The organism is Bacillus sp. UNC437CL72CviS29, assembly GCF_000482345.1.
GTDB classification, from domain to species: domain Bacteria; phylum Bacillota; class Bacilli; order Bacillales; family Bacillaceae_G; genus Bacillus_A; species Bacillus_A arachidis.
The window spans coordinates 1-55372 of record NZ_AXVB01000026.1; the positions used below are offsets into that span (position 1 = coordinate 1).

72 protein-coding genes and 4 pseudogenes (1 of these 76 cut by a window edge) are annotated in these 55372 nt (G+C 39.0%); 13 read left to right on the forward strand and 63 right to left on the reverse strand.

Going from position 1 to position 55372, the window contains the following annotated elements; genetic code table 11:
• Together M014_RS0118070 and M014_RS0118075 are read left to right on the forward strand one after the other, a co-directional pair.
• Positions 1–325 (forward strand): IS3 family transposase (locus M014_RS0118070; protein WP_026592621.1); only part of this gene is annotated, 325 nt, incomplete at its 5' end.
• Positions 326–854: 529 nt separating this feature from the next.
• Positions 855–1835, forward strand: a complete 981-nt coding sequence (locus M014_RS0118075) for a sunset domain-containing protein (protein ID WP_026592981.1) — start codon at positions 855–857, stop codon at positions 1833–1835.
• 359 nt (positions 1836–2194) lie between these two features.
• Here M014_RS0118075 and M014_RS28605 read toward each other — a convergent pair.
• Positions 2195–2433 (reverse strand): annotated as a pseudogene (locus M014_RS28605) (glutathione peroxidase); the annotation flags it as partial.
• On the opposite strand from M014_RS28605, the pseudogene M014_RS30685 reads away from it, so the two are divergent.
• A pseudogene (locus M014_RS30685) lies at positions 2413–2511 on the forward strand (RNase A-like domain-containing protein); the annotation flags it as partial. The pseudogenes M014_RS28605 and M014_RS30685 overlap by 21 nt on opposite strands.
• A gap of 69 nt (positions 2512–2580) precedes the next feature.
• Positions 2581–2940, forward strand: coding sequence for a hypothetical protein (locus M014_RS0118080; protein ID WP_026592982.1), 360 nt, complete (start codon positions 2581–2583; stop codon positions 2938–2940).
• Positions 2941–2956: 16 nt separating this feature from the next.
• On the opposite strand, the pseudogene M014_RS29315 reads toward M014_RS0118080, so the two are convergent.
• Positions 2957–3055: pseudogene (locus tag M014_RS29315) on the reverse strand (cation-efflux pump); the annotation flags it as partial.
• Positions 3056–3318: 263 nt separating this feature from the next.
• Here M014_RS29315 and M014_RS0118090 point away from each other — a divergent pair.
• Positions 3319–3798 (forward strand): hypothetical protein, encoded by a 480-nt coding sequence (locus M014_RS0118090; protein ID WP_026592983.1) that lies wholly within the window; start codon positions 3319–3321, stop codon positions 3796–3798.
• 39 nt (positions 3799–3837) lie between these two features.
• Here the strand turns inward: M014_RS0118090 and M014_RS30200 are convergent.
• Positions 3838–4011: pseudogene (locus M014_RS30200) on the reverse strand (DnaD domain-containing protein); the annotation flags it as partial.
• Here M014_RS30200 and M014_RS30690 point away from each other — a divergent pair.
• The gene (locus tag M014_RS30690) at positions 3973–4191 is read left to right on the forward strand and encodes an excalibur calcium-binding domain-containing protein (protein ID WP_155924346.1); all 219 of its coding nucleotides are present in this window, start codon (positions 3973–3975) and stop codon (positions 4189–4191) included. The pseudogene M014_RS30200 and the gene M014_RS30690 overlap by 39 nt on opposite strands.
• On the opposite strand, the gene M014_RS27150 is transcribed toward M014_RS30690, so the two are convergent.
• The 3 genes from M014_RS27150 to M014_RS29325 all read right to left on the reverse strand — a co-directional run bounded on the left by M014_RS27150 (position 4091) and on the right by M014_RS29325 (position 5760).
• On the reverse strand, positions 4091–4495 hold the full coding sequence (locus tag M014_RS27150) for a glutathione peroxidase (RefSeq protein ID WP_269321446.1): 405 nt from the start codon (positions 4493–4495) through the stop codon (positions 4091–4093). The genes M014_RS30690 and M014_RS27150 overlap by 101 nt on opposite strands.
• A 132-nt stretch (positions 4496–4627) precedes the next feature.
• Positions 4628–5560, reverse strand: a complete 933-nt coding sequence (locus tag M014_RS0118100) for a helix-turn-helix domain-containing protein (protein ID WP_231503962.1) — start codon at positions 5558–5560, stop codon at positions 4628–4630.
• A gap of 77 nt (positions 5561–5637) precedes the next feature.
• Positions 5638–5760, reverse strand: coding sequence for a DUF3961 domain-containing protein (locus M014_RS29325; RefSeq protein ID WP_155924343.1), 123 nt, complete (start codon positions 5758–5760; stop codon positions 5638–5640).
• Positions 5761–5916: 156 nt separating this feature from the next.
• On the opposite strand from M014_RS29325, the gene M014_RS0118110 reads away from it, so the two are divergent.
• Both M014_RS0118110 and M014_RS0118115 read left to right on the forward strand, forming a co-directional pair.
• Positions 5917–6120 carry a helix-turn-helix domain-containing protein gene (locus tag M014_RS0118110; RefSeq protein WP_026592985.1) on the forward strand — a complete coding sequence of 68 codons (204 nt, stop codon included), beginning with the start codon at positions 5917–5919 and terminating at the stop codon, positions 6118–6120.
• Between the two features lie 77 nt (positions 6121–6197).
• On the forward strand, positions 6198–6857 hold the full coding sequence (locus tag M014_RS0118115) for a hypothetical protein (RefSeq protein ID WP_026592986.1): 660 nt from the start codon (positions 6198–6200) through the stop codon (positions 6855–6857).
• A 44-nt stretch (positions 6858–6901) separates the two neighbouring features.
• Here the strand turns inward: M014_RS0118115 and M014_RS0118120 are convergent, their stop codons facing one another.
• Positions 6902–7273 (reverse strand): hypothetical protein, encoded by a 372-nt coding sequence (locus M014_RS0118120; RefSeq protein WP_026592987.1) that lies wholly within the window; start codon positions 7271–7273, stop codon positions 6902–6904.
• Between the two features lie 204 nt (positions 7274–7477).
• Here M014_RS0118120 and M014_RS0118125 point away from each other — a divergent pair, with 204 nt between their 5' ends.
• Both M014_RS0118125 and M014_RS0118130 read left to right on the forward strand, forming a co-directional pair.
• The gene (locus M014_RS0118125; RefSeq protein ID WP_026592988.1) at positions 7478–8698 is read left to right on the forward strand and encodes a WXG100 family type VII secretion target; all 1221 of its coding nucleotides are present in this window, start codon (positions 7478–7480) and stop codon (positions 8696–8698) included.
• Between the two features lie 17 nt (positions 8699–8715).
• Positions 8716–9054 (forward strand): hypothetical protein, encoded by a 339-nt coding sequence (locus M014_RS0118130; RefSeq protein ID WP_026592989.1) that lies wholly within the window; start codon positions 8716–8718, stop codon positions 9052–9054.
• Between the two features lie 51 nt (positions 9055–9105).
• On the opposite strand, the gene M014_RS0118135 is transcribed toward M014_RS0118130, so the two are convergent.
• The 22 genes from M014_RS0118135 to terL all read right to left on the reverse strand — a co-directional run bounded on the left by M014_RS0118135 (position 9106) and on the right by terL (position 27990).
• Positions 9106–10197 (reverse strand): N-acetylmuramoyl-L-alanine amidase, encoded by a 1092-nt coding sequence (locus M014_RS0118135; protein ID WP_026592990.1) that lies wholly within the window; start codon positions 10195–10197, stop codon positions 9106–9108.
• Positions 10194–10424, reverse strand: coding sequence for a BhlA/UviB family holin-like peptide (locus tag M014_RS0118140; RefSeq protein ID WP_442852742.1), 231 nt, complete (start codon positions 10422–10424; stop codon positions 10194–10196). The genes M014_RS0118135 and M014_RS0118140 overlap by 4 nt, the downstream gene beginning before the upstream one ends.
• 37 nt (positions 10425–10461) lie before the next feature.
• Positions 10462–10608 carry a hypothetical protein gene (locus M014_RS29720; RefSeq protein WP_176547447.1) on the reverse strand — a complete coding sequence of 49 codons (147 nt, stop codon included), beginning with the start codon at positions 10606–10608 and terminating at the stop codon, positions 10462–10464.
• Positions 10609–10635: 27 nt separating this feature from the next.
• Entirely contained in the window at positions 10636–11115 is a 480-nt protein-coding gene (locus tag M014_RS27600; RefSeq protein ID WP_051588595.1) for a hypothetical protein, read from the reverse strand.
• Between the two features lie 23 nt (positions 11116–11138).
• Complete coding sequence (locus M014_RS0118155; protein ID WP_035415362.1) at positions 11139–12383, reverse strand: BppU family phage baseplate upper protein; 1245 nt, start codon at positions 12381–12383, stop codon at positions 11139–11141.
• A complete protein-coding gene (locus M014_RS0118160) occupies positions 12383–14422 on the reverse strand; it encodes a phage tail protein (RefSeq protein ID WP_035415365.1) in 2040 nt (679 codons plus the stop codon). Before M014_RS0118160 ends, M014_RS0118155 begins: the two co-directional genes overlap by 1 nt.
• A gap of 15 nt (positions 14423–14437) precedes the next feature.
• Entirely contained in the window at positions 14438–15256 is an 819-nt protein-coding gene (locus M014_RS0118165; RefSeq protein ID WP_026592994.1) for a phage tail family protein, read from the reverse strand.
• On the reverse strand, positions 15256–18663 hold the full coding sequence (locus M014_RS0118170; RefSeq protein ID WP_035415367.1) for a phage tail tape measure protein: 3408 nt from the start codon (positions 18661–18663) through the stop codon (positions 15256–15258). Before M014_RS0118170 ends, M014_RS0118165 begins: the two co-directional genes overlap by 1 nt.
• 2 nt (positions 18664–18665) lie before the next feature.
• Complete coding sequence (locus M014_RS0118175) at positions 18666–18920, reverse strand: hypothetical protein (protein ID WP_026592996.1); 255 nt, start codon at positions 18918–18920, stop codon at positions 18666–18668.
• Between the two features lie 89 nt (positions 18921–19009).
• Positions 19010–19384 carry a tail assembly chaperone gene (locus tag M014_RS0118180; RefSeq protein ID WP_026592997.1) on the reverse strand — a complete coding sequence of 125 codons (375 nt, stop codon included), beginning with the start codon at positions 19382–19384 and terminating at the stop codon, positions 19010–19012.
• Between the two features lie 79 nt (positions 19385–19463).
• Entirely contained in the window at positions 19464–19952 is a 489-nt protein-coding gene (locus M014_RS0118185; RefSeq protein ID WP_026592998.1) for a phage major tail protein, TP901-1 family, read from the reverse strand.
• Positions 19953–19970: 18 nt separating this feature from the next.
• A complete protein-coding gene (locus tag M014_RS0118190; protein WP_026592999.1) occupies positions 19971–20378 on the reverse strand; it encodes a hypothetical protein in 408 nt (135 codons plus the stop codon).
• A gap of 2 nt (positions 20379–20380) precedes the next feature.
• The gene (locus tag M014_RS0118195) at positions 20381–20740 is read right to left on the reverse strand and encodes a hypothetical protein (RefSeq protein WP_026593000.1); all 360 of its coding nucleotides are present in this window, start codon (positions 20738–20740) and stop codon (positions 20381–20383) included.
• A complete protein-coding gene (locus M014_RS0118200; RefSeq protein ID WP_026593001.1) occupies positions 20740–21114 on the reverse strand; it encodes a hypothetical protein in 375 nt (124 codons plus the stop codon). The genes M014_RS0118195 and M014_RS0118200 overlap by 1 nt, the downstream gene beginning before the upstream one ends.
• A gap of 3 nt (positions 21115–21117) precedes the next feature.
• Positions 21118–21924, reverse strand: coding sequence for a hypothetical protein (locus M014_RS0118205; RefSeq protein ID WP_026593002.1), 807 nt, complete (start codon positions 21922–21924; stop codon positions 21118–21120).
• Positions 21921–22277 carry a hypothetical protein gene (locus M014_RS0118210; protein WP_026593003.1) on the reverse strand — a complete coding sequence of 119 codons (357 nt, stop codon included), beginning with the start codon at positions 22275–22277 and terminating at the stop codon, positions 21921–21923. Before M014_RS0118210 ends, M014_RS0118205 begins: the two co-directional genes overlap by 4 nt.
• Positions 22278–22282: 5 nt before the next feature.
• Positions 22283–22489 (reverse strand): hypothetical protein, encoded by a 207-nt coding sequence (locus M014_RS0118215; protein WP_026593004.1) that lies wholly within the window; start codon positions 22487–22489, stop codon positions 22283–22285.
• Positions 22489–23514, reverse strand: a complete 1026-nt coding sequence (locus tag M014_RS0118220) for a major capsid protein (RefSeq protein ID WP_026593005.1) — start codon at positions 23512–23514, stop codon at positions 22489–22491. Before M014_RS0118220 ends, M014_RS0118215 begins: the two co-directional genes overlap by 1 nt.
• Before the next feature lie 64 nt (positions 23515–23578).
• Entirely contained in the window at positions 23579–23965 is a 387-nt protein-coding gene (locus M014_RS29725) for a hypothetical protein (protein ID WP_026593006.1), read from the reverse strand.
• Positions 23966–23987: 22 nt separating this feature from the next.
• Positions 23988–24566 (reverse strand): hypothetical protein, encoded by a 579-nt coding sequence (locus M014_RS0118230; protein WP_026593007.1) that lies wholly within the window; start codon positions 24564–24566, stop codon positions 23988–23990.
• Positions 24567–26108 carry a phage portal protein gene (locus tag M014_RS0118235; RefSeq protein ID WP_026593008.1) on the reverse strand — a complete coding sequence of 514 codons (1542 nt, stop codon included), beginning with the start codon at positions 26106–26108 and terminating at the stop codon, positions 24567–24569.
• Positions 26109–26130: 22 nt separating this feature from the next.
• Positions 26131–27990 carry a phage terminase large subunit gene (terL, locus tag M014_RS0118240; RefSeq protein ID WP_231503964.1) on the reverse strand — a complete coding sequence of 620 codons (1860 nt, stop codon included), beginning with the start codon at positions 27988–27990 and terminating at the stop codon, positions 26131–26133.
• A 40-nt stretch (positions 27991–28030) separates the two neighbouring features.
• Between terL and M014_RS0118245 the strand changes: the two genes are divergently transcribed.
• A complete protein-coding gene (locus M014_RS0118245) occupies positions 28031–28579 on the forward strand; it encodes a site-specific integrase (RefSeq protein WP_026593010.1) in 549 nt (182 codons plus the stop codon).
• 480 nt (positions 28580–29059) lie between these two features.
• Here M014_RS0118245 and M014_RS0118250 read toward each other — a convergent pair whose 3' ends face one another.
• The 32 genes from M014_RS0118250 to M014_RS0118405 all read right to left on the reverse strand — a co-directional run bounded on the left by M014_RS0118250 (position 29060) and on the right by M014_RS0118405 (position 53152).
• Positions 29060–29458 carry a phBC6A51 family helix-turn-helix protein gene (locus M014_RS0118250; protein WP_026593011.1) on the reverse strand — a complete coding sequence of 133 codons (399 nt, stop codon included), beginning with the start codon at positions 29456–29458 and terminating at the stop codon, positions 29060–29062.
• A gap of 440 nt (positions 29459–29898) precedes the next feature.
• Complete coding sequence (locus tag M014_RS27160) at positions 29899–30207, reverse strand: hypothetical protein (RefSeq protein WP_035415372.1); 309 nt, start codon at positions 30205–30207, stop codon at positions 29899–29901.
• Between the two features lie 14 nt (positions 30208–30221).
• Positions 30222–31067, reverse strand: a complete 846-nt coding sequence (locus M014_RS0118260; protein WP_035415375.1) for a hypothetical protein — start codon at positions 31065–31067, stop codon at positions 30222–30224.
• 121 nt (positions 31068–31188) lie between these two features.
• Complete coding sequence (locus M014_RS27165; protein WP_197030409.1) at positions 31189–32919, reverse strand: ATP-dependent nuclease; 1731 nt, start codon at positions 32917–32919, stop codon at positions 31189–31191.
• Between the two features lie 138 nt (positions 32920–33057).
• Positions 33058–33318, reverse strand: a complete 261-nt coding sequence (locus M014_RS0118270; protein ID WP_026593013.1) for a helix-turn-helix domain-containing protein — start codon at positions 33316–33318, stop codon at positions 33058–33060.
• Between the two features lie 257 nt (positions 33319–33575).
• Positions 33576–34520, reverse strand: a complete 945-nt coding sequence (locus M014_RS0118275; RefSeq protein ID WP_026593014.1) for a DUF4435 domain-containing protein — start codon at positions 34518–34520, stop codon at positions 33576–33578.
• Positions 34517–35908, reverse strand: a complete 1392-nt coding sequence (locus M014_RS27170) for an AAA family ATPase (protein WP_051588597.1) — start codon at positions 35906–35908, stop codon at positions 34517–34519. The genes M014_RS0118275 and M014_RS27170 overlap by 4 nt, the downstream gene beginning before the upstream one ends.
• A gap of 87 nt (positions 35909–35995) precedes the next feature.
• The gene (locus tag M014_RS0118285) at positions 35996–36511 is read right to left on the reverse strand and encodes a hypothetical protein (protein WP_026593015.1); all 516 of its coding nucleotides are present in this window, start codon (positions 36509–36511) and stop codon (positions 35996–35998) included.
• The gene (locus tag M014_RS0118290; RefSeq protein WP_026593016.1) at positions 36511–36921 is read right to left on the reverse strand and encodes a sigma factor-like helix-turn-helix DNA-binding protein; all 411 of its coding nucleotides are present in this window, start codon (positions 36919–36921) and stop codon (positions 36511–36513) included. Before M014_RS0118290 ends, M014_RS0118285 begins: the two co-directional genes overlap by 1 nt.
• 4 nt (positions 36922–36925) lie before the next feature.
• Positions 36926–38179, reverse strand: a complete 1254-nt coding sequence (gene dcm, locus M014_RS0118295; protein ID WP_026593017.1) for a DNA (cytosine-5-)-methyltransferase — start codon at positions 38177–38179, stop codon at positions 36926–36928.
• Positions 38179–38823 carry a hypothetical protein gene (locus tag M014_RS0118300; protein ID WP_026593018.1) on the reverse strand — a complete coding sequence of 215 codons (645 nt, stop codon included), beginning with the start codon at positions 38821–38823 and terminating at the stop codon, positions 38179–38181. The genes dcm and M014_RS0118300 overlap by 1 nt, the downstream gene beginning before the upstream one ends.
• A 23-nt stretch (positions 38824–38846) precedes the next feature.
• On the reverse strand, positions 38847–39089 hold the full coding sequence (locus M014_RS0118305) for a glutaredoxin family protein (RefSeq protein ID WP_026593019.1): 243 nt from the start codon (positions 39087–39089) through the stop codon (positions 38847–38849).
• A 30-nt stretch (positions 39090–39119) separates the two neighbouring features.
• A complete protein-coding gene (locus M014_RS27175; protein WP_231503965.1) occupies positions 39120–40022 on the reverse strand; it encodes an AAA family ATPase in 903 nt (300 codons plus the stop codon).
• A gap of 1 nt (position 40023) precedes the next feature.
• Positions 40024–40608, reverse strand: a complete 585-nt coding sequence (locus M014_RS0118315) for a hypothetical protein (RefSeq protein ID WP_026593020.1) — start codon at positions 40606–40608, stop codon at positions 40024–40026.
• 22 nt (positions 40609–40630) lie between these two features.
• Complete coding sequence (locus M014_RS29335) at positions 40631–40783, reverse strand: hypothetical protein (protein ID WP_155924344.1); 153 nt, start codon at positions 40781–40783, stop codon at positions 40631–40633.
• Complete coding sequence (gene thyX, locus M014_RS0118325) at positions 40784–41551, reverse strand: FAD-dependent thymidylate synthase (RefSeq protein WP_026593021.1); 768 nt, start codon at positions 41549–41551, stop codon at positions 40784–40786.
• A 15-nt stretch (positions 41552–41566) separates the two neighbouring features.
• The gene (locus M014_RS0118330; protein WP_026593022.1) at positions 41567–42187 is read right to left on the reverse strand and encodes a hypothetical protein; all 621 of its coding nucleotides are present in this window, start codon (positions 42185–42187) and stop codon (positions 41567–41569) included.
• Positions 42187–42717 (reverse strand): dUTP diphosphatase, encoded by a 531-nt coding sequence (locus tag M014_RS0118335; RefSeq protein WP_442852741.1) that lies wholly within the window; start codon positions 42715–42717, stop codon positions 42187–42189. The genes M014_RS0118330 and M014_RS0118335 overlap by 1 nt, the downstream gene beginning before the upstream one ends.
• Positions 42718–42722: 5 nt before the next feature.
• Entirely contained in the window at positions 42723–42947 is a 225-nt protein-coding gene (locus M014_RS0118340) for a hypothetical protein (RefSeq protein ID WP_026593024.1), read from the reverse strand.
• Entirely contained in the window at positions 42944–43459 is a 516-nt protein-coding gene (locus tag M014_RS0118345) for a crossover junction endodeoxyribonuclease RuvC (protein ID WP_026593025.1), read from the reverse strand. Before M014_RS0118345 ends, M014_RS0118340 begins: the two co-directional genes overlap by 4 nt.
• 2 nt (positions 43460–43461) lie before the next feature.
• Entirely contained in the window at positions 43462–43809 is a 348-nt protein-coding gene (locus M014_RS0118350; RefSeq protein ID WP_026593026.1) for a hypothetical protein, read from the reverse strand.
• Positions 43809–44855: a hypothetical protein gene (locus M014_RS30695; protein ID WP_026593027.1), complete on the reverse strand. Its 1047-nt coding sequence runs from the start codon at positions 44853–44855 to the stop codon at positions 43809–43811. Before M014_RS30695 ends, M014_RS0118350 begins: the two co-directional genes overlap by 1 nt.
• Positions 44849–45109, reverse strand: coding sequence for a hypothetical protein (locus tag M014_RS0118360; protein ID WP_026593028.1), 261 nt, complete (start codon positions 45107–45109; stop codon positions 44849–44851). The genes M014_RS30695 and M014_RS0118360 overlap by 7 nt, the downstream gene beginning before the upstream one ends.
• 14 nt (positions 45110–45123) lie before the next feature.
• Positions 45124–45288, reverse strand: coding sequence for a BC1881 family protein (locus tag M014_RS29340; RefSeq protein WP_035415380.1), 165 nt, complete (start codon positions 45286–45288; stop codon positions 45124–45126).
• Entirely contained in the window at positions 45272–45445 is a 174-nt protein-coding gene (locus M014_RS29345) for a hypothetical protein (protein ID WP_155924345.1), read from the reverse strand. Before M014_RS29345 ends, M014_RS29340 begins: the two co-directional genes overlap by 17 nt.
• Complete coding sequence (locus M014_RS0118375; RefSeq protein ID WP_231503967.1) at positions 45442–47697, reverse strand: DNA polymerase; 2256 nt, start codon at positions 47695–47697, stop codon at positions 45442–45444. Before M014_RS0118375 ends, M014_RS29345 begins: the two co-directional genes overlap by 4 nt.
• A 104-nt stretch (positions 47698–47801) precedes the next feature.
• Positions 47802–48956 carry a hypothetical protein gene (locus M014_RS0118380; protein ID WP_026593030.1) on the reverse strand — a complete coding sequence of 385 codons (1155 nt, stop codon included), beginning with the start codon at positions 48954–48956 and terminating at the stop codon, positions 47802–47804.
• A gap of 1 nt (position 48957) precedes the next feature.
• Positions 48958–49143, reverse strand: coding sequence for a hypothetical protein (locus M014_RS0118385; RefSeq protein ID WP_026593031.1), 186 nt, complete (start codon positions 49141–49143; stop codon positions 48958–48960).
• Complete coding sequence (locus M014_RS0118390; RefSeq protein WP_026593032.1) at positions 49133–49534, reverse strand: hypothetical protein; 402 nt, start codon at positions 49532–49534, stop codon at positions 49133–49135. Before M014_RS0118390 ends, M014_RS0118385 begins: the two co-directional genes overlap by 11 nt.
• A gap of 11 nt (positions 49535–49545) precedes the next feature.
• Positions 49546–50349: a hypothetical protein gene (locus tag M014_RS0118395; RefSeq protein WP_026593033.1), complete on the reverse strand. Its 804-nt coding sequence runs from the start codon at positions 50347–50349 to the stop codon at positions 49546–49548.
• 598 nt (positions 50350–50947) lie between these two features.
• Positions 50948–51619 (reverse strand): MarR family transcriptional regulator, encoded by a 672-nt coding sequence (locus tag M014_RS0118400; RefSeq protein WP_026593034.1) that lies wholly within the window; start codon positions 51617–51619, stop codon positions 50948–50950.
• 315 nt (positions 51620–51934) lie between these two features.
• Positions 51935–53152: an AimR family lysis-lysogeny pheromone receptor gene (locus M014_RS0118405; protein ID WP_026593035.1), complete on the reverse strand. Its 1218-nt coding sequence runs from the start codon at positions 53150–53152 to the stop codon at positions 51935–51937.
• A gap of 113 nt (positions 53153–53265) precedes the next feature.
• Here M014_RS0118405 and M014_RS0118410 point away from each other — a divergent pair, with 113 nt between their 5' ends.
• On the forward strand, positions 53266–53469 hold the full coding sequence (locus tag M014_RS0118410; RefSeq protein WP_026593036.1) for a helix-turn-helix domain-containing protein: 204 nt from the start codon (positions 53266–53268) through the stop codon (positions 53467–53469).
• Between the two features lie 31 nt (positions 53470–53500).
• The gene (locus M014_RS28620; protein WP_197030410.1) at positions 53501–53728 is read left to right on the forward strand and encodes a helix-turn-helix transcriptional regulator; all 228 of its coding nucleotides are present in this window, start codon (positions 53501–53503) and stop codon (positions 53726–53728) included.
• A 7-nt stretch (positions 53729–53735) separates the two neighbouring features.
• Here M014_RS28620 and M014_RS0118415 read toward each other — a convergent pair whose 3' ends face one another.
• Positions 53736–54752 carry a toprim domain-containing protein gene (locus M014_RS0118415; RefSeq protein WP_026593037.1) on the reverse strand — a complete coding sequence of 339 codons (1017 nt, stop codon included), beginning with the start codon at positions 54750–54752 and terminating at the stop codon, positions 53736–53738.
• An 11-nt stretch (positions 54753–54763) separates the two neighbouring features.
• On the reverse strand, positions 54764–55372 hold the 3' portion of the coding sequence (locus tag M014_RS0118420) for a DnaB-like helicase C-terminal domain-containing protein (protein ID WP_026593038.1). It continues 735 nt past the right edge of the window; the window shows 609 of its 1344 coding nt (coding positions 736–1344); its start codon lies beyond the right edge, outside the window; the stop codon is at positions 54764–54766.

Genomic DNA, 55372 nt, shown 5'->3' on the forward strand with positions numbered 1-55372 from the left:
AGAGTGTTTACCTGAAAGTCACCAACTATTGATGCATTCAGATCAAGGTTGGCATTATCAAATGAAACAGTACCGTCACGCATTACAAGAAAGAGGTATCGTACAAAGTATGTCTCGTAAAGGCAACTGTTACGACAACGCAGTAATGGAGAATTTCTTTGGAATCATGAAGTCTGAATTTCTCTACATAAAAGAGTTTGAAAGTGTAGAGCATTTCAAAATAGAATTAGAAAAATATATAGATTATTATAATACCAAACGGATAAAGGCAAAATTAAAAATGAGCCCGGTACAATACCGGACTCACTTTTATCAAGCTGCCTAATGAAATAACCGTGTTTAACTTTTAGGGGTCACTTCACCTATCATATGGGAGCATTGGCTTTTTTAATTTATAACGAAAGAAATGCTGAATCTCTTTCCATGAGCTTAAGATTGTAATTTTCACGAAAGTCACTTTTGTTTACATAATAAAATTACCGTTTTCCAGTAGATAGACTACAATATTACTCGCATCTTGAAACTCCTAATGCTAAAAATAAAGCTGCTAAGTTTGCTGTAATTGATATTTTTAACGTGATAACATCACCTACTTTTGCTACTAAAAACAAAGCTCCGTTTTCTTATAAAATGCAAGTCACCGACAATTGCAAGCCCATTAGCCCCCTCCTTTCAGACACGTAACTATCAATCTATGATTTCGATAAAATTTACATCTTCTTTTCTTTATATACGGTAAAGAGTTTGGAATTTACTAAAGAAAGACAATTTTATTATTTTATATCGAAAGCATGTAATTTCTAATATATTCCTATATAATCAACAGAGTAAATCTTACAAATGGAGGTATTAAAATGGCTTTTTGGAGTAATATTAGTGCGATTTTATTTTTAGTGACTCTTATTCTACTAATCTTATGTATCATTTCACTTTTTAAGAAAAATGGGAAAGCAATGAAATATGGTAGACCGGCAGTTATTTGTTTGATTATTTCACTTTTAGTATCAGCAACAATCACCACACAAACGAATCACCCAGTTATTGGCTTTTTCGCTAATTTATGTTTAATCCTATTTTTCTTTTTCCTCGTTCTAGCAATTTTATCTATTATTAAAAAAACTGGCATGGCAAAAAAACAATTTTTAATTACAGGTGGGTTGCTTATGGCTTTTGTTGTATTAGCTACTATCGCAACCCCTTCTACTGAAAAAGTCTCAGTAAAAGATAAAAAACTTGCAACTGAACAAGAAGATAAAAAAGATGTAGACAAGAAAAAAGAATTAGCAAAGAAAGAAGCAGACGAAAAAACTCAAAAACTAGAAGAAGAGCAAAAGCGTCAAGCTGAAGAACAAGCTCAAAAACAACAAGAAGAGCAAAAGCGTCAAGCTGAAGAACAAGCTCAAAAACAACAAGAAGAGCAAAAACGTCAGGCTGAAGAACAGGCTCGCAAACAAGAAGAAGAGCAAAAGCGTCAGGTTGAAGAACAGGCTCGCAAACAAGAAGAAGAGCAAAAGCGTCAGGTTGAAGAACAGGCTCGCAAACAGAAGGAAGAACAACAACGTCAAGCTGCTGAGCAAGCTTCACAAAAGAAAAGTACTGTAGCGTCCGCACCTACTAGCAATCAAGGGGGGGCTAATGGACAACCTTTCCAGAATAATCCTAGTGATGATAAAGAAACAAACACTTCTTGTAAAGGACAAATTAAAGGAAATGCTAATTCTAAAAAGTATCATGTTCCCGGCGGGCAATATTACGATTCTACAAAAGATAATATAGTTTGGTTCTGTTCAGAAACTGATGCCAAGGCAGCTGGTTATGTAAAATCGAAAAAATAGACCTTGGATTATTGAATTTTAAATCTTGAAATTCCTATTCCAAAAATTTGAGACGTATATTTTCGAATCTGCCCTAACTGCTTTCAAGCTTAACAACAATTCGTTGCATGGTTGCAATGAGTTTTCTCCATATAAAAAACGTTGGATGACAGCATCATTCCTATCTGCCATCCAACGTTTTTCTTTTATTTCAAATATTCCTTTCTAGAGAGATAGAAAACAAAACATACTACTTATTTACTAATTTGAACCTAAATTCTGCTTTGTTATAGGTACATTTTTTTCTACAACATGAAATCCTTCGTTTTGCATTCTACTTTCGAACAAAACCTTCCATGCTCTTCCTAGAAAATATTAGTTTACAATATTTTTTCAATCTCCTTCCCCAACTCTTCCTGCTTCGTCTGCGGCGCAAAACGATCTATCACTTTTCCGTCGCGTCCTATTAAAAATTTCGTAAAGTTCCACTTTACCGCCTTCATGCCAAGTATGCCCGGTGCCTGATTTGTTGCGCGCTATCACACCTTACATCAATTTTCGCAAACATCAGAAAGGACACACCGTAATTTAATTCACAGAAGTTCCCAATGGTGACTTGTATAGAGGAGCTAAATGGTATGGAAGCGCAACTGGTCCTACTATATTGGCTGTTGCACAACTATTCGTAGGAACAAAAGAAAAAATAGTTTATGATGAATTAAAAAATATATGGACTACTTATCCTGTAAAATAAGGAATGATGAATTTGAAAAAAGAGTTTAATAAACAAGCCTTTTTAGAAAAGAATGGAGAATTTTCTAAAAGCAAATTAAAAGATTTTTTGATATCAGAAATTGAGGAAGATACGTTAGAAGATACTATTACATTTTTTAAATGTGAAATTGGGAAAGAAAATGAAAAACTAAAAGAGGATTTGTATCATGGTGACAAATATAATGGAGTCATACTTGATGGAAATCAATATTTAATAAAAAAAGAAGGAAAGCAAGCAATAATTATTGATGCAATATTAGAGGAACACTCAAAAGAGACAAAATTCACAAGGTTTGAATTACCAATCGATACCCTACTATATGTTATCATCAATAAGGACAAAATTTTGTAAGAATTATAATGCCCTATAAATTTAAAATAAATACTACAATTCCTGAGGAAATGACTTCGGCTTTTCCATGACCATACGGATGATCCCCATCAACAAGTTGGTTTAAAATTTTCATTATGTCATTTGTTACGAGTTCCATCTTATGTGCTCTATTTTTGAAATCAATAAACACCATCGAATATCTCATATCATTTTCCTTTTCTACTAAACAGTATTTTTGTTCAATTTATCTCTCTAAATACTTTCTCGCATTCTTCTGTAACTAACCTTTTAGAAAAAAATTAAATCCGTAAAGTTTTTTGCATTTTGTCCAAACACAATTTCTACTTCTCAAATAGTATAATATAGACCATTAAAAATAAGGAGAGTGACATACCGATGGCGGATTCTTTTTATTCCCATGATAAGAAGTATTATAAAAATCAGCACCACTCGTATTCAAATCGAAAAAAAAGTAAATGTTTTGTTGAAACTCATACAATTGCCGGTGTGGGAGAAAATCTATCTGGAAATATTCCCTTAACCATTACTATATTACCCGGAGCTCCTCAAACTATTTTCGAAGATTTTACTGATAATCATAATAAAACCTTACTTCAGTTAACAGTTCCTTTAAAAGAGCTTCCTATAACTGTAACTATTCAATCAAGAAGAACTAACAGACCAATTACTGCAACCATTCCTACTGGAGTTACAAGGATTTTTCAAGTAGAAGATTTCGAAAGCCTAACTGCCTCAACAGCTAGCCCTAATCCTGGGTTTTTTAGTGTTTTTATCAAAAAAACTTTCTGCATTTGCTGTAATGATCGAAATGATTCTTGTGATGAATATTATCATGAGTATGACCACAATTGTTAGAGTAAATCACCAAAAAGATTCCTTGAAATATAGGATTCTTTTTCTCTTCATAGGATCATCGAAGCCTCTTCCAAGCCAATCAAAACGCGCTTGGAAGTACTCCTTAATACAAGGAATTTTAAAATCCTGCTGCTTCTCTAGCCCTAAACAAGTTTCATAAAAATTAATTAAAAAATCCTCGTCTTTAACACTCTGTATTTCTTTCAACATACAAGCAGTAAATTAGACAGAGACGGCGATGGTGTTGCATGTAAAATATATATAAAAAGAAGCTCATATTCGAGCTTCTTTTTTACAACACCCTTTCAATCTCCTTCCCCAACTCTTCCGGCTTCGTCTGCGGTGCAAAACGATCTATCACTTTTCCGTCTCGTCCTATTAAAAACTTCGTAAAGTTCCACTTTACCACCTTCATGCCAAGTATGCCCGGTGCCTGCTCCATCATATATGTATATAATGGATGCGCGCTATCACCTTTTACATCAACTTTAGCGAACATTGGAAAGGACACACCGTAATTTAATTCACAGAAACTTGTAATCTCTTCTTCTGTGCCTGGTTCTTGTCCTCCAAATTGATTGCATGGGAAACCTAAGATTTCAAACCCTTGCTCTTTATACTTTTCATATAAAGACGTATTGGAGATTAAGTGTTTGCTAGGCGAATGAAGGCGGTATTTTGGTAGGGGCGTGACCAAGATAGTGACTGACTAATTAATCGTAATATTAACTAATAGATTTTAATCACAAGACGTATGATATCTGTTTCCAACCTTATCGCGTAGGGCTTCCTGCGCTTTTTATTTTGGTCACCGAAGTCACCATGCTACCTATTCCATTGCTAACCAATCGAAATATATTCCGTTGTTCTCCTCTAAATATTCCTTCCGTCTTTCTTCCGTGAATTTCGCCTCTAATATTCTATAGAAATAACCGTTAAATGACGTCTTAATACGATTGGACTTCTCCGCAAATATAGTCTCTTTAAATGAACGAATTGCCTCAGGAATTACGCTTAGAATTGATTTCTGTAATTTACTTCGTTTGTATGCAACTTCTACTCGTTTGTATAATTCGTAAATCTTATTCGCTGAGCCAAAGAATGGTAACACAGCGTTTTTAAATTCAGTTGGTACTACTTCCGGTGTAAATGTTTCGTCTAGATCGTCTAGTGTGATTTCTTTAGTTTCTTTTCCCTCGTTAACTTTATCGTTATATAATAATTCCTCTGCTGACGTATTATTTACGTTTGTTTTGTTTTTTAATTCTTCTAGAGTGCTAGATTCAGAGGACTTAGTTTCCCCTTCTGATTTCGACGCTGCAACCGTTGGCTCTTCTACGTTTTCATCGTTTCCCCGCGGTGACAATTCCGGTAGGACATCCGGAGTGACAACCGTTTTTATAACGTAAACATTGTGTCCGTTTCCTCCACGTAATTTACCTTCTGTGCGAATTGTTTCCTTACGTTCAATCACTCCGTACTCTTCTGATAATACTTTTAATGCACGACGAACTGTACGAGTGCTGATCGTTAATGATTTGGCAATCGTATCGACTTTTAAGAATGATACTCCAACAATTTTACATGAGTGACGCGCTAGTACCTTTAATACGTTAACTGCAGACTCCGCTAATTCGTGTTTATGCTTGTACAAAAAAGCACGTACAGATTCGTTCAGCGCTTCGATAGTAGAGAATGATTGTAACGTTTTATACTGTGCGTAATTTGCTGCGCTTAACACTTCTACTTTTGCCTTAGACATTTACGTTTCCCTCCGTTTCAAAATATAAGCGCTAACTATCTATCTATACGTGAATTCACGTAGTTAACGCCATGAGTTTATAAAATATAAGCGATGAACATATCGATTAAAAATAGTAATGATCCGATAATAAATACACCATAATACCAAACACAATCCGCCAGTGACTCGAGCCCGAAATACTCGTTAAGTTTATCCACACTCAATTACCCCTTTCACATTACTTATTACGTATGTGTAATTCGTTATTAATGATTCCATATTACACTTGTGTAATTCGCAAGTCAATAGTTATTGACGAAATAATTACGAAACTGTAAGATGTAACTAAGGATAATTAGGACGGAGGTACTACTATGAAGGTGACACCACGTTTATCGGAGATTTTAGCGGAACGTAACTTACGTCAAAAGGATTTAGCAGAGATGGCTGGTACGACAGAAGCTACGATTAGTCGTTTTAGTCGCCAATCTCGATATGAAATCGAAACACTGATCCGCGTTAGTAATGCATTAGAATTAAAAATCGAAGATTTATTCGTTGTGGAGGACGCTGAGTAAGCGTCCTTTTTTATTGGAGAAATTTACCGTTTAGTTTGATATACTTGTATTAGAATACAAAAACGGGAGTGAGCTAAATGAGAAAGAAATGGTTGAGCGGACTCGGATTAGTTATCATCGGGGTGTCACTCGCACTTGCTACTGGATGTACTCCACAAGATAAAGAAGCCGCATCACAAGCGAAGGTACAGAAAGAAGAAGAAAAAGCGCAAAAGCAAACCGATAAAGAAGCGGAGAAACAACGTAAGCAACAAGAAAAGGAAGAAAAAGACGCGAAGGATAAAGCTGAAAAAGAACAGAAAGACCAAGAGAAAGCTAAGAAAGACGAAGAAAATAAAGATAAGAAGTTTAAGGAAGGTATCGAAAAGATTGTTAAAAAGACTATCGGTAAAAGCGACATAGAATCAGTTGAGATAAATACAAACTACGACTTACCAGAACCAAACAATAAAGTCGTATTGCTTAATTTAAAAAATGCTAATGATAAAGTTCTTACATGGAATGATACTACGAATATACTAAAGAAATTATCGAAGGAAAAAGAGATTCAAAAAGTTATCTTTGTATGGAAAGCTGAATTAACGGATACATATGGAAATAAGATAACTGACCCAGTTATGAAAATGAACATAGATCGAGAGAACTTAGATAAGATTAATTTCGATAACTTCGACTACAAAAATATACCTAATGTCGTTAAAGATTATTGGGAGCATCCCGCATACAACAATAAATAAAGAAAAAAAAGACCGCCCGTAATAGGCGGTTTTCTCATCCGTAATTATCCTTCCAACTCCGCAGCCATCTCGTCCAGCACATTCGCCTTCAAATAAAGAAACGCTAACTCTTCTTCTCTCGACATCCCACGCTGAGAATCCATCCCGTCTAACAACATCCACTCCGCATCCCCTACGATATTTCGATACCGTAGCTTGTCTTCCTCGTAAAGCAACATCGCGGCCATTTCCTCCGTACTAGCTATCGTCAGTTGCCTTCCGGATTGATCTACGTAAAACACCGAAATCGTATCACTAGCTCGGTAGATTTCGAATTCATATGTATGTCTGCCTCGTTTTACCTCTACGTTGTACCACATTAGCTCCTGCGAACCGTTCACTGTTACTTCGTATAAGTTCGAATGTGTTTGCGTCATTATTAAGACCTCCCCCTTTACGTTATTTTATCGTTGTACCTCATGTAAAATTTTAACAAGTAGATATTAACGTAGTGTAAAGGACGTGTGAAACTTAAATATAATTTTATAAACATTATCTTAAATGATATATTTTTTCTTTATTTAAGTATTTACATATTTATCCTTTCGGTTCATAATTTCAATTGGGGAAGGAGGAAATATATGGTTCAAATTAAGGTTACACCTGAAATGCTAGAAGGAGTCGCAAAACGAGCTTATAGCACAAGACATGCGTTAGAATTAACACATAAAAAATTATGCGATCAAATTGACCATCTGTGCTATCAATGGGCGGGCGCTTCTAGTCAACATTTCGTTCAAATGTTCAATGATGCAAAGCCGAAAGCATTTACCTTTATAAATGGCATCGCAAATGTGGAAGAAGAATTAAAACAAATCGCTGAGAAATTCCGTACCGCAGATACTTCATATGACGGAAATCTAGTTGACGGAAAGGTTTCCGATGATAATATTGAAGAAGGTGCGACGTGCGGTCCACTTTCAAATGCTAACGATCCAGTGAAGCAAGAAAAATCTATATTTGAGAAAATAGTAGATGGAGGTTGGTCTGGTGCTGGTGAAGCTGTAACCGATACAGTAGACGGTTTTAAATCTTTAGGTGATGCAGAAACATGGGAAAACCTCGGCAATTCTCTTTTACATCCTATCGACACACTAAAAGGGATGGGGCAGGCAGTCTCTGAATCTTGGGATAAAGATGTTGTCAACGGCGATGCAGAAAGCCGTACAAAATTCTTTACATACGGATTGACTCAATTAGCTTTCGGTGTCCTGGGAGATAAAGGAGTAAGTAAAGTTGTTAAGGTAGCAAAAGGAGCAAAAATGTCACAAGGAATGACGGAACTTCCACAGTTATTTAACAAAGGAGACAACTTTGCTATTGCTGGTGGAGGTGGTTTGCGATTTGGATTGGATACACCTGATTTTAAACAAGCTGAAGATACTTTATTATTCTTTAATCCGTATAAATCTCACCCTAATTCTATTTATAAAAACAATCGCACCCTTGAACATATCTTCCATGGGAATTTAAATAAAGACGGGGACGCTGGTGGTTATCATCATGTTAGTATGATGGGCGAAGGAGAAATTTTAAGGATCACTAAACAACCTAATAAATACGGCGTATATGAAGCAAAAGTTGCAGTGAATGGAGTGGTAAAAAGACCAACTTCCACATTTTTCCCAGATGCATGGGATAGAACACAAGTTTTGAATTGTATTAATGAAGCTTATCAAAACGCTCAATTTGTAAAAGGATCTACCAATACATATATCGGTAGATCAGCAAACGGAATGAAAATTCAAATGTTTATTGACAAATCAACCGGTAGGATTATATCAGCATTTCCAATCTATTAATAGGAGGATATATAACTATGAAATATAGCTATGAATTTAGTAAAGGACCTTTTGATATATTACTTATTAACTTACCTGAAGAAATCGCTTTAGTTGGTGAGTTTTTACGATCTGATGTTCATGGTATAGAGTGGATAGAAGAACTTGATAAAGTTTTGAATAAAGAAATTGATTGTGCAAATTTCGGTGGCAACTCTTGCGATTTGGAAGTTAGACCGGATTTCACTATGATTACACATCGTTATGTGGAAGATGAAGAGTACACTTGTAAAATTGAAACAATTGAATTAAAGAACTTGATGTTAGTATGGCTAGAAGAGTATGAGAATTACTTACAAAACCTTGATTCCAACTAATGTATAGTATTTATTAAATCCGACTCAGCGTAAAATGAGTCGGATTTGTTATTACTTCACATTCACATATGCACCACTAGCCGTAATGTAATACGTATTCCCTTTCGAGTTGTGCACTTTATACTGCGGTGAGCTGTTTACGTCAACCTTAGCGTCGATAGTAAATCCGAGCCCTGCGTCAACTGTACCGGCTACGTACGCTTTGTCCCAAGTCGCTTTTGTGTAGTAGTTTAGGTCGTTTACTTTCGATACGACACGTTTACCTACTACGTTAGTATTCTCGTTTACATTTCCTTTATCATAACGAATATAAGACGAATCATACTTAACCCATTGGTTGCCGCCTAAGTTTAACCAGCCGTTAGACTCAGCGAATACTTTATACGCTTCACCTTGTTGTAACTTACGAATCACACCGTAATTAGTACCAGGACCTTTTCGTAAGTTAACGTTAGTTCCTTCGATGTATGCAACTCCGTTAACTGGCGTTACAGAAACGCTAGGCGATTCGACCTCTGGTTTAGTAGGTTTTTCCGGTGCTACGACTGATACTTCACCGTTATCATACGCTCGCTTCACGTCAGCGCGTAATTGTGCGATAGATACGCCGTGTGAAGCTAAATAAGCGCGTGGGTCTTCGTGGTCGGTACCTCCTAGTTTATGCGTTACATCTTCGTGAGTCCATAGGCCTTTTTCGACCGTTAAGTCGTTGTCTTTCAGAATCTTCGCTAGTAATTTAACATAACGTTCATAGGATGCTTTAAACTTTGCTGGATTGCTAGTCTCAGATAATTCAACGTGGACAAATCGTTTGTTTGCCGCTGATCCTGCACCGTACGCGATATACTTCGTATCGGCTATTTGGATTGTCTCGTTCCAATCCGTTGCGAAATGCACGAATGCGTTATGCCATGTACGAGCTTCATAGTTTCTGATGTTAATGGCAGGCGCTTCCGGAGTGGCGGTCGAATGAGCTACGACGCCTTCATATGCACCGACTCCGTAACGGTATGCTTGTTTAGGTAAGTCCGGGATTAACATACGGTTGATTGTTAACGCATCGGCAAACGCCCCTCCTATGAACGAAAAAAAGACTACCATTACGGTAGTCATCGAGATAAATAGTTTAGTTAAGCGATTCATTTCGTTCCCTCCTTCGTATTTAAAATCTGTTTAATTTCCGTTACGTCTTTCGATAACGTGCCGAAGGCTTGTGCTTGCGTTTCGATTACTTCCTGGTTCTTCTCGATAACCGCTTGATACTTACCTTCGCGCTCCTTGCTTTCTTTACGTGAATCGAAAAATAGCCAAACAAAAAGGACTGCTAAGAGTCCTTGTGATAACGCTAATTTAAAGATTTCTTCCGGCATAAACATCGTCTACCTCCTTTCGAAAATAAAAAGCCCACTATTGTGCGCTATCCGTAATTAAATCTGCTCTGCCATTGTCGGTTAAGTATTTATCAATTCTGTCTTTATAAATCTTAAGCTTTGTAATAACAACAATATACGTAAAAACTCCATCAATCACTCGTTGCGCCATGTACTCAGCCATTTTACACCAACTCCTTTTTATTAGACGTTACATGTCACTAGTCATAATTAAATCGTCCAAAGCTTTCTCAGTTAGTTCCAGTTTCTTTTTAAGTTTTTCTATTTCTGAAGGTTCTTGTGGTTTCGGTTTGTTCATTTCTTCTAATTCTTCTTCTGTAATGGTTTCAATCCACTTTTCACCGTCCCATACAGGCTTGTAATAAGCTGGAACAGGAACTTCCGTATAGCATTCTGGATAGTTATAAATTTCGGTGTAACCATTAGGAATTACCTCTTGATAATGCAAATCAATCGTTTGATATTGTAAGATGTCTTGATCGACCTCTTTTTCTTGATACTCCTTGTTTTCATCTAAAAACGTATGCACAGTCTTGATTGTTATAATTTGAGGAATATCAACTGTTCGTGTTCGATTTTCTAATTTATTTAGCGTTTTATATTCAGGAATTACTAGTTTTGTCCCTGTGTAAGCTTTCGTTTCCTTGTCATACATGTATACTGTTTTCATGTAAACTCTCCTATTCTTTTATTTTAAATAATATACGTAAGAGTAAACGACCAGTTTTTTAATGGGTTTGTCCCTTCTGCAATCCATTCACAATGTACAGAGCCATCAGTTCGAAGTGTAATAAACCCTGTGTTTGTATCTAGGTTGTTTAACACATAAGTTGCCGAAAATGTTAAATCACTTACAGGACGGAAATTTGCTGGAAGTGAAGCGATAATGTGATTATTTTTCACACCTACTACATTCATATTGAGGCATACTGTATTTCCACTGCGCTTTATTTTTGATGTTTTACCAGATTGGTTTGTTACGCCGTTGATTGGAGTGATATTAACCCAATCAGTATCTGTCGATTGTTTTACTGTGCCGTTTACTTCTAAATTACTATCAAAACGAAATCCTGTTGCAATCTTTGACAGAACATTACTTCCATTGAGTTGTAATGCGGTAGTTGTAAATTTCCATCCGTTAAGAGTTTTAAGTAAGTCATTTAACGTTACATGCTCTTCCCACCCAATCCAAGTACCATTGTCGATGTAATTTGTATAAAATTTGTTTTGATAATCTTTCGCAATAACAAATCCGAAAGTTGGGGAATTTATAAACGAGATACCTCGCCAGGATTTAGCATTAGGTGTATTACCTTGTACGCTGCCATGACAATAAATTGTGTTTATTCCTAGTCCTCTAGATACAATTTCATCAAGAATGTTTTTGGTAGCATCACTAACCGAAAGTAACGCACCACCCACATCTGTTGTGATTTTTGGTACTTGAACATTATTTGCAGCAATCAATTGCTTTAGTTTTGTAATCTCTGCATTTGTAGAATCTATTTCTTTTCGATAACCTGCTACAGCTTCAAGAGCTTTGTCAAAATCAGAAAGATAATGATTCAGTTCAATATTTCCTTGCTTCACATCACGACCTAGTACAATTTTTAAATCTTGTGTAGAAAATCGCTCCGTTGTACTTTTTTCGAACGCAAAATAAGCTGCCCACACACTAGGAGTAGATACAGCTTCCTTCGAAAATGTATATTCAAATATTCCTTTTACTGCATCAATAATAACTGCATCGTCACGAACAAAATGACCGGATTGATTTGCTGCTTCATATTTTGCATCATACCCTGTTAAATCAACGGTTTTACCGTATTCTTTGAGGTGTACAGTTACTTTTAATCCACTTTTATCATTTTGTCGAGAGTAAATCGTCTTTGTCAGTACCGGATTTGCTAAGTCAATTATGATTGTCTCATTTCTCATTATTTCACCTTACTTTCTAACGCCGCTATTCTCGATTCTAGTGCTGATATTTTGCTGCGCGTCTCATCAGCAAATGCATCTAAAGACCTTCTAAGACTATTGTCTCGTGCAATCGACTCATCGTTAACTCTATCAAGGATGTTACTTAAATTGGTATCACGAGCAACGGAATCAGCATTCACACGATCCGCTGTCTTTCTTACATCATCAAAAGCTGCATCAACAACTTTTACACGCGCCTCAAAAACTGTGCGAGTTGTAAAATCGCTAAAAGCTACTCCATTCCACTTTGCTGCCCACACTTCAGCCCATGTCCAAGTTGTTGTTCCTAAACTTCCTGTACCTGAAGTTTTTGGAGCGAAAATCGCACCGTTGTGTCCTCCAATATTATCAATCGTCCAAGATGTCCCTTGTAGCTGCGAGTTGAAATATGACGATTTAGTGAAGTTAATTGGTCCTGCAAAATCGCACCATCCAAAGAATTTACCATAGGCATGAGATTCAAAGAATGGGGCATTTATCGCAACATTGCCCGATTCACCATCCACAAAGATGTTATTTCCTACAGAACCATTTGATTCACGAACTCCAATAGCCAGCGATGCTTTTGGGTTTCTAATTCTTTCGATTGTCCAATACGTAATTTCTCTACCATCAGGGCCAATCGCTTGCGAAATAGTGGAAGCTGGTGATCCGGTTAAACTGTAGAATTCAATCGATGACTCATCAAGATTGATACCAAAACGATTATTAATAGCCTTCATGATTCCCGCTCGAATGTTATTAGCGCTAAGGAAACCAACAACACCTACAGAGGCTACAAGCCCTTCATATGTCAATGCTTCTTTGAATGTGTGCCCACCATCACGACTAATACCAATACCGGCACTGTTAAACGCCACTATGTTATTAGGATTCTTAGGATCAATAGCAAGGATTCCATTATCGAAAGTTAGAGAAGTCTCTGCGGATTTAATTGCTGCTGAAGCACGTTTCACACCATCGTCTAATACGTTGTATTTTACTTTTCCATTATCATCGATAACTTCTGACATCGACTTATCAATCGCCGATGAAATAGCGTCCGATAAATCTTGTTTCATATTTGACAACGTTACTTTCGTTGCGATTGGCTCTAAGTTTTCATCATATTCCTCTTCAATTGCTACGATCCGCGTTTCAATATCGATATTCATAGGTTCGTAAATAAGAAAGATTCGATCTCCCTCATTCGGGATAATGTAAGGATATCCAGCTTTTCGTAAATCAACGAAATCAATCGTAATGCTTACAAGCGGTGTATCTTGCAAATCATTACGTAAACGTTCATCCAGTCCCTCTGCCGTTGTATATCGATCGTCGTCTACAAATGGCGCATCGATTTTACCGAAAATCTTCATGTTCGGACTTGTGTATTCGCGCATTAATCCGTCCTTACCATAACCTCGAATATAGGTTGCAAGATTCGTAGTATCAACAACGCGTTCAAATGTCTTTATATTGAAGTTATATCTGAACTGGAATTCAGTATCCTCGCCTATTCGATTACGGAAGGTAACTAAGTCTCCTCTAATCGTCATTTCAGCTTGATAACGTTTTAGCGCTTTTTGGAGTAAAGATAATTTATTGTCACCACCGAAATTTTCCCAGCTTTTTGCGTAAAAAGAGTCAACTACGGCTGTTTTATACTTAGTTCCTTCGAAAATAAAATCTAATGCCGATTGAAACATCATACTTCCAGATCGTTTTTCATATTTCTGTTTCCCCATTAAATCGACATAAAACTTATGAATAGCTTCCACTTGTTTAAAGTACGTACGTCCCGCATTTCGTTCTTTAAGTATTTTTATTACGTATTCCTCATTCTCAAATTCGATAATCCCTTCCTCTTTAGTTAAAGGAAATGAGAATAGATTTTCTTCACAAGGAAAAAGAGAGAAGCTCAAAGTCTTCTCTCCGTTTATTAAACGATTGCGGGTAAATGATTTAAACCCTACCAATGGCTCTGAGTTACCTTCGAGGTCTGTTACCATTAACATAATTGTCACCCGCCTTTATAGATAATAAAAGTTAAAATCGAATTGTATTTCGAATGGTTGCGTGGTTCCTGATAATTGAAATTCATTCCAACCAGGCGCTAGAGTGATAAGCTTTCGATTTGTATCTCTAAAAATACTTAAACTGTTCTTTGTACTACGTACCCCAGCCAGTAATATCGTATCATTTGCACTTGTTGTCTTGTTATATGACCACACATCGCCAGTTGTTATGTTTTTTATCGACAGGTTACTAGAAGGTCCTTTGAATTTTATAGATAAAGGAATATATCTTGGGTTCACTTCAACGCTCCCTGCATTTAAGATGTTGAAATACGAGACGTTGTGAATGTACTTCAATTCATTACTCCAATCCAACCCCATACCGTAATGTGCGTCTTGTGCATAAACATCGAAATCCGGCATTAAAGTATTTAGTGTCGAAATTGCAAATGGTAAAGATGCTACAAATTCCACATCAAAGAATCCATAAAAACGTTGCTGATCCATTTCGAACGAATCGTTACACTTAACTTTCCAACGTTTATAAGGAACTCTTAAATCAGTTAGATAAAACTCCTCTTCGCTTCGGAATATATGAAATACTTCATCACGTTCGATTGCATAAGTATCCATATTTTGCGCCTTTAAATAAAAAGAGCAACTAATTTTCCGTACGTCGTAAGTCGTACCTAAATCAATGCTGCCTGGTCTACTTTCTATGGATTCCGTTGTGTGCTTATATATGGGAGCTGATACTAGAAAGTCCCTTGTTGTAATTCCAAGTTCTTCAAGATCATAGCGTGTCCCATCCAATCTTTCTACAATTGTATTCATCATCGACCTCCCTTCATATAAGACTTCAGCGATAGTCTCTCGCTCTGCATATCGTCAATATACGGTTGTGTTACTCTAGCGATCTCATATCCGTCCATCATAATTACGTTTTCAATCGTCATATTCCGTTTTGCATTCGCTGAGTTAGTATTCGTATTCACACCGCTCATTGCGTATGCTGTAGGTGATACTGACTGCGCAACGCCAGTGTTTATTGAACCATTATCCACCGCTAACATCTCCGGTTTCATCCAATTCGTCATTTCTCCGGACGTACGTAGTACCGCCCCTTTCATCGAATCAATACCGATTATCCAACCCTTCATCATATTGACGCCGATCATGTCGCGCATCCAACGTGAAGGAGAATGTATGTCGAGGATTCCGGATATTTTATCTTTAATACCACTTCCGAGTTCTTTTATCTTTCCCCAAACTTCGCCGAACATCGAACCGATACCGTTAATCAATCCCTTAATAATATTTACACCGATATCAAATAAATTGACTTCCCTCAACGTATCGATTATCTTTCCACCTAGTTCTAGCGCCGCACTTCCTAGCTGTCCTAAAAGCGATAGAATACCTTTGATGAGTGCCTCGATTAATTTAACGCCCGCTTCTAAAAGCTTCGGTAAGTTCTTAATTAATTCGCTGACTAAAGTTACGATTAGTTGAAGTCCCGCTGCTATTAATTGAGGGATTACTTTAACGATACCAGCGATTAAAGCCATAAGAATCTTTACGCCAGCATCTATGATTTTCGGCAAATTAGCAATCAATGTTTCTGCGATTTTAGCTATTAATGTTAACGCAGCGTTGATTAATTGAGGTATTATTTTAACGATTCCCTCGATCAACGCCATCAGAATCTTAACCCCTGCTTCTATGATTTTCGGTAAATTCGCTAGAATCGTATCAGCTACTTTCATAATTAAAGTAACTGCCAAATCGATTAATTGCGGTAGCATCTGCACAATACCGTCAATCAGCGTAGTCAATATCGAAACTCCTGCGGAAACAATTGCTGGTAGATTCGCAGTAATCGCGTCGATTAGCGTGGTAATTACCGTAATCACTGCCAATACGACCATAGGTAGCGCTTGTGTAATCCCGGTAATTAGCGAGGTCAGTAGATTAAGCCCTATTTCGATTAGTTTCGGTAAAAATGACATCAATCCGTTAACAAGCGTTTCTATAATCGTTACTGCAATCGGAATTAACGAAGGGATTGTTTGGACGATTCCAGTGATTAACGTAAGAATTAACTGTAGCCCCGTTTCAATAAGCATAGGCAATACTTGTGTAATTCCGGTAATTAGCGATTGGATAATTTGCATTCCCGATTCAATTACTAAAGGTAAATTTTCAGCGATTGACTGCATTATCGTATTAATTACGCCTACCATCGCTTCAAGTATCGAAGGTGCCGCTTGAACTAAGCCATTAACTAGGTTCATAATAATCTGCGAACCAACTTCGATTAACTGAGGTAGAGTCGTAGTTAAAAATTCTGCTATGGAATTAAAAACATTTGTAATCGCTTGTACAATAATCCCTTTATTCGCGTTTAGATACTCCGCTATCGCTGGTAGATAGCGAGATACTGAGACGATGACTCCTGGAATTCCTCCAATAATAGCGCCTGCAATAGACGGACCGATTGTTTTAAAAATCTCGCCTAGTTGGCTGAAGTCTCCGGAAAACGCCGCCATAATAGCGGATTTCAAACGATTGAAACCTGCGACCACTGCGTCAATTGCTGGACCTGCGAAATTCATAAATGCCGATGATAATTCGGTAACTTTCGATTTAATAGAATCCCAAGCGCTATTGACCCCGTTTCGAAAAGCTTCGTTATGTTTATATAATTGTACTAACGCTGTACCCATCGCCGTTAATGCCATGATTACTATGCCGATTGGTCCTGTCAGAAATGCGAATGCTGCTCGTAGGGCAACCATCGCTGCGCTAGCTAATTTTGCGACTGTTGCGCTTTTTCCTAACCAACCAACCAACATCCCGAATGCTCCTATAGTGCTACCTACAGCACTAATAATGAGTCCTAATACAGCCATAAAAACAGTAAATGCTGCAACAGTCGTAGCTACCGTCGCGATAGTCGTCCTCATTACAGGAGACAACCCATTGAACCAATCTGCTAGCGCCTTAATCTGACCTGCTACAACCGAAATTGCCGGTGCTAACGCATCTGTAAATGCACGGGCTGCTACGTCAATTGACGATTGCATTTTTACGATTGCACCCGCCCAACCTTCAAGCATTGAATCGGCTGCTTTTTTCGAGGCCCCATCAGATTTAACAAGTGAATCCGTTAATTTATCGATTTTTTCTGGTCCTGCCGCTACAAGTGCCATCATACCAGAAACTGCCTCTGTACCGAAAATAGCCGCTAGTGAAGCGCCTTTTTGGGCGTTTGTGTAACCGTCCATCCCTTTCGATAAGTCTCCAATAATTTGACTCAACGGGCGCATGTTGCCCCCTTGATCCGTAATAGATACACCAAGTTTTTCGAGTTCGATACGTGCCTGTTTCGGGGGTTTAACTAGACGAAGCATTGATGAACGTAACGCTGTACCAGCCGTCTCACCTTTGATACCTGCGTTAGCCATAATACCAACGGATGCTGCGAGCTCTTCCATCGAAATACCTAACTGTGCTGCCGGACCAGCGGCATATTTAAAGGCGTATTGCATATCGCCTACACCCGCTGCCGTCGCATTAGCCGCCATCGCAAGTACGTCCGCTACATGTCCACTTTGTTTCGCCTCCATACCGAAAGCGTTTAATGCGGAGGTTATCGTATCGGCTACCATTCCGAGGTCTTCACCGGAAGCGGCTGCGGCTGATAGTACGCCAGGTAATGCTGCGGTTGCTTGCGCCGCATCGAAACCTTTCGCACCCATTTCGGCATAGGCTGCCGCTACTTGTCCAGTTGAATACACTGAAGATGTCGCCATCTCTAAGATATCTTTCTTAACTTGGTTATACGATCCACCAGTGAGTACCGCTGCTTTACGGGTTTGTTGTTCGAACTCCATTGAGTCTTTGATCATACCACCGAATGCCCTAGTGGAGGCGTAAGCAAGCGGTGCAAAAGCCGTTGTCATACTCTGTCCTACCGCCTGTACTCTCCGCCCCATTTCTTGCGCCTGGTTCCCCACGTTTTGAAACGCCCGCTGCCAACTTGAATAGTCTGGCGGTGGTGGAGGCGGAGGAGGTGGCGGTGGTGGTGGAGGACTTGGTGGTCTAGGCGGTGGAGGCGGCGGTGGGGGTCTGTTAATATGCCTAAAGAACTCGTCCCATGCCTGCGTCGCCTGTCGCAAATTCCTTTGTAAGTTAGATATATCCGCTAATAACTGTACTTCTACACGGTTTTGACTAATTGTTACTCACCACCCTTTCCGTCTTGACTTCGTAATGCTCGCTCGATGTCGTCGAATAAAGCTTCGTTAGCATGTATCTTTTCGGTTATGCGTTCACGTTCTTTTTCATTTGTCTCTACCATACGAGCATTTCCAGGACGTTTATAGATATCACCTAAACTCTTAACCTTTTCACTTTGGGCATTTCGGTTGAATAACGCCTGGATACTAGCAATCTCATAAATATCTAAGAGTCGTTCACGATATCCAGTAAGCATAATGTGATACTCTTTGATACTTAATCGTTTTGCTCGTAATGCATCCATACCGAAATACCGAAAGCAATCGGATAATAAGTCATCAACGTTTATTCGTACAGGCTCTCGAATGATTTCTTCTGATCCTCCGGCATGCTCGCTAGTAACTTGTCCACTGTCTTCTTGAAGAAAAAACTGTTAAGTACGACCGCCTTATTTACCTTTAAAATGTCGTCAAAGGATAATTCTTCTGACATTAGTTGACGTTCAATTTCTGCCTCGATATCTTTACGTGTAATACCTTCACCTGTATGAATTAGAGCGTAATAAACTACATCTACGAAATCTTCAAGACCTCCTTGCATCGCCTTTTGCACGAATTCGAAAGGTCCTCCGTTACTATCGATTAATTTAATTGCTTCAAAACCGTATTTAAGCTCGTACTCTTTTCCTTTTACCTCAAATCGTGTAAATGAATTAGCCATATATAAACCCTCCGTTAATTAGTTTGATTTCATTTGCGAAATAAAAGGGCGGGGGAACCTCGCCCACTACTCGTTATATTTAAGGTTTAACGATTTCTCCGTTAGGTGCTCCTGGTGGAAGTGTTGTAATTTTACCGATAGACAAACCACCGTTTAACTTCGCCTCAATCGAGTATTTCGAGAACTCTTCGTTTTCATGTGATAACTCAACAGTACTTAACATAAACGTACCGCTTTTCGTTTTGTATTCGCCTGCGGTAGCGCTACGTAAAGAAACTTCGTGAATTTTAACGAGTTTCTTATTCGTGATAGCTTCCTCGATGTAATCTAATGCCTCGTCACCTTCTGTACTTACACCCTCAATAGATACCGATTGTGTTACATCTCCGTAATCACTGCCGGACTTGTCCTTCGTTTTTAACTCGATTTCGCCCGCTTCGATTGAGCGTGAGCCCGACGTTTGGTTAAATAGTCGAACCGTTTTACTTGCGCCTTCTGTCTGTGGAATATCGATTAAATATAACGTCTCTTTCCCTTTGAATTCCGGTGCTGCCACTGTTCCTGCCATCCGTATTCCTCCTTATTTTCATATCGTGATTGTGATAAAGCTGAGGTGTTTCGCCGTTACTTGCTCCGTACTTTCTTGTGGAATAGGTTCAAATGACGAAACTTCCGCATATAAAAAACCGACTAGTGTAGGCGTTTTCGAACTTGTGTCGTACAAGTCGATAGGTCGCCTATCTAGTCGGTCGATGATTCTATCTTGTATTTCATTTCGGTTTGAAACTGTATCGGAATAAACTCCGATTTGAATTAGATGATTTCTTGCGTAATTATCTTTCGAGTAGCGGTCGATAGTTCCCGTTAGAGATTCGATTGTTAGAAACGGCTTTGGTTTTCCAGTTAAGGAAACTCCGTCAAATACCCAAGTAGTAGGTGCGAATTCTTCTAACGCTTTTTTCAACGAATACATTACGTTATTTACTGTAACCATCGTTATAGACCTCTTGCCGTACGAGCCACGGTTTTCTCTAAATCAGATACTAACGGTTGCTCTCCTTCGAACGCTGTCTTACGCATGAAACCTTTTTTCGTCTTATGCGTGTATTCTTGAACGGCTGCGTATTCGACATCGGAACCGTATAACCATCCGGTTTTGTCTCCGTTGAAAGGCTTTACGCTTGGCGGAATACTTCCCGCTAAGAGTCCTGAATCAACAGGCGCTCTATTCGAAGCTGTATTCGCTTGTAACCTTGCGTGCTTTTCCACAGTATTCGCAACCTGTGTTTTATATCGATTAGGGTTATTGATTCGCATAACGTTTTCCATCCCTGTAACCCTTGTGCTGATTTTCATTAAATCACCCTCTTTACGACTACTTCTCGACGGTTAATTCCACCTAATCCTCTTTCGTCAATTAAATCGATTACATATTGAATACCTTTTCTTTCGAGGAACTTGACGTCATTCAAATCGATATCAAGATGGAAAGTAACGAGTGCTTCACCTTCTTTTACATCGGTACCTGAAAACTTCACTTTATCTTCTAGTGTGAACTTCTTCCAAACGACTTGTACCGTTTCTTGCGTATCTTCACCGTGAATATCTTCGCCTGTAATTGGGTCTGTTGTCGAAGTACCTTTTCGCCATAGAATAATAGATTCTCGTCGATTCTGTTCGATTAATTCACGATTAGCTCTAATTTGCTCGATGTCTTTTTCGGTTAGCACTTATTATTCCTCCCCTCCGATAATGTAATTTAAACGAGATGAACATTGTGGATGCGGATTAATCAATTGGGCTAGTAAACTTTCAGGTATCTTTTTCGGATATCTACCAGGACCTAATCCGTAATCATCACGTTTAGCTAACTTGTAACACATATGCTTCGAGTGATATCTATGACGGTGTCCGTTTTCGATTATTTTGTAACCTGTAACAATATCACTTTCGTTACCGTTATAAATCGTGGCTGCTCGGTAGGTGTTATTGCTCTCCGTAATTGCTACACGTTCGATTTTCCATTTCTCGTTTTCGTGTACTTCCTTAATACGTTGAGAAATCGAACTAACACTTTCACCTTTAAGTACTGCCGGACGAATTACCTTCGTTAACTCTGCTCGCATGTCACCCGCTAGATTCCATACTCGGTCAGACAGTATTAAACCGTCATCTCCTACTCGTTTAACCATATCTTTCACAATGTGCTTATTTACGGAATTTATTGATTTTACGCTAAGAGGCGTTTCTGCAAGTTTAGAAGTCGTCCACTTCGCCGTATCATCTATCATTTTTTCGAATGACACTCCTGACTTTTTGCGAAACTCCTTTTCGTAATAGTCTAAATCTCGTAATAAAGCGTTTAGTCTGCCTCGTTTAATTACACCGTCTTTTTGGTAGTCGTTAATTAAGTCCATAAGAAAAAGACGGATTAGCATAATAGCACCAACCGTCTCTTCTACTTGTTTTTCGTTTTCTTTTTCGTACTGCTTCGATATTTTATCGAGCGCTTCGTCAAATTCTCGTTGTAATTCGTTCACGGACGATCAACTCGCTTTGCAATTCGAAAGCTAGAGCCTGTACCGTCGTATTCCGTTCGTTTACTACGCCATAACTCATAATAGTGTTGCGCCAAGTCACGGTAATTTTTCGATACGCTGGACTTATCTACACTTTCTTCACCGTCTGTATATTTGAACGAAGATGCCTCTATCGTTGCTTTTGCCATTAAATCAACATAGCGATAATAAAAAGTAACTAACTGTGCTTGTTTATCAGTTAGAACGGTTAGCGACGAAAAGCCATTCGCAATTAATGCTTCTTCGAATAACGAATCATCGGCTTGCAACCGTTGTTTCAATTCTTCTATGTTAATAAAACCTTCCGTCGCCATAGCCGTCACTCCTTAGATTTTGTAGTACGCTTGCGTGTAGTGGACTTTTTCGGCGCTGACTCACCTTTTTCACCCGTAACCGCTTGCGTTTCAATAATTTCGACGTAACCAATCGACGCTAAGTAAGCCGCCGATTTTTCGTCGATTTCGATTTGTGAGCCGATGCCATGGCCGTCCACGATACCGCCCACTACTTTTACATTAACTAACATTATTGCGCCACGTCAGCATGTAATAATAACGAAGGTTTCTCTACGATAGGAAATCCCGCTGCTACTACACGTAATACAGATTCGATCGGCTCTTTCTTATCGTAGGCATCAAGTACAACACCTGGTTTAAAATCATTTTCTACAGTTGGACCATAAACGAAATTACCTAGTCCTTCAGAAACGAATACTACACGATATTGAGGCATAAACTCGATTACTTCGTCAACGCCAGTATACACGTTACGAACCGTAACCTTACGCTGTTCTACAATTTGCACTGGCGGTAAGCCATAGCCATCTAAAACATCGTTTACTTCTGCGACAGAAATACGTTTAACGCCGTCTTTTGCTACACCACGAGCCTCACCGATGATTCCATTATTCTTTTGTAATAACGCTTGTGTTTCGCGAGTCATTAAAATAACATCTGCTTTTTTACCGTTTGCAGTTAAGTACTTATCATTCCATTCGATTAAGTTACCTAGTGCGTCAGCATTTACATCAGTCCAAGCATTTGTACCCGTTAAAGCGATCTTTTGGTCTGCTGGAATACCGTAGTCAACAACGATTTTTACACCGTTCTTGTTGTAATCGAATTTACCTTTAGTAACAGCTTCTAATTTAGCGATATCCACACGACGTTGTAACGCTTTTACTAAGTCAGCACCTTTAGCGCCTAATTTATCAATCATTGCGCTATGTTCTGCGTCAGAACGTGATTGATTTAACGCTAACAATTCCTCTTCCGTAGCGATATATTTAAGACCCATCTTTGCGAGTTCTCCCATTTTAGACGCTACTGCATCACGGTCCATTACCGGTGGCTCTGCGCCGTAACCAATCATTGCTGCGATGTGGTTTGATTTCTTAATTACGTCGTATGCGAACGTAGTAGAGAAGATTTGGTCGTTCGGTAAGAAACGGTCTGCAAGCGTAGGTGTGTCAAGCTTCTCCTTTTCTAATGCGTCAACTAATCCGCGAAGCGCTGGTTTTTGAAATTCCTTTAATTGTGTAATACCTGACATTTAAATTCCTCCTTAGTTTTCCGTTAAAAATTTGCAATAAAAAAGACCGTTATTTAAACGGCCCTTACACGTGCTTTACATATCGAATTAATGGTGTTGCTTTCTTAAATGCGTCTGTCACGCCTACGAGTTTTGCATCGTACACTGAACCACGTACAAGCACTTGACCTATTACTCCGTCGTTTTGACCATCGCAATCCCAATCAATATCTAGAATCGCAAATTCGTCGAAACCTGGTTCTAAAGTACCTGGCGTTTTCTCCTTATACGGTTCAAACTTACCTGTAGTTGTGTTGCGAGCAATAGCCGTACCGCAATCTACGTATTTTGCACCAAATTTCTTAGCGTCTAATGTCGCGCCCCCTTCGATATACTGCAGGTGCTCACTCGCTAAAATGTTCTTACCACTCTTAAACGGTTTTTCTGTAAATTTCGGTGTGTAAACTGGCATTAATATTCCTCCTTAATTATCCTTATAATTTTCCGTTGGCTTTTAATCTCGCGTACATGTCGCGACCAACGTCTGTTAAATCCTTCGGTTCTGGATTACCTCTTTTCGGATTTCCAGGAGAAGGATCAGCACCATTATTTAAAGGTAAAACTGCTAATTTTACGGATTCTAACGACTGTTTTAAGTCCTCGTCCGTCTCGCCTTTTAACAGGTCTTTAATTAAAACGATTTGCTCCGTTGAATATCCAGCGCTAACTAATATCGTTTCTTTCTTGGCGTCCAACGCTTTCGCCTTTTCTTCACCTAATTGTTGCTGCAAGTTTTCGTATAACTTCTTAAATTGCTCTTTCTCCTCCAGCTCTTTACGTTCTGCCTCTTGTCGCTCTTTTTCCGCCTTTTCATCAGTTTCTGCTTTCGCTTTCGCCAAAGCCTCGCTAATCATACGCTGAACATCTTCGTCAGTATATGTTGGCGTAGGTGGTGTTGGTGGTTCAGGCGGCGTTGGCGGGTCTTGTGGATCGCCAGGGTTAGGGTCTGAAAAGTGTTGTAAATTCCCTAGACGTAATCTGAATGACGTTTTCTTTCGGTCTACTATTTTCATTTATTCACTACCTCCGTATGGATCAGTTTTTTGTATTCGACGTTGTTGCTCGTTTGAAATTTCTTGCTTTTTAGCGGTGATGTTCTCTACACCTAAACGATTCATCGCTCCGGCAATGGATTCAAAGCCTGCGGTCGTTTCTTCCGTTAACAATGCAACTAATTCCTTGCGGTTATCCGGTAAAGGAAGTACAAATCGAATTTCATTGTCGTAATTGTCTCCAATTGTTTTCACGACTTCGCGGTCATATCCGAATTTTTGTCGGTCAACCCTCGCTTGTAAATATCTGATTGTCTTTTCGTGTAATTCCTCTAAGCGCGGACCCCACGATAACCAATGTTCTTCGGTTTCTTGGATGATATCGTGGAACAATACGTGTAATGTTTCGCTATTTAAACCCCCGAAGTTCATTTCGGAAGGTACGATTTGCGGTAATGATGTGATTTCATGAAGTGCGCCTTTTACTCTTGCGTATTGATCCTTAAACGCTTCTTTCCAACGGAAACCGCCTTCGACTTTCTTAATATCCGGCGTTACTCCATCCATTCCGCCTTTCGCTTCGATTACAGCACCTGGAGCAATCTGTAATTTGTTTGCTGTTCCGTCAGGCACGTTTAATAAAGCAGTCATCGAGAACATTTCAAATTTCAGTGAGTCGAGTGCGTCTTCGTTCATTCGATTCAATACGTCGGTTTGTTCTTTCATATCATCAACTTCCGTATTATTTGCGTCCGAAGCGCTCAAATCATTAACCGGAAATAGTACTACTGGAATGAAGTCGATGCCCATTGCCATTTTAGGCTGAATTTCCTTGACAACTTTCAGCGTTTTATCGTAGTAACCTTCTTCCAGGTAGCATTGCCCTTCTTCGAGGCTAAACGTTTGTTTGTAGATAATTTCCTCGTCATTTAGACGTTTAAAGTTAACGAAGTGTACCGCCTCTAATTCGTCGTAATCATCATCCGAATAAATCGGTATTACTTCGGTATCAGGACGGAAAACCCATTTGATTTTACCGTTATTTGGATTGAATACGATTTTACAAGCGACTCTACCGACGATTAATCGGTCGCGAGCTGCTTGTATCAACTTTTCGCGCATCTTGTTTTCTTTCCAAAGCTTGTACAATAAACGTTCATAATCACCTGCTCGTTGGTTCTCAATCATTTGCTCCTCAGACGGTTTGTAATCGAGCTTTAACATTTCTTCGATTGAATCGATTTGAGTAGGCGATACAGAAATACCGTGTTTACCTGCCATTTGCCAACGTGCTTTCTCGTTAATTAGAACCTTAAAGTAATTCGTAGCGTAACGTGTTGGGTCGTAATCCAATCCGTCTGGACGTGGTAGTTCTCTAGCTTTTACGAGTTGTCCTGTGTTTGGATCAACATGTTGCTTTCCGTCATAATACTCGTAGTAACGAATCTGTCGATTGATTCGATGCCACGTTTCTTTTCCGATAGCTTGTTGCCACGGTGAAAATAACAATTCGTCCATACTGTGCGGATTTAAAATGTTGTAATCTACTAAAGGTAAGTTCATCAGCTACCTCCTTTCTAGGTTTCTATCGCATTCGTTTTGCTAACGTCCTTACTACCGCCGTACTATTACCGGCTGCTGAAACGGCCATTTCTAAACTATCCGGCAAATCGTCGTGCATATTCGTTCCGTAATACTGAAATTGTTCTAATAACAACGAATGTCTTCTATCAAATTGGATTTCTCCGCTTTCAATTCGTGGTAATAACGCCTCTAAACGTAATTCCTTGCGTGATCTCTGTTTTACCTTAACTAAGCGAGTGTTTGCCGGATAACCTAACGAAATCAAACGTTTTTGAAGCATATCAGCGAAGAATTCCTGTGCCGCTTGGGCTTCGACTGCGATTACGTCCGGTCGAAAATAAAGTACCTTATCAACGATTACTTTCATGAACTTGTCGGGATGTAATCGTTCGCCATACGAGTCAATAACGTAAATTGTATTTGTCTCTCGATGCTTAGCTACGACTGAAATCGCTGAATAGTCACCGCGTTCTTTCCCCATCGCTAAATCAACTCCGATAGAAATGAAGTACTCATCGCTAGGAAACTTACGATTTATTTCTTTATCATTCCAGTAGTTGAAATTATCGGGGTTGAATACCATTACTTCCTCATCGATAGGGTTATTCTGTAGCTCGGTGTTAAACGCTTTACTACCGTTATCCCATTTGAATTTCATCAGTTTAAATACCGGTTGCACTTCTTCCCAAAGTACTTCAGCGCCTTCTATCATTTCGTCATGGTTAGCGGTGAAGAATAATTCAGCGTCTCTTGCTCTCGCTTTGTTCTCTCGATCTTTATAAATACTTTCACATTCCGCCCATAAATCTTGCCTAGTAGGTGGAGTAATTAACGCTCTATATTTACGAGATTCAAAGTCAGAACGTCGCTCCATAATATCGATTAATAAGGACTGCGGATGGACTGTCGTACCCATAAATACGATAGCCGTCCGTTTCCCTTCCGGATCACCCAACGGAATTACTACTTGAGCGAACCAATCTTTCAACTCCTGGCGTAATTGAGCCGTATTAGTGTTCCGTTTATCTTCCAGGTCATCACATACGATTAAATCCGGACGTTTACCGTTCCAGTTTCGACCACGTAACGCTTGTCCAGTGGAAGCCGCTTGTACTAACGTCAGTAATTTCTTATCATCTTTCCCTTTCGGTTCCCAAGCGATAAATTCTGACGTATTGTCTCTCGGATTCATTTGTTGCTTCGTATGTAGCAACGATCCGAAGTCACGTCGCAATTTCTCATTCGATTGTAACTGTAACTTAATCCACTCTAAGTTAGCGCTAGATACAGAAGGAGTTTCCGAAATTAAAATGATGTAAAAACGTTTACGGTAACAAATCTCATGAATCGGAAAAGCCTTCGATAAGTAAGACGACTTAGCATGCGAACGAGGTGCTGCGACTGCTACCCGCTTGTTAATCTCATCGTTCGATACTACGTTCATGATGTCGCATATCTCTTCGTGGAAATGTGGTGCATATTCCGTAATGTTATCTAAGTTAAAACCATCCGGTACTTGAAATTCTGGTATCCAGTTGCCAGTGTTGTCTTTATTTCGATTCTCTCCGAAATAGTTATAAGCGAAAAATAGTAAATCCGTTTCTCCTCGGTTGATATCTTGGAGACGGTTAAACTCGTTGATATACGTTTTGAGTTCTAACTTTTCATCGTCAGTAAGTTTGTGTCGGTTACGTACTCTAGGTACGATGTACTTTCGTAATTGATTGATCTTCTCTATACGTTCTTTTCTATCGAACCATTCTCTGTTGATCCATGCGATATTAACCGTCTCCTTTCGTAATTTATAATTGACTATGGAAAAAATAACCGTTATACTGAATCTATCAAACGAATGTAACAAAATGAGACAACGTTACATTAAATAACAGGAGGTAATACATATGGCCGGTTTAGTACAACCGATTCGCACGAAGCGAGATATCGATAAAATGAAAAAGGCGCTAGCTGGAAAGCCGCGCGATCTATTATTATTCACTATCGGAATTAACTCAGCGTTACGTATATCCGATATACTTAAGTTAAAAGTAAAGGACGTTCGTAATAGCGAGTCGGTTACTTTAAAAGAAACTAAAACCGGCAAAGCGAAGCAATTTCGCTTAAACGACTCCATAAAAAAAGCCGTCCGGGATTTCGTACCCAAGACAGCTAATGATGACGATTGGTTATTTCCTTCTCGTAAAGGTGACAAAGCGATATCTCGCGTTCAAGCATACCGAGTGTTAAATGACGCCGCAGAAAGAGCGGGCGTTACGGTCGAAATGGGTACGCACACCCTTCGCAAGACATTCGCTTATCACGCTTATAAAAAAGGCGTTGATTTATCGTTGCTACAGTCGATATTGAATCACTCTAGCCAACGTGAGACATTACGCTATATCGGCATCGTTCAAGATCAGATTGACGATGTTTATATCGAAATAAACTTGTAAGGACTGCGTCTTGACGACGTGGTCTTTTTCGTTTTACAATTTAGTTTACCTTACGTAAAGTCAAACGTTATTTTTGATACGCGGATTTCTCTCGCACCTGGCGAAAACTTTTTATTTTTTACCGCCCCCGGGCTTTTTCATTCCGTATATTAAATGCATTTAATCGTATAACGAATGTAACAGAATCATCTTTTGTTACATTTAAACGGAAGCCAAAACGTTATTATATCAACGTTTATCTGTTTCTTTTTATTTATTATCGATTAATTAGTTTTATGCATGCGTAATATCAACGTTTGTAGCGCTCAACACATCGATATACATTGCATAAGAACGTGTATAAATGTGAGGTAATATCCGAAAAGTTTCGAGGGCGTGTCCATCTAGAGCGAGCGACTGACCTACGGTAAACCATCGTAAAGGATTCCCGTATAATATCCTGACGAGTTTCTTCCTATTATATAGTCGGTAATTACGCGACTACTTTACGTCTTCTTCAATCCGTTCCGCAAACGATGCTATCTCTTCGTCCAATTCCTCGTAGTTAATCTCGCCTGTCTTAGCCTTCGTTTCTACTTCGACTTTATCAGTAAGCATTCCGTTAATCTGTAACGCTAACTTCGCCATAGCTGCATTACCATCACGTATAGCAATCTCGGATAATGAGGCGATTAAGTCCGGTAGTTGGTCTTGGCTATTCCGTACCATTTCCTTTTTGAGTTCGCGCTCAAAGAGCGGGTCCTTACGCCAGTTATGAATGGATTGCCTAGATACACCACATAGTGCAGCGATCTCATCGTTAGTCTTACCGCCTTTATTCGGTAATGCTAACCATTTAATAGCGGTTAAGTGTTCCGTGTTTAATCGTTTTAACGCCATGTATTACGTTCTCCTTTCCGTTTATAATAGGTTCAGTTTAGACCGCATATTATCGTTAAATGAACGTATATTATTACGCCTAAAATAACGTTAGTAAAATAGAAAAACAATAAGACCTTGCATCCGCCTTTTCCGCTTCGCTCCAAAGTCGTCTGCTACTATTCTTTTATTACTTCACCGATAAAGTATTTATTATCGATAATATAATTAATTACTATAGTAGCGACGAGTGGAGGCGGTAGCCGGAACCGAAGTCGCAAGGTTTTGTTTATCTACGTTTCGTTAACTAACAAGACTAAGAAATAATTCCGCACCTAAAAACGCTGTATCCCTTGCGACTCTAAGTGTGAACCCTATTTTCGGTTGTCCGAATAAAGTCACACTTTTGGTCGATTTGTCCGAATAAAGTCACACTCATTATCAGTACGTTCTCAATTAGGCTAGTTAAAATAGTTCTCGATATCTTCAACGGATATATTACCGTCTTCATCCGCCATAGCTTTAATATCTTCTAAATAAATATCTCTCGCATATTCCTCTTGTTTCTCATGTGCTCTAGTAATAATAGTTTGCGCAGAATAAAACGGTTTACTTAAATCAGCTAATTCACTATACACTGTTGGTACTTGTTGTAATAGGTATCTATAATCACTTAATTCTTTCTTTACTTGTTCTAAATCAATTTCACCGTTTTTCATAACGATAGCTTCCCATCGCTCTTTCCAGTCTTTTTCATAGTTCTGATCCATTGCGAATCACCTCGCTATTTCTTTATATTAAACATCGCCTGTAACGTTTTATCAGGCTCGGTATCTTTGCGATAAAACACGCTAGGATTAAACGTATATCTTTCAGGTTCACTTCCAACTTTAATACGAGCTACTACGTAACTACCATCGAATGTCATCTTCGGTAATCTACGCCCTAGTGTCGCAGGATCAACGCCTAGTACCTCGGATAGTTCCTTACGATTGAACCAACGTATCTTTTTCGGGTCTTGTTCGAAAGGATTCTCGCATAGTGCATTAGTTTCGTAGTGTACGAACGGCAACATACGATAAATTAAACCGATATCAGCCGCTTTGACTTCACGGTATACTCGCTTAATCTTCGCTGTATAAGATTTAACAACGTATTGATTATTGAATGCACCGCGGAAATGATAACGTGGATTAACCGCATAAATACCGTTCTCCTCAGTAATAATTCCGTGTTTCACACACGCTTTAATAAAGTCATAGAACGTACTAGTCTTGCGCTTTAGTTGAAGAACTTCCATCATATCGGATGTGCTCATAGGTGATTTATTAGCGTTAACTAACGTACCGCCATCGTAATTAACATAGCATTGTAATAACATTAAATAACCGCATTGTGCGGTAGTTAATACGTTATATACTTCGTGGATGTTCTCCATATTCGAAGCGGTAAAGTCTACGCTTCTTCCTGTACGCTGTCTTTCCTTTTTCGCTTTAAATGCGTCTGACTGTGCTAAACTTACGACTTTATGTGTATGGCTAGGCGCTGAAATCCGTTGTTCTCCGTTTTCATCTACATAAGAAAAAACACCGCTAAAATAACGGTGTTCGTCGGTTACTGTATTCGTCATTATATTATCGTTTCCCCTTCCGTTATAAATACGAAGGGCGGACGGAGCTTACCCGTCTCATTCGTTTCCCTATTACGTATAGATAACTAAAGGGGTAAAAGTTAGTAGTAAAACAAATACATTATTGAGTATTTGCAATTTCCCAATCTTCATAATGTGCTTTAAGTGTACTAATATCTTGCCATTCTAAGCTACCTACCGGAGTAGTAGCAGTATGATCAATTAATGCATCGAGAAGGGATTTTACATTATTAAAAACAGTTGAATCTTGCATTAATTCCATAAGTGCGTTATATGGCTTTTCTCCTGAAACTTCTCTAGATAAATACGCAGCCTCAAAATTCTTTAAATTAGCTATTAACCTTACTTTAGATACATCTTCATGCTCATATACTGCATCAACAATACTCTGATTGATAGACCATGCTGGATTCCTATTACCATTACTTAATAATGGGTAATCACTATCATGTAATACTGAATACCTTGAATTAAAATGATTTAATATTTTCACTAAAGACACTATAGTTCCTTTACCTCTCGCTCTGATAATGTGCACATCTTTAAATGCATCAGGGTTTTGAGACATTATGTACTTAAATGCTGTATACTCAGTATCTCCTTCAACTATTATAGAATGACCTCCGAAGAAAAATTCAGTCACATGTGGATCACATACATTAAGTAATTTTAAACGCTGTCTATCATCTTTTCCAAGCTGTACTTTATTAGGTCTGAAAACAGTTGTTCCTTGTATTTCACCTTCTATTCTCTCTACCCTAATTATCGTAGTGTTATCCCTAGATACATCAATAAAAAGAGGTGAATGCGTCGTTACCATAACCTGCCAATTTCCACTAGTAGGAAGATCATATAGCACTTTACAAGCCTCTCTAACAGCACTAGGATGTAAACATAATTCTGGTTCATCTAACAATAATACATGAGGCCTGTCGCTTTGCGATGTAGTATCAGAGACATATCTTAAAGCAGCCCAAAGCAAGGTTCTTCGCGCACCACTCCCTTGTCTATCTATAGTGCTCCGATAGCCGTCAGTGGGACCCATCAAAAGTTTTGCTCCAGCCTTGAATAAATTGATATTTTTTTCTAAATCCTCCTCGGGACGAGCATCAAAAGTAACTGTATAATTAGGAAATACTCCTTTTAACAACTCTGAAATACCATCTTCTGCCCTTTTTATTTCTTCTTGTGATTCCTCTATAATAGTACTTTGGATAGTTTTCACTTGTTCTATCAGCTTTTGATATTCAGTTAAGCTTCCATCTTCACCGTTATCTTGCGCCCTGAAAGATTTTACCCTGTCATCTATAATCGAAGATAATAACTTGATAATTTCTTTTGATTGATCTTCTGGGTCTGAAAAAGCATCTACCTTATGTGGCAATGGTCTTCTAGAATTCGCTACATTAGCTGCTCCCCAAGGAACACCATCTTCCGCCCAGTCCTGAATTTCAGTATTATAGCCATTTCTTTTTGGTTTCCCTGGAGCATTCCAAATCCATCGCTCTCTAACTAAGTTTTCTCTGGTGCTATTATCTACCCATTTTGTTCCAGGTAAATTATCATACACGACTGTATGAAGCTCAATTTCTGGTAAAGCATTACTATCGGCTTCCCCATTTGGGAAATCATCCAGAGTAAGTTCTCCCTTTTTTGATCCATCACTCATTACTACTTCATAAGCTCTTAGTATGGAGCTTTTACCTACGTTATTTGGTCCTACGAGAACTACAATGTCATCTAATTCTATTTCTACTGGAATACTGCCAATAGCTCTAAAATTTTTGATTATTAACTTACTTAATCTAGGTCTTCTGGTTACCTCTGACATATAATCGCCTACTTTCATTCAGTATATTACTAATTATACCAAATAAAGGATTCGTAAATAAGTTAATATTCAAAATATACAAACAAATAATCCGACAAAGTTGCTTACAGTAAATAAAACCGCCGTTTCCGGCGGCCTCTACTCGTCTTCCTTCGCTGCATTATACGGCTGATACTTCTCTCGTAATGTTTCGAGTTCTTTACGCTTCTCCTCGACATCCACTCGCAGAAACAAACTAACTTTATCGAGTTTCTTCACTGGCGTTATCTTCCCCTGTTTAATTAACTGACTCATACGCGCACGTGTAATACCTAATATTTCGATGGCTTCGGGAGCCGTAAGGACTTCATTACGTACGAAGTCCTCGACCTCCTGGCGTGAGTTTAACTGATAGTTCATTTCTTACGGATACCTCCCACTAAATCCTTAACGACGACTACAATCGTTATTATTATCGTGATCACCGCTATTACATCGGTAAATGTATTCTGCCACATTTGGCGAATTCCAATAACGGCGAAACACACTAATATTAACGAAAAGATGAACGTTGTAACATACATTGAATTTCCGAGTGAGGTCCGTCGGAAGTACGAATATAAAAACAAGGCTACCTTATTCGGTAACCTCGTTGGCAATTCTCTCGGCTTCCTAACCTAAACTACGACTTTTTTTCCTGACCAAATTTTATCTAGATAATTATATAGACAATTCGGAGTGCTTGCATCGATCGAAAATTGAGCTATTTCGTCATATATACTTAAGCTCACTCTAATTTTGCTTGGAAAATACGTTGGATTCTTTTTTCCTACATCATGACGTATTAAATTCAAAAATTTCACAAGAAACTGTATTTCAAACTTCCCTCTAAAAATACCCTGGTAATTTTTCCTATCTAATTCTTTTAACTTTTTTTCAATATCTTCATGCTTAACTTTTATCGCATCAGGAAACTTAATGGAAAATATTCCCGCATCATATTTAGATGTCACACTATCTAAACCGATAAAAACAAAATCATCAATTTTTACATTTTTTAGGTTTAATTTACTAACATTTCCTTCCTTATGTAAATCGCTCTGACACATTAACCACACATTTAATAATTTTATTGATTCATGAAACTCTTTTTGTCGTTGCCGGAATAAATTCATTGCAATCTTAAAATGTTCTTCCATTTCGTCAAATGAAAACGTATTACGTAAAATACTAGAAACAGCTTCTTCTGTGGTATAAAAATTTTCAATTGAATGAACCGGTGTTTCATAAATTAACGGATCACCATGTGAATCATCAAAATCTCTGTCCACAAAATACATGATTTTCCCTTCATTATATTCCGATTTTGATTTTATCCATTTATACGTCTCAACTACTTTATCTTTTCCATTACATGGAATGAAAATTGGCTGTATATTGTCACATCTCGCCATCACTCTAAGTTTATAATACTTTTCATCTTCACCTTCTACTACACAAAAAGGGGAACTTTGATTTTTAGGATATAGCTTCATAAACCTAAAAACTCCAACTATCTTTTCAGATCGCTTTTGAATCATTCGTACTACTCTATCTCCAGTTTTTTGTCCCTCATTATTCATAGCATATCAACAGCCTCTTCTATTAATAGCTCCATACTTTGCGCATAATTCTCTAAATCATTGTTAAATATAAATGGAGAATGTGTAACCGCAAGTAGGAAATCACATTTCTTTGCTTTCACAATGTCTGGTAATAATCTTTCTTGCCACTCAATTGAAAGAGAAAGTTCTGGCTCATCGAATAATACGATGAAGTTTTTATTAGAGTTTAAGTAAACTCTACAAAACAGTGAAACTATCTGCTTTTCTCCAGAAGACAAATCTTTCAAATTTATATGCTCACCAGAACTCTTTTCGATAATAGAAATTTTAACATCACTTTCATCATATCTTATCATTTTATTGACTAGATATTCATTACAAACTTTAGCAAATATCTTTATTGCTTCCTCTTTTTCACGATGTAATTCATATATATCAATTAATTTAGATAAGAAAAATATTAATGGTTTATATGTTTGCTTAGTATTATCAAACAGCTCATTCTCTTTTACCAACTTCTTAATCTTTTCTTTATCGTAAATTTTAAGATTTTCTCCAACTCTATCTAATACAATTTCTAGAGTTTCTGCATTTTTCACCTTTTCCCGCATCTCTTCGCTTACATTTTCACCATGTACTAGATGTGTAATCATTTCCCCTGTTACATGAGAGTATCCTTTTAGTGCTGAATTCTTTATCTTTACTTCAAGATCATTAAATACTTTTTGAACATCATCCATTCCAAATCTTATTAACTCTCTAGCTTCAGTTTTATTCATAGTATCTTTATACACTTCTAAGTCAAATCCCAGTTTACTTAGGTCTTCCTCAATTCTTCTATACGTCGGAAAATACAAAATTTCTTGATTTACATTTTTATCGAGCTTACGAATCAATTCAAATTTTTTAGCATTATAATTAGTAACATTGGTTTTCTTATCCAGCACTTCATTTATTACCCTTTTTGGAACTTGACCCTCTTTAACTAAAAATTCAACTATTTCTTGTATTGTTGCATGTGATTTAGTTATCTTTTTTATAAATTCATTATATTTTCTATTTGATAAAACTAATTTTGCTAACTCTATCAATTGAAACATAGGAGTATTTCTATTTTGATCATTTTTCTTCTCATTAAATTTTGGTTCTATTTCAATCTTACTAAACTTTACTTTCTCACCAGAAATAAATTCTATTTCAATATTTTCAAAATCAAATTCTAACAGAATATCAAACTCCTTACAGAGAGTATAATATAAAATATTAAGTATCGTAGTTTTACCTATTCCATTTTCGCCAACGAAAATTTTTATATTTTCGCCAAAATTCATATTTACATTACTTCTTCCAAACAACTTATTAATTTTAAAAGTTTTTATTCCAAATGGTTTTTTCGAACTCAACATAAGAACCCAACTTTCTATATTTATGATACAGTATATTGTAACACTTTAAGTGAATACCTGTAATTATAAACTCCCCAAAATTATTAACTACACTTTGATAAAATACGTATCAATATCCTGCAACTTCGTAAACTCTCGATACGTCTTCCGCCTCTCTTCGTTCCTAGACTTCGCTTCCCTATCGATTTTCCACGTCTCTTTTCTCGTACGCTTCCTACGAATTGGAGGCTTGTAGTTACGGCGGTCAACACCATATTCCTCCGCTACTTTCATCGATACTTCGCCGCTATGTCTCCTCGACAACTGATGATCGCTCATAATCGGGTATTCTTCACGAGCCACCTTATCCGGATGTGTATCCGAAAGCTCTTCGTAAAGCAACAAATCTGCTAATCGTTCAAGTTGTTTCGGCTCTGGACGCTCTCCTACCGTCCCCACATATGCGTCTGTGAGCGATTTAATTTCTTCCGCACGTACATCCCTATTACTAATCGCCTCAGAATGCGAATCTCGGTGGGCGGTAATCAGCGTATTTACGTACGTTTCGAACTGCGTTTTGTAATTTCCGTTTACATCGAATGTATACTTCGTTTGTCCCTCCATTAAGCGACCGCCTCTCCTATATCTACCGATTTAACTACCGTTAATTTATAGCCTTCGTCTTCCCAGGCCCATCGTTCAAATACTGCTGCTATCTTTTGCGCTAACAAGCGCTTATATAAATTAACCGTCGGTGCCGTAATACCAAGTGAGATTGCCACGTCCCGCTGTTTCATGTCCTCGAAATATACTAATCGCAAGACTTGACGCTGCCTATCCGTCAAGTCCGCGTTTGAGATTGCCGTCTCTAAATCGATTAGTATATCGCAAGCTGCGTAATCGCCGTTATATCTACGCTCTTGCATATATGGTAAATGTCGTAGTAGTAAGTCGATTGACTTCGGGTTGTCCAATGCATATTCCTGTTCAATTCGACGGTGTGCCGCTTCATTATCGTATTTGCTTACGCCCATTTACTCACGCTCCTTTTTCCCTTACATAACGACTGCCTATCTCGTTATGCGGTAAGTATTTTAATAAGCGACTGCCAATCGCTTCAATTACGTTTACAGTTACGGCGTTGCCCGCCATTTTATAAAGTTGAGAGTTCGATATGTCAGCGCCAACTAACTTATCAAACTCGGAATCTGCAAAGCCTTGTAGTCGGAAACATTCTTTCGGAGTAAGCTTGCGTATTCTATAAGGTGGTTTGTTCTCAATAATCGCTTGATTACACCCTGTATCTAAAGTTTGAGCAATACTCTTTCCAACTCTTCCACGCCTTGTTTTGCTCCCAAGTACAGAGTAATTAATACTATCCCCAATTCTTGCTTCTGTATAACCTTTCTTGGTAGCTTCCTTTACTTTCACTACAACACATTTTGGATCTTTATAATCTCTTGCTGCCAAAGTTAATACTTTATTAGTAAAACCAGTCCTGACAAATTCTTGACTTCTTGGATGATAACAAGACGCACCGTCAAACGGTTCATATACAGCGTTCTTGTTCGTATATTCACTTTCTTTTGCTTTAATAATTAATTTGTTAACAAGTTCATCAGAGAGGAAAAACTTCTCGTCCACTTCGTCCTCTAAAATATCTTGTAGTCTAGTCGTCACTATATCTTGAGTAGGCCAATCGAAGTTGAACGTTTTTATACATTCATATTCACCGATACGCTTCTTTCCTTTTGCGACTACATTATTTACTTCGATTTTCCATCGCTCTGTTTTACCGTTTAAAACACCGACTATGAAAATCCGTTCACGATTCTGCGGTACACCAAAATACTTCGAATTCATTACGTTGAAATCTACCGTATAGCCAATGTCATTTAACGTTTTAATAATCGTATCTAGCGTCTTCCCTTTATCGTGTGAAATAAGTCCTTTTACGTTTTCCAAGAGCAATAGTTTCGGTTGCTTTTCCTTGGCGATACGTGCAACTTCGAAGAATAACGTCCCTCGTGTGTCATCGAACCCTAATCGCTTGCCTGCTACCGAGAATGCCTGGCAAGGAAATCCACCGACTAAAACGTCATGATCCGGGACATCTCCCACAGCGACCTTCGTCACGTCACCGACTGTTTTATGTCCGTAAAGCACTTCGTAAGCTTGATTTGCGAATTTATCAATCTCGGAGGACATAACGCATTCGCCTCCGAGTTTATTCATCGCCTGTTCGAATCCGCCTATACCAGAGAATAATGATACGTATTTAAAATTAGTCATTAAATCAGCCTCCGTTCAATTCCCGTTTGTTCTAAAATAAAATCGATCTCGTCGTCGTAAAAGCCTCGCCATTTCTTAGCGTTCATTTGTTTTAGTAATGGTAAAATTAAATCGGTTGGTGCGCTTTTTACCTCTTTTGTGCTTCCGAAAATACCTACGTAGAAAGTGTTATTACGTAAATTCACGTATTGGTTACCATACCTTAAATGCCACGTTGGTACTTCCGATGTTCTATCACGCCAGTACGCACAATTATTTCCGTTGAAGTATTTAAAGTAAAAGCCGTCATCAGTCCGTTTTCCTATATCGTCGCCACTATAACCACGTGCAAATGGGAAAGCATTCATATCCCTGTAACCTTCGTACACCTTTCCGCTAGTTACGAAATAATTCCAAGGAGTTACATTCCATTCTTTCGCCGTCCATTGACAATTAATTATTTCGATGTCTACATCGGCTAAAACGGAAATGATCTCCGATAAATCAGCGTCAGTATAGAAAGGACGTTCCATCGATAACTGATAACGTACAAAGTAACGACACTTTGACGCTAATTTCCGATGGTACCCGCTTATTAACCTGTTACAGACACGATGCTCATATCGTTTGAAAACTTCAATTTCAGGTAAGTAATAACGTTTCATTAAGCGTCCTCCGTTTCTATCCGTTAAAGACCTAATTCCGAGGCGAATTCGCCCATATCAAATCCGACTAATTCCTTACCGCTAGGAAATACGGTTACAGGCGCGCTCATGTAACCCTTGTCTGCCATCCATGCAGCATGTGATGAGTCTTCGTCGATATTACGAGTTTCATATGTTACTCCAGCGGCGTTTAGGGCCCACTTTACCTCTTCGCAGTTTTTGCATGCGTTCTTTGTGTATACGATGATAGTTTCAGTTGTTTTCATTTGTAGTTCCTCCTCTAAATTGTCATTTGATTAATATACATGTACGTAATAATGCGATAACTCTTTCGCGTCCATAACTTCATTACCGTCTGGGTCGAGTAACCGATACATTGAAAGATTACCTTCGTCTTCTTGGTGACAACCGAATCTAAGCGCCTCTTCCTTACTATCGGCTTCAAATTCGTCCTTGCAACCGTATCTGTAATATTCTAAAATCCAATACTTTTCGTTTTCTTCCATACTTTGTCCCACCGTTTCGTCGGTCGTATAGTTTCGAAATACATTTCCTTGAAATTCGGTCATCCCTGGCATTATTGCTTTCAAATCGCTAAAAGCGTCCGCCATAATCTCTCGACTACTAACTGGCTGTACTCCGATATCTCTCATAATCGAATCAAACTGATCGTACAATTCGCCGATAGTACTGACGTTATTAATCTCGTAATCTACCACGAACCCATCGATATGACTTTCCGTTTCATGCGCCAGGTCAGCTTCGGTAAATACATCGCCGGCTTTTTCCGCCCTATCAATACGTAAGTCATCCGATGCGTTTACTCGGATAATTGTAAAACCTTCTTCCCTTAAACGCTGGTACTCGTTCGGTTGTCTCACTCCGTTTACTAACACTTTCGGCTTGTGGTTCACTTTGTTTAACGTATCCTCAAAGCAATATTTGTGTACGTTCTCCATCGTCATCTTCACCCAAATGTCCAGATCAATCTCACGTAACCACTGACCGAACTTTTGATAGTAAGCGCGTGGCTTTGGGTCACGAGGTACATGCGGAAACAGTCGGTGAAACTCGTCCTTTAATACCGCTGAGAAGTCGAATTCTTTAAAGCCATATAACATCCAGGCGTAATGGGATAACTCCGTTTTACCACTTCGGGCTTTGCCCGTAATAGCGATTTTCTTAGCGTTACATAACAAATCACTCACGCCCTTTCGTAATAGATTCGACGATTGCTTTAGCCGATTCGATGTCCAAAACGTTTATATTAATCGTGATGTTTTGCGGTTTATCTACCGTTTCTAACTTCGATAACTTCTCGTCCAAAAACATGATATCTTCACGCACTAATTCTAACTGTTCGTTTATGGAGTTTACACCACCGATTGCTTTCGACGCGTCGCTTCTAGCGGATTCTGCCGTTTGTGAGAACGTTAGGATGTTGCGGTGGTTTTCTTCAGTTCGTTCTTCTAGGCGGGTTACTTTTCGGGATAGTTGGGCGGTTTCTTGTACGAATGACTTTTCGATGGGTTCTACGATTACAAACTCACTTCTAGAAATATAGTTCTCATCACCATCGTCATCTAAAACATCGCAACCATCCCCAGAATAAACCTGTAATACTTCATATGACGAACCCTCACTATAACCCCAACTCCATTCGTCCATATCAACGATTAACACCGTATCCCCAACCGCTAGCTCTTTCGATAACTCACGATATTTCTTTCCATCTACCTCGTAGATATTTCCGTCTTTACTTTCGAATTTAGTTACGTCTGCCATAATAACGCCCTCCTTAATATAATTAACCGATTAGATATAAAACGATAAACAATAACGTTGGAAACTGGATTGCTAACGAGAATACCTTTGCGTTCGTCTCTAATTCTTCCGAGTTTATCACTACCGCCGCAATGACTACGTTAATTATTAAGCTGATCCACGCTAATATCGTCATTTATTTACCACCTCCGTAGCCCTCGAAAAATTCGTCCACCCACGGTTCGACCTTAACGACTTCTTTTCGTAGATGCTCCGCTAACTCGGTAATTTCGGCTTGTGCGCCATTTCCTTTCTTACGTTTAGTATAGAAGTCTAGTAAACTGCGTAAATTCACCGTCATGACTAGATTCGTAGTTGCTGCGTTAGGTAGAATTGAGCGGGCGTCCTCTTGGGGAACACCACAACTTATAAGATAATCGTAATCTCCTTGCACGAGCATCATTGATTTTTTAAAAAATTCTTCTAAACCTTTTTCTTTTACCTTTTCTGGAATTACATAATCAAATTCGCCGTGTTTACTCATTGTAGATTGTTTTACATAACGTTGAGATTGAACTGAATATGAAAATCCGACTCTATGCCTTGTTAACTGCGCTAATAACGCTCTACTGACTCCTTCTATCGTGAAAGTAAATGTAATATGCTCCATGGTAGAAACGTGTTTGCTCGCTACGATATGACGCATTAAGCGATCAGCTTCTGTACCTTTACCTCCGTCCGTTGCTTTGTTACCGAAGTATTTAGCGCCTTCTTTAGCGACTATTTCTGACGGTTTATTTGCGGAGTAGCACGTGCGGACTGCGGATAGCGCTACGGATTGTCCGTCGGTTGCTCCTAATCTATCTAACTCGTTACCTTTAATTTCAATAAATTCGTTGTATATGTCGAAACTATCGTAAAACTCTTCGCTTAATTGAGTGTGAGCCAGTAACCTTATTCTCATCTATTCGCCCTCCCTTTAAACAGTTCGTACCGGTAAAATTAACGCTAATAATTCATCGTCTTTTCCTGCCGTAAGAGTAAACGGTCTTTCTGAGCCATACGATCTAAACTCGACTTCTTCGAATCCAACGTCTTTAAATAACTGTAATGCTTCAATAAGGTACTTAGTATTAAACGTAATAGTTTGCGCATCTCCTGTAATGCGACTACCTGTCTTATATGTCGTATCGATAACGTAATTAGATACGATAAATACAAGTTCCTTATCGTCCGTTACTTCTAGAGTGGTCAATGTCTTTTTCTTATCGTGAACTTGGTTCGCTTTCAGTAACACGTTAAGTGCATCTACCATCTGTTTTACGTTAATATAAGTGGTAAACTTTGCGTCACATTTAAGTGGTGTCAGGCGAGAAACATCAGGATAATTACCGTCAATTTCCTCACCTGTCTTCGGATTGATTACGGATTCTGATTCGTTTGTGTGTCCATTATTTGCGATGTAAAGACGGCGTGAGTCAGTTACAACAAGTGATCCGTCAGAATTATGTTGCACACCTTTTAAAATCGGTCTACTTGCCGACATACCTTTCGTTACCTTTTCTGCGTGTTTCATAAACGTTACGTATGGGATATTCATTAATTAACGCCTCCATTTTCGTTGTTGACTACTCCGGTACTTCCAAATCCGCCTTCCCCTCGTTCACTTTCCGATAAATCCTCGACTTCTTCGAAAGTTACCTGCGATACAGGAGCGATTACTCCTTGTGCAATCCGATCACCTTTACTAATCTTGATTACTTCATATTTAGTCATTTTAGTAACATTGAAGTCGTTATCTCCAACAAACGCTCCCTTTAATAACCTTGGTTGTGATGAGTATTCAATTATCGATGCGTTATCTGCAATCACACCAACTTCTCCTCTATATCCACTATCGATAGTGCCTAACACCACTCGTAATTTAGTCTTACGAGAAATCCCGCTGCGAGGACGTATTTGCATTTCGTACCCTATCGGGATTTCGAACGCTAGCCCGATAGGAATCACTTTCGTTTCACCTGGTTCGATGATTACGTCTTCTACCGCTACTAAATCAAAACCGGAATCCCCAGGTTTCGCGTACTGCGGAATTACTGCGTCTTCATGCAATCGTTTAACTTTAACCAAGATAATCACCATCCCTCATATTCGCAATAACACGTTTCACACATGCCTTTATCTAACGCCCACGTACCGGATTCAACCCACTTTTCTTCATCACAAATCCTGCACTCGATTTCTACTTCTTCCAAATCGTCAATGTGTACTTCAACTACCCCGTTATAAGTCTCAAACGCATACCAATCTCCACTCTGTTCTAATACGGTGAAAATCTCGCCTTCCCATTTAACTCTCATTCCGTTCCCTCCTTCGCAATAATCCCTTTATCGAGTAAATACGCTAGCCCTATCGCACACGCATCGCTTTCATCACTCGTCTTAAATTCGCCCCACTCAACGTATCGCCTCACGCCAGCCTCGACCTCTTCCTTTTCCGCACGTCCCTTGCCGAGTAGTTTCTTTTTAACGGAAGCCTGTCCGATACTATCATCGACTTTCAAACCGAAATCATTTAACGCACGATCCACGGCATTCCAAGCGCTAAACACCGTATAGTTCGTATGTGGTATTTTACTAGCGAATCCCTCTCGAACTATTAAATCGTAGGGCGCGTACTTGCGTATGAACAAGTGCGCCCATGCTTCGATAGTTTTCGTACGTAAAGCGATTGGTTCGGTCGATTTTGTTTTAACGTGTGAGACGTCGATTAGTTTTGGCTTCCCATTGATTACGTCTATGACTGCGATTCCTGGACTTCCCAAACTCGTATCGATTGATAATACACGAAAGGCTTTTTTACTTCGAGCCATCGTCATAAGACCTTTAATTTACTTTCGTCGTATTCGTCGTAGGTAATCTTTGCGGGACATCGTTGAATCCTTCCGTTTTTAAAATATGCTTTCCACAAGTCACCAGCTTCTTCTCCTTCACCACTTAGTTCAAAAATAACGTCAGGATACAAACGAGAGATTGCAGACATTTCCGTTTCATAGTCGTACCATTTAGTAGAATCATAAAACTCACCGTTCCTGTCTACTGCGTAGAAAATTTCAGTATCAAAGTCTAAAAACCCGCCTTCTATCTTTTCGTATAAATCGCTTAGTATTTTACTAGTATTAGCGTTTGTGGTTTGTAGCGTATGGTCCGTGTAATAACCCATTACATTCCCTCCCGTACTTTATCGATAAACTCCAACGCCCCAATATACGGAGCTTTCTTCGTATCTGATAAACTCGAACGTTTCACTCGACTGACTTGCGTTTTAATTTCTTCGTATTCCTCGTCGCTTAACGATTGAGCACACGCTGACTTGTAATTGTTAAATGTCCAATGCTCAATATCTAGTTTCGGAGGCTGTTTCGTTTTAACTGCCGCTACGATACTAGCAAACTTATCTAAGACTTCGTTACGCATGTCGTCCGTTATCGCAACACCAAACGCTCTGAAATCCGGATACTTTGCGTAATCCTCTTCGCTCATATTCCATGCTTTCTTCGATGCGTTCATGTAAAGCACTACGTAGTAATCTAAATCGTACATTAACGAGTAGCATGTAACTTGTTTGACGTGGTCAGCACCAGGTTCGCGCAGTGAATATTCAGAAGTTTTACTGTAAGTTGTCTGTTTCGATTTAATTTCGAGTCCGACGCGTGTAACTACGCCATTCTCATCGGTGTATTCTAAAATGCCGTCACATGTACCGATTAATGAAAAACGTTGGCCATTATGCTCGATTACCTTACGAGTCTTAACAAAATCCTCAAACGCTGGGTAACCGTCTTTCGTGCGTTCGATTCTGAAACGTGGTTTCTCACCGGTATACTTTTCGTAATGTCGTTCCGCTAGTAAAATATCACGTTGGATTGCATCTCCGATATTAGTACCGATGAATTGCCAGCGTCTTTGCCACGGTTTGACTTCGGCTTGATCTCGTGGACTACGTAACGCCTTTTCGTAAAGCTCCCTCGGACAGCTATTCGCCGAGGAAGGTGAGAAATACGGTAGGCTTCGATAATCTAAATAACCGCCTTTGCTTAATACTTTCGCATAGATTTCGTGGAGCCAAACGTCTAAAGGCGTGTCGTAAGGCTCCGAATATGAATGCCACGTTTCGAGGAAGTTACGAAATTCCTCTGCAATCTCATAAGCGAATGTTTCTTGCGTGTTCTGACGTAGTAATTGTGCTGCGTTAGTTTTCGTTACGATAAGTCATCGACCACCTTTCGAAGTGTGTACGTTGTATGCTTCGTAGTAAATACAATTTCTTTTCCGTTATCTGAACGTTTAATAACTGTCACAGGAGATGTAAATAGCGCTTTTGTTTGATCGTCTACATGAGGAAGTACCGCTCGAGCTCCTTCTTCTAGAATACCTAGGTAATAACGACGTCCAATACGTAAGGAATCTGCTTCTTGTTTCCCTGTATTTCGATCTATATCAACGACTTCATACATAGTCATTTCAACGCCTCCTATTAGTCTTGATTTATTAAAACGATTGCCGGTCCGCTAACCACGATTCCTCCGACCTCTATCTTTTCGTAAGGCTCGACTTGGACGGTGATTACGCCTTGTCGGAGCGCTAATTCTTCGCTTAGTTCTTTCGTTGGTACTTCGGATAAATTAATTTCCTCCCGCATTCAAACCATCCTTTCGTCCTGCACTATATGATAGACCACCGTATACTCCTAACAAGATAGCTGGAACCAGGCACCACCAACTGTAGTCCGTTAGATATGGATTGACGATTGAAAAAATAATAATCGTTACATATTGCAAAATAGTATTTAACTTCATTCCGTTTCCTCCTCTTCGTTAAACCACTTTTCGATACTTACTTTTTCTAACCATCGTTCTGGATTTATCTCAACGTCACATCTGACGGGAACTAGTAATTTAACTGCGTTTTCCATCGTAGTTTTTAATTCGAATAACGCTTCCTTCGAAATATTTCTCGGACACTCGAATAACAATTCATCATGTACCTGGAGTAAAATATCTACGTTATGTTTCGATAGTACGGGCTGTAAATCTACGATAGCTTTCTTTAAAATCGAACCGGCCGACGCTTGAATCGGAAAGTTACCAGCCATACGATCCGCACGGAAGTGTAAGAAACGGTCTTTCGACTTGTACTCAGTGTGTAAACGACGTTTCCTACCGAAAATATCTGTAATGTAACCTTGCTTGCGAGCCAATAGTTTCTGCTCGTCCATATATCGTTGAATCCCTTTATAACCTTTGAAATAGTTATCGATAATTGTTTGCGCTTCGGCTCTCGTAATGCCTAACGTATCAGCTAACCCTTTGTCGCTCATTCCGTATACAATACCGAAGTTAACAACCTTAGCTTGCTTACGGAATTTCTGCTCAGGTGAACCGTCTGTATCTTTATTTTCTTCGATATCTTCATACGTATATTTACCGTTACTAATCATCGCTGCCGTTGTCGAGTGAATGTCGCGCCCTTCTTTGAACGCTTTGATTAGTTCCGGTTCTTTGGCCATATGCGCCAAGACACGTAATTCAATTTGCGAGTAATCTATAGAAACGAGTATTTTACCTGCACTCGATGTAAACAGGTGGCGTATCTCTGGACGTTTCGCCGGTATTTGCTGGGTGTTTGGCGATTTGCATGTAAACCGTCCTGTCGCCGCTCCGTACGTGTTATGCCACGGATGTATTTTGTTATCGTGTTTAATTTCTTTCGGTAATTTCTGCGTAAATGCTTCGCGTAGTTTGCTGACGCCTCGATAATCGAGAATTTTAGAAATTACGGGATGTTTCCCTTTCAACTTCTTCAACGCTTTTACGCCAGTTGATCCGTTCTCTATATCCGGTAACTTTAAATCTACGAATAACTTTTTCTTTAATTGAACCGGTGAACCTAAGTTAATTTCTTCGTCGAATAACTCGTATATCTCACGCTGTATTTGCGCTTCCTCTTCTGCCAATTGTTCGTCTAATACATTTGCTTTCTCTTCATCGAAGTTGATACCGATTAAATCTGACTTAATAAACTGCCTACATACAGGCATCTCTATGTTAAAAACGAGCGACTTGATTTCTTGTAAATCCTCTCGTTTGTCAAACCATTCCATAATCCAGTCATAAAGTTTTAAGGTTTTCTCCGTATCGCCCGCTGCGTATACTAAAGCTACATCTAACGGTATTTCATTAAACGGAGTTTTACCGAATAGTTCATCGAAATTATCGCTTGGCTGACGTAACCAATCCGTTATTAAATCCTTCAATCGGTGGTTTCGGTTTTCGTCTAGCGCCATCGCCATTATTCTTGTGTCCGCATGTAAGTTATCAATTAAGTTGATTCCGTAACGCTGCATAAACCATTTACAATCGAAAGGTGCGTTGTGCATTACGGTTTTTACTTGCTCTAATACAGGCTTAACGTACTGTAATAAAACGTCTTCACTTAAATTCGGGCCTTCTTCGTGATTTAATGGTACATAGTAGTTGTGAATTCGCGTTGTTACCGAAAAGCCTGCTATGTCACCTTTCCACGGGTCTAATGCTCCGTTTTCCTCTCCGAAAGTCTCACAGTCAAATCCAATTAAATCAGACGTTTTCATATCGTCTAACATCTGTTTCAGTACCTTGCCATCGGTAACTAATACGTAATTATCTGGCGTTGCCAACACCATTTCACGTATTTTATTGTCGCGCTTTCGCTCGTGTAACACTTTCCATAATCGTAAAGCTTCCGCCTTACTAAAACGTTTAGCGAGGTCGGAAGGGCTACGACCAATTTCGCCCTTCGTCATCGCTTCTTTTACTTCCGCAAGTCTCTGCCTATCAGACTCGTTGTTCTTCATCGATAGAATCCGTTGCCACGCGTCTTCCATCGTTTCGGTCGCCTTTGCCTTTCGTTCGACCGCTTTTGCCACACGTTCTTTGGTCGCCACTTCATCGTCAGCACCTGGTATTTTTAGATTTAACGTTAACTTTGGCGTCATATTTACCGCCCCGTTTCCTTGCAATTTAATCGGTAATAAAAATTTGCTATAACGATATGATTGTCTTCGGCCCAATCTCTAAAACACCGCTTGTCGCAAAATGAATTACCTTCGCGATCGTCATATACGAATTCTTTACGGTTGAGTACGGCGCTACAATTTTCGCAAATGTGCATCGTTTACTCCGCTTTGTTGAAGCGTTGTTCTACTGGTACAATTAGTTCAACCCATTTGGAATCTCCGATAAACTCGTTGTGTTCACCAAAACTAAAATCTTCACCATTTACGTTTGCAATAATCGCCAATGAACCTTCCGGAAAATCTCCCGCACCAGTATCTTCGTTAAATTGAACGACATCACCATTACGCAACTCACCAACCTCACGACCGATACCCGCCCACTTAAGTCGCTTCGCTTCTTTCTCCTCACGTTCTGCCTTCGCTTTCTTTTCTTCCTCAGCTTCACGGGAGATGTGCTCCGCTTCTTCTACCGTTAGTGGCTCGAGGTCCCGACGATAAACTGCCCAGAAGTCTGATTCGTCAAGGTAATACGCTGTAAACGAATCACTTTCGCTACGGTAACTTCTTATGTTTACTACTGTACCAATTTCAAAACGGTGATTTGCTGTATTTGCAACTACCCTCGCAAAGTCGCCTTCTTCCAATAACGCTTGCTTAGCTACGAGGACTTCTTCGTCGGTTGCTTTTACTAAATCGTCTTCGCAATGCCATCCGGAATATTTTTCGTCAAGATGCTCGCCTTTAAATGGTACGACGCTTTCATCATCTTTTACGATTTTTATAACATCGCCCGCTTTTGAATACCCATTACCGCCAACAATTAGTTTTGCATAAACACCGACCTGTAATCGTTCTGACACTGACTCACTTTCGCCCTTTACTTCGACTGCTTCTTCTGGTAGTTCCACCGAGGATACCTGCTCATTTTGCAACGCCTGCATACTACGAGTAATCTTTTCTAAATCAGACGGAGTACCTTCGAGTTTAGTTCCGTCAGGCAAAGTGATTGTTACTACGCCTTCCGCGTCAGTTAGTTTGTCGTTAGTGATTGCGTGTGATTTACGGAATACATCGAAATCAGAATCATCTGCATCAAAGTAACGCTCATCCATATCGTTATCTAAAATTTCTACATCGCCGTAAGAGTCAATTCGGTTTACTTCGTAGAATGATCCGCTGTCAATATCACAATACCCTACTTTAAATCGGACTAAATCGTTATCTGTAGCATGTCCGTTAGTAAACTCGTAAACAAACCCGTTATATTCCACCGTATTTTCATTAACTACTTTCACGTTATCTAACTTTGCCATATTATTCGTCCTCCCCGTTTTTCAATAAATTTGATACCGCTTCGAATAATTTAGGAACATTAACCAATGCCCAATCTGCTAGCTCCTGCTTTTCTTCATATACGCCAGTTCCGTCATAATCATCGATATCTTCGTCATATACTCCGTAAAATTGATCTATTAACTTATCGAGTTCCTCACGCGTCAACTGATTCTGCCTCCGTTTCTTCACTAACTGCCGTTAACTCAATCCAACGTTGGCTCGCACTAGTCTCCGTCGCCCAATACTCACGTTGTCCATTACACTCGAACATGAATACTCGGTCACCTTCGACGCCTGCGATATATTCGCAATCTTCAGACGTATAAGCCTGTTCGTTTCCCTTTGTTGCTCGTACTACTAATGCGCCGTCCCTATCATGACGTATGCGAATCGTTTTTACCTGGATTTTGTACCACTGTTTATTAATCGGATCACGCGCTACTATGTCGTAAACCTCCGGGATGAGCGGTTTTGCTACTTCCCAACCGAGGTTTAAGAGCGCGAGGGCTACTCGTAATTCCGAGCAACCGCCCTTAATTGTTGTTTCGTGTGCCATATGCGCCCTCCTTAGAACGGTAGTGAATCATCATCAATTTCGATTGGTGTACCTTCGTCACTAGGTGCTTCGTTACCGCCGTTCTCTAATGTCAATCCGATTTTAGAAATGTCGAAGCCTGCTGCGACTAAGTTTTCAATTTGCGTTTTCTCATCTGCTTCGAACAGTAATCCATCGAATAACTTAGCGTTAAATTCTTTATCATCCCACTTAGCAAAGTTAGCACGCTCTTTATCCGTTAAATCCTCCTCCATATCGATAAATGGAGTTAGCGTAATCTTTGTATCTTTCGCGAGGCCTGTGGCGTTCGTTTTCGATAATTCGAAAGCCAGTCGCCCTAATTTCTTTTCGTACTTCGCGATAACTGCGTATACTTCTTTCGCTTGATTACGACTTAAATCGATGATGATTTCCTTGCTGTCCTCTAAGTTGATAAAGCCTAGTGCATATCGTTCTTTGCCGACGTATTTATATGCTTCGTTCTTTTTATCATCAATTACTTTTTGATCAGCGCCGCCTTCTTCAAGTTTCTTCGCTTCATCATAATGAAATTGCGCCGCTAAATCCCACGCCGTATGGTTGCTTTCAACAAATCCTTTTTCATTACGTACTGACGGATTTTTCGCTACGAAAGAATTTACTTTCTTAAAGATTCCATAACTAAAGAACTGAATTAAATCTTCTGTTCCAAGTACACGAACCTTGTACGTAGTACCTACATTAAACTTCGCAAACTCTGCGCTAAGTGTACTACCTCCTTCTGACTGTGTATTTAACGCTCCTAAAGCTGCTGCACCTTTTTTAAATTGTGCCATTGAAACAACTCCTTCGTTAATTATTCGAGCTTGGGTTAGTCCCACGCCCGTATTACGTAACTCATCGCTTATCAACGCTTAACGAATATGAATTACGTAATACCGACGTGGGGGAGTACATCGGTAGTCGGCATTGCCAACGTGGAAAACTGAAAACATGAATCGGTTTTTGAACGAAAAGCATCTGTGCCGGAATGCTAAACGCCCATATGACGCCACTACCCGTTGTATATATTCGGGGGAGGTGTTGAAAACGACGGGTAATGACGTTATATCGACGTGCATTATGTTATCTTTTAATATCGTAATAAAACGTAATATGACAGATAATGTCGACCGAATTTAAAAAGAATTAAATTGTACGTACCTTGTTAATACTGTATAATGACAGTGAAGCCCTATCGGGGGACTTCCGCTTAATTAAGGTAAGTTAAGTTAACTTGCTTTAACGTTAAGCAAAAGTATTGCAATTGATCGACCTGCCAAGTCGGTTAGTTGTAAGTACAAAGGGTAGCGTTTAGCCCCCTCTGTACGTCATAAAAATCGTTCTATGATTTACTGGTCTATGCGCAATGCCTAAGCGCATAAACTATTTGAGTTACGCAAGAAGATAATCTCGGTAGTCACCGAATTGTCTTTCGTCGAAACGCTTTGCCAGGCGTTCGAGCTTGCGAATCACTGTCGAATGATGAAGGCCCAATTTCTTTCCGATTGCCGTCGGAGTTGTTGGTCCATCATTCGTAATAAACGTTTCAACGATCGCCGTCGTTGTCTCGTCATTGACCTGCTCAGGGTCTGCAAGGAAGTCGATTAGCTCACGCTGGTCGGCTTCTTTCTTTTTTGTAACATGTTCTTCTAAATCGAAGTCGCTTGGATTGTTGGAGAATGACCACTCTCCCTCAACTAATGTGTCACTATATATAAAATCTTTATCCGTTGTTTTATCATCGTATAAGAATTCTCGTTTCCTCCTGGTTCGTAATTTCCTTAAAAGCGAAATATACATATTTTTTAGTGACCTAGAAAATAAATTTACAAAATCGCCGCCGTTACTTTCTCGTAAAGTTTTTAACACGTTTAATATTACATCATCAAACAATGCCTCAATATCATGTCTTGTTGCTAAATATGTACTTGCACTCCAGTAATCGACTTTATTTCGATACTCTCTTTTTAAATTAATATAGAGATCGTTAAACCTAGATTCATCACTGGTTTTTAGATACTCGTTAGCAATTTTGTTAATATTTAATTTTCGTTCATCTTGCATTATCAATTCCCCCTTACAAAGAGTTTGACGCACAAATTTCCACACCCGCGCATATTTTTTTATTTTTTTTTGATAAAAGTTTTTCGTTTATTGCTAATGTTCAAATTGTAGCATATTACCATGGGAGATTTAGCAAAGTACACTAAGTACTCGAATTTATAGTTTGTATACTTTAGTAAACATTTCTCTAAGCGCAAAAAAAAGAGCGATCAATAAGACCGCCCTCAATAATCTTATTTAATTAACAATTAACCGCCAGGTCTAGTTTCTTGTGCTTTATATTGTTGGTTATCAGATTTTGCGTTTGCAAATCCGTTAAGCGCAAATACCCCTAAAACTAGTGTTAAAACTGCGGAAACTCCTAATAAAACTTTTTTCAAAATGAACCTCTCCTTTTACCGTTTGTGATTTAAAGTTAATCAACATCTGAGTCATCATGGAATGATCGCCTCTATTGAAGATTTCTTTAGCAATTAAACTAGAGAAGAAAAAATTTGAATTCGAAAAGAAACGTTGGAAGCATTCATACAGCTCTGGCAGAGATTCTTGACTGCAAGCTCGATACATCAATAAAAAATCTCGTTCACCTCTCTCTTTTATATAATCGTCAATCATTTTTATATTCCTTGTATTATTCTGATACATCACAAGTCTCGCGTCCGAATCCCTTCCAAGAGGTACTCTCAGGTAAATTTTAACATAATCTAGGTTATCTCTAGTCTGGTTAATCAAATTCTTAATCCCGATAGTTTTAGCGATATCATGACTTTTTTGAAGATATTTCATACATTTTTCTTTATCTTCAATCAAGTACGTCATCCCTAAATAGTATGACGCATCAGAAACGGTTTTCGCGCAGATATTTGCATTAATAATTAAAGAAGAATAATGTCTTGCTAACTCTAGTTCATTTCTATGTAGATAAATTGGAGCTAAGATTTCAGCTAGCCTATGGAGGTAACATTCTTTGATGAATAATTTACGACTATTACTTAATTTTTTTATCATCTCTTCTACTTCTAGAGCTAAATCCAGCATAAGGTGAATCTTTTTCTTTGCGAAATAGTCATAGCATTTGAGTATATTTACTAAAATTCTAAGCGTCGCATCTTCTGTATAATCTATATTTTTTAAATTTTCTATTATTTCATACCCTTCAATGTCATAATTCATATATTTGTAAATTATATTATAAACATTTACGTAGTCACCTATTACACCTTTCTCTTTTTTATGTAACTTAAGTAACTTCTTTAACAAAGTAACGTTTCTAGTTATTGCTGCGTACTCAAAACTTTGTTGTATTGACTCAGCAGAATCTAATTGTAAACACCACTTCTCCATCTTCTCACGTTGTTCGTCTGGAAAAACATAATAGGAGAGTCTCAAGAGCTTTCTAAACCCGATGGTCCCATCCTTTTTAAATTTAGACATACATTGCTTTGACGCTTCTATTTTTTCTGCAACGCTTGAAAATGTTATATCATCTCGATCATTAATAGTATCGCATATCTCTCTATGAAACCCCGGCACTTGAAAACCCTCCTATGCTGTATAAGAAAATTTTGGTATAATATAATTATAATTCCAATGTTTACTTTTGTAAACAAAGATTGGGTTGAGAAAATTTTTGAGGATGTGTAAAAATGATTGACTACTCTCCATTACATAAGACACTAAAAGAAAAAGAAATGGTGATCAGTGATCTAAGAGGTACAATTCTTAATTCAAGAACAATCGCAAACATTAACAAAGGGATGTCTGTTAATTTAAGTACAATAGAAGATATCTGTTTACGTCTAGACGTACCTATAGAAAAAGTAGTTAAAATTGTGAGTACTGAAGAGTAAAAGTTTTTAAGCCTCCGATATGAGAAAGGAGGTGATTACATCGTATAAAGTCGGAAGGTGCCGTATTCCCGAACTATGTAAGAAAAACGGCATTACACAAGCTGAACTTGCTAGAAGAATCGGCGTAACACCGCAATCCATAACGGATTATGTCAGCTTGCGTAATTTACCGAATGTGGAACGAGCGAAAAACATCGCTTCTTATCTACATTGTGACATCGAAGAATTGTACGTCTGGGAAACATGGGAAACGGAATAACATCTAATTAACGGGGAGATTTCGTATCTTCCCTCCGACCGCACCTACGTGAATTCACGTATAATAATCTTAATCGAACTGGCTCTGCATTACCAACTACGGCATGTAACGCCTTTACTCCGTCATTTACCAACGCTTCATTCGCATCTTTAAAACTACTTACATAACCATTTGTCAACCGTATTTTCCCGTTCAAATGTTTCTCAAGTTCTTTTCGGAGTTTCTCGCCCGCCGGGTCGTTATCTGCCACGATAACTAATTCTTCTATTGGCGACTTCAATATTAGTTCCGCTTTTTTCGCGTTAAACGACGAACCTCCGTTTGCCAATCCGAAAACCCCAGCCGTCATAAACGACATCGCATCTATTTCCGCTTCACAATATACTGCTCGTTTAATGTTACGTCTGTAAGCGATGTTCAATCCGTATATCAAGTCGCCTATTGGAACTGCGTCCTTTTCGTACCAAAACGCTTTGCCGCGCGTTTTCCGATACTTAATATTCGCCAATCTTCCGTTTGTATCAAACCACGGAATTACAACCGCCTGCCTAAAACGGTCGTAACCGATCTTCATTTGCTGTTGCACTTCTTCACTAATACCTCGATCACCTAAATACGGATGCCTAAACGCATACTTTTGCAACCGACCAAAATCGAGGGGCTTGCGTTCGCCCTCAATGCGGAGTTTCGGTGGCTTGAGTACGAGGTTATCGTAACTGTATTCAACACCGTACATTTCGAGTAAATAGTCTTCCGTTTCTTCATACGTTTCATTTCGTAAATAAGATAACAATCTGGTAAAGTTGCCGCTTTCCCATTCGCTATCAAATGCGCCTGAGTCTTTCCATGTGCCAGCGTAATCCCCGTCTAAGTTAACGAAGAAGCTCGGTGTGTGTTCGTACCTGAAAGGTGAGGCTGCCATCAGTTTATCAGATGACCATCGTTCATTAGTCCATGTATGTTGCCGGAGTTCGTATTCGATGTCTACGTTTACGTCTTGTCCGCGAATCTTAATCGTTGCCATTCGTTACCCTCCTAGAATACCGAAGTAAATTGCTTCGCTGCCTGTTCGCCGGTGGGAAACTCTTTAATAACGCCGATCTGCGGCATGTAAATTATTTCAGCGGATTCACCTTCGCCACCGTCACGGCCTTTATTAATACCGATCATGCCACGGCCTTGCTTGGCGTCCGTATCCACGGCTATCAATAACGCGGCATCCTCTAAAAGCGCTTTCGTTTTCTTTACCTCGCTACGTTTAGGTAATCGTAATTCACGTTGACCGTCATCGTCTTCTTTTTCGTCTACTTCGTCCGCTTGTGTAATTGCGAACATCACCACGCCTGTCTTACCGGCTAGTCTACGTAGGCGCTTAGACGTTTCCGCCGCGTCTCCACCTGCCGTTTTCGACGTATTCTTTTCGTAATCTAAGTAATAGAACGGATCGACTATAACAACATCAGCCTGCGTTTCTATGATATCGACTTCTAGCTGACGTAAATCCCTTCGGTGAAAGTCATCATCGTCTACGCCCCGTACGATAATATTACCCGGTAGTATTTCGTTTATGTTCGCTAGGAACGTTTTAAATCCCGCTTCGAATTCCTCCGATAGTTTACCGTGTCTAACAGCTTTCGAATCAAA

Coding starts and splice junctions, on each gene's coding strand:
- M014_RS0118160 (WP_035415365.1), bottom strand. CDS start 14,422: ATGTTAATGGTAACAGACCTCGAAGGTAACTCAGAGCCATTGGTAGGG.
- M014_RS0118260 (WP_035415375.1), bottom strand. CDS start 31,067: ATGACGAATACAGTAACCGACGAACACCGTTATTTTAGCGGTGTTTTT.
- M014_RS27170 (WP_051588597.1), bottom strand. CDS start 35,908: ATGTTGAGTTCGAAAAAACCATTTGGAATAAAAACTTTTAAAATTAAT.
- M014_RS29335 (WP_155924344.1), bottom strand. CDS start 40,783: ATGACGATATTAGCGTGGATCAGCTTAATAATTAACGTAGTCATTGCG.
- M014_RS0118300 (WP_026593018.1), bottom strand. CDS start 38,823: ATGAAACGTTATTACTTACCTGAAATTGAAGTTTTCAAACGATATGAG.
- M014_RS0118215 (WP_026593004.1), bottom strand. CDS start 22,489: ATGTTAGTTAATGTAAAAGTAGTGGGCGGTATCGTGGACGGCCATGGC.
- M014_RS29340 (WP_035415380.1), bottom strand. CDS start 45,288: ATGCGGGAGGAAATTAATTTATCCGAAGTACCAACGAAAGAACTAAGC.
- M014_RS0118250 (WP_026593011.1), bottom strand. CDS start 29,458: ATGGCGTTAAAACGATTAAACACGGAACACTTAACCGCTATTAAATGG.
- M014_RS0118115 (WP_026592986.1), top strand. CDS start 6,198: ATGAGAAAGAAATGGTTGAGCGGACTCGGATTAGTTATCATCGGGGTG.
- M014_RS0118125 (WP_026592988.1), top strand. CDS start 7,478: ATGGTTCAAATTAAGGTTACACCTGAAATGCTAGAAGGAGTCGCAAAA.
- M014_RS29720 (WP_176547447.1), bottom strand. CDS start 10,608: ATGGCTGAGTACATGGCGCAACGAGTGATTGATGGAGTTTTTACGTAT.
- M014_RS27160 (WP_035415372.1), bottom strand. CDS start 30,207: ATGGATCAGAACTATGAAAAAGACTGGAAAGAGCGATGGGAAGCTATC.
- M014_RS0118285 (WP_026593015.1), bottom strand. CDS start 36,511: ATGGAGGGACAAACGAAGTATACATTCGATGTAAACGGAAATTACAAA.
- M014_RS0118275 (WP_026593014.1), bottom strand. CDS start 34,520: ATGAATAATGAGGGACAAAAAACTGGAGATAGAGTAGTACGAATGATT.
- M014_RS0118415 (WP_026593037.1), bottom strand. CDS start 54,752: ATGGCAACGATTAAGATTCGCGGACAAGACGTAAACGTAGACATCGAA.
- M014_RS0118245 (WP_026593010.1), top strand. CDS start 28,031: ATGGCCGGTTTAGTACAACCGATTCGCACGAAGCGAGATATCGATAAA.
- thyX (WP_026593021.1), bottom strand. CDS start 41,551: ATGAGAATAAGGTTACTGGCTCACACTCAATTAAGCGAAGAGTTTTAC.
- M014_RS0118380 (WP_026593030.1), bottom strand. CDS start 48,956: ATGGCAAAGTTAGATAACGTGAAAGTAGTTAATGAAAATACGGTGGAA.
- M014_RS0118100 (WP_231503962.1), bottom strand. CDS start 5,560: ATGTCTAAGGCAAAAGTAGAAGTGTTAAGCGCAGCAAATTACGCACAG.
- M014_RS0118270 (WP_026593013.1), bottom strand. CDS start 33,318: ATGAACTATCAGTTAAACTCACGCCAGGAGGTCGAGGACTTCGTACGT.
- M014_RS29345 (WP_155924345.1), bottom strand. CDS start 45,445: ATGAAGTTAAATACTATTTTGCAATATGTAACGATTATTATTTTTTCA.
- M014_RS0118180 (WP_026592997.1), bottom strand. CDS start 19,384: ATGGCTAATTCATTTACACGATTTGAGGTAAAAGGAAAAGAGTACGAG.
- M014_RS0118395 (WP_026593033.1), bottom strand. CDS start 50,349: ATGGCACAATTTAAAAAAGGTGCAGCAGCTTTAGGAGCGTTAAATACA.
- M014_RS0118360 (WP_026593028.1), bottom strand. CDS start 45,109: ATGACTATGTATGAAGTCGTTGATATAGATCGAAATACAGGGAAACAA.
- M014_RS0118350 (WP_026593026.1), bottom strand. CDS start 43,809: ATGGGTTATTACACGGACCATACGCTACAAACCACAAACGCTAATACT.
- M014_RS0118120 (WP_026592987.1), bottom strand. CDS start 7,273: ATGACGCAAACACATTCGAACTTATACGAAGTAACAGTGAACGGTTCG.
- M014_RS0118135 (WP_026592990.1), bottom strand. CDS start 10,197: ATGAATCGCTTAACTAAACTATTTATCTCGATGACTACCGTAATGGTA.
- M014_RS0118230 (WP_026593007.1), bottom strand. CDS start 24,566: ATGAAAATAGTAGACCGAAAGAAAACGTCATTCAGATTACGTCTAGGG.
- M014_RS0118155 (WP_035415362.1), bottom strand. CDS start 12,383: ATGAGAAATGAGACAATCATAATTGACTTAGCAAATCCGGTACTGACA.
- M014_RS0118175 (WP_026592996.1), bottom strand. CDS start 18,920: ATGCTTACTGGATATCGTGAACGACTCTTAGATATTTATGAGATTGCT.
- M014_RS0118210 (WP_026593003.1), bottom strand. CDS start 22,277: ATGGCGACGGAAGGTTTTATTAACATAGAAGAATTGAAACAACGGTTG.
- M014_RS27600 (WP_051588595.1), bottom strand. CDS start 11,115: ATGAAAACAGTATACATGTATGACAAGGAAACGAAAGCTTACACAGGG.
- M014_RS0118400 (WP_026593034.1), bottom strand. CDS start 51,619: ATGCAAGATGAACGAAAATTAAATATTAACAAAATTGCTAACGAGTAT.
- M014_RS0118165 (WP_026592994.1), bottom strand. CDS start 15,256: ATGAATACAATTGTAGAAAGATTGGATGGGACACGCTATGATCTTGAA.
- M014_RS0118340 (WP_026593024.1), bottom strand. CDS start 42,947: ATGAGAGTTAAATGGGAAGGCGAGATTTTCACCGTATTAGAACAGAGT.
- M014_RS0118090 (WP_026592983.1), top strand. CDS start 3,319: ATGGCGGATTCTTTTTATTCCCATGATAAGAAGTATTATAAAAATCAG.
- M014_RS0118345 (WP_026593025.1), bottom strand. CDS start 43,459: ATGGCTCGAAGTAAAAAAGCCTTTCGTGTATTATCAATCGATACGAGT.
- M014_RS0118220 (WP_026593005.1), bottom strand. CDS start 23,514: ATGTCAGGTATTACACAATTAAAGGAATTTCAAAAACCAGCGCTTCGC.
- M014_RS0118195 (WP_026593000.1), bottom strand. CDS start 20,740: ATGAAAATCAGCACAAGGGTTACAGGGATGGAAAACGTTATGCGAATC.
- M014_RS0118305 (WP_026593019.1), bottom strand. CDS start 39,089: ATGAAAACAACTGAAACTATCATCGTATACACAAAGAACGCATGCAAA.
- M014_RS0118410 (WP_026593036.1), top strand. CDS start 53,266: ATGATTGACTACTCTCCATTACATAAGACACTAAAAGAAAAAGAAATG.
- M014_RS0118190 (WP_026592999.1), bottom strand. CDS start 20,378: ATGGTTACAGTAAATAACGTAATGTATTCGTTGAAAAAAGCGTTAGAA.
- M014_RS0118130 (WP_026592989.1), top strand. CDS start 8,716: ATGAAATATAGCTATGAATTTAGTAAAGGACCTTTTGATATATTACTT.
- dcm (WP_026593017.1), bottom strand. CDS start 38,179: ATGACTAATTTTAAATACGTATCATTATTCTCTGGTATAGGCGGATTC.
- M014_RS0118390 (WP_026593032.1), bottom strand. CDS start 49,534: ATGGCACACGAAACAACAATTAAGGGCGGTTGCTCGGAATTACGAGTA.
- M014_RS0118075 (WP_026592981.1), top strand. CDS start 855: ATGGCTTTTTGGAGTAATATTAGTGCGATTTTATTTTTAGTGACTCTT.
- M014_RS0118110 (WP_026592985.1), top strand. CDS start 5,917: ATGAAGGTGACACCACGTTTATCGGAGATTTTAGCGGAACGTAACTTA.
- M014_RS0118315 (WP_026593020.1), bottom strand. CDS start 40,608: ATGGCAGACGTAACTAAATTCGAAAGTAAAGACGGAAATATCTACGAG.
- M014_RS27165 (WP_197030409.1), bottom strand. CDS start 32,919: ATGTCAGAGGTAACCAGAAGACCTAGATTAAGTAAGTTAATAATCAAA.
- M014_RS0118330 (WP_026593022.1), bottom strand. CDS start 42,187: ATGAATATCCCATACGTAACGTTTATGAAACACGCAGAAAAGGTAACG.
- M014_RS0118140 (WP_442852742.1), bottom strand. CDS start 10,424: ATGCCGGAAGAAATCTTTAAATTAGCGTTATCACAAGGACTCTTAGCA.
- M014_RS0118235 (WP_026593008.1), bottom strand. CDS start 26,108: ATGAACTTACCTTTAGTAGATTACAACATTTTAAATCCGCACAGTATG.
- M014_RS0118185 (WP_026592998.1), bottom strand. CDS start 19,952: ATGGCAGGAACAGTGGCAGCACCGGAATTCAAAGGGAAAGAGACGTTA.
- M014_RS0118290 (WP_026593016.1), bottom strand. CDS start 36,921: ATGGGCGTAAGCAAATACGATAATGAAGCGGCACACCGTCGAATTGAA.
- M014_RS29725 (WP_026593006.1), bottom strand. CDS start 23,965: ATGCCAGTTTACACACCGAAATTTACAGAAAAACCGTTTAAGAGTGGT.